Source organism: Acidovorax sp. (genome assembly GCF_046339755.1).
Lineage (GTDB): Bacteria > Pseudomonadota > Gammaproteobacteria > Burkholderiales > Burkholderiaceae_C > Acidovorax.
The window spans coordinates 1-54310 of the sequence record NZ_JBKDTZ010000209.1; the positions used below are offsets into that span (position 1 = coordinate 1).

The 54310-nt window shown below is 67.9% G+C and carries 54 protein-coding genes; 29 read left to right on the plus strand and 25 right to left on the minus strand.

Annotated features, from left to right (window positions below; translation table 11 throughout):
• Nucleotides 1–241: 241 nt before the first annotated feature.
• Entirely contained in the window at nt 242–475 is a 234-nt protein-coding gene (locus ACK59X_RS17055) for a hypothetical protein (RefSeq protein WP_409959056.1), read from the minus strand.
• 285 nt (nt 476–760) lie between these two features.
• Entirely contained in the window at nt 761–3433 is a 2673-nt protein-coding gene (gene mdeB, locus ACK59X_RS17060) for an alpha-ketoglutarate dehydrogenase (RefSeq protein ID WP_409959058.1), read from the minus strand.
• Nucleotides 3434–3534: 101 nt separating this feature from the next.
• Here mdeB and ACK59X_RS17065 point away from each other — a divergent pair, with 101 nt between their 5' ends.
• A complete protein-coding gene (locus ACK59X_RS17065) occupies nt 3535–4002 on the plus strand; it encodes an Lrp/AsnC family transcriptional regulator (RefSeq protein ID WP_409959060.1) in 468 nt (155 codons plus the stop codon).
• 18 nt (nt 4003–4020) lie between these two features.
• Here ACK59X_RS17065 and ACK59X_RS17070 read toward each other — a convergent pair whose 3' ends face one another.
• Nucleotides 4021–5040, minus strand: coding sequence for an AraC family transcriptional regulator (locus ACK59X_RS17070; RefSeq protein ID WP_409959062.1), 1020 nt, complete (start codon nt 5038–5040; stop codon nt 4021–4023).
• Between the two features lie 75 nt (nt 5041–5115).
• On the opposite strand from ACK59X_RS17070, the gene ACK59X_RS17075 reads away from it, so the two are divergent.
• Together ACK59X_RS17075 and ACK59X_RS17080 are read left to right on the plus strand one after the other, a co-directional pair.
• Nucleotides 5116–6366 (plus strand): MFS transporter, encoded by a 1251-nt coding sequence (locus tag ACK59X_RS17075; RefSeq protein WP_409959064.1) that lies wholly within the window; start codon nt 5116–5118, stop codon nt 6364–6366.
• On the plus strand, nt 6363–7394 hold the full coding sequence (locus tag ACK59X_RS17080; RefSeq protein ID WP_409959066.1) for an NADP-dependent oxidoreductase: 1032 nt from the start codon (nt 6363–6365) through the stop codon (nt 7392–7394). The genes ACK59X_RS17075 and ACK59X_RS17080 overlap by 4 nt, the downstream gene beginning before the upstream one ends.
• 12 nt (nt 7395–7406) lie before the next feature.
• Here ACK59X_RS17080 and ACK59X_RS17085 read toward each other — a convergent pair whose 3' ends face one another.
• The 10 genes from ACK59X_RS17085 to ACK59X_RS17130 form a co-directional block, all read right to left on the minus strand.
• Complete coding sequence (locus ACK59X_RS17085) at nt 7407–8417, minus strand: DUF3014 domain-containing protein (RefSeq protein ID WP_409959067.1); 1011 nt, start codon at nt 8415–8417, stop codon at nt 7407–7409.
• A gap of 161 nt (nt 8418–8578) precedes the next feature.
• Nucleotides 8579–9235, minus strand: a complete 657-nt coding sequence (locus ACK59X_RS17090) for an alpha/beta hydrolase (protein WP_409959069.1) — start codon at nt 9233–9235, stop codon at nt 8579–8581.
• Between the two features lie 43 nt (nt 9236–9278).
• Complete coding sequence (locus tag ACK59X_RS17095) at nt 9279–10112, minus strand: DODA-type extradiol aromatic ring-opening family dioxygenase (protein WP_409959071.1); 834 nt, start codon at nt 10110–10112, stop codon at nt 9279–9281.
• A 199-nt stretch (nt 10113–10311) separates the two neighbouring features.
• Nucleotides 10312–12459, minus strand: a complete 2148-nt coding sequence (locus ACK59X_RS17100) for a PQQ-binding-like beta-propeller repeat protein (RefSeq protein ID WP_409959073.1) — start codon at nt 12457–12459, stop codon at nt 10312–10314.
• A 30-nt stretch (nt 12460–12489) separates the two neighbouring features.
• Nucleotides 12490–13458, minus strand: coding sequence for a ThuA domain-containing protein (locus ACK59X_RS17105; protein WP_409959075.1), 969 nt, complete (start codon nt 13456–13458; stop codon nt 12490–12492).
• A 193-nt stretch (nt 13459–13651) separates the two neighbouring features.
• The gene (locus tag ACK59X_RS17110) at nt 13652–14434 is read right to left on the minus strand and encodes an IclR family transcriptional regulator (RefSeq protein ID WP_409959077.1); all 783 of its coding nucleotides are present in this window, start codon (nt 14432–14434) and stop codon (nt 13652–13654) included.
• Between the two features lie 174 nt (nt 14435–14608).
• On the minus strand, nt 14609–15112 hold the full coding sequence (gene arfB / locus ACK59X_RS17115) for an alternative ribosome rescue aminoacyl-tRNA hydrolase ArfB (RefSeq protein WP_409959079.1): 504 nt from the start codon (nt 15110–15112) through the stop codon (nt 14609–14611).
• 7 nt (nt 15113–15119) lie between these two features.
• Nucleotides 15120–16040, minus strand: coding sequence for an alpha/beta fold hydrolase (locus ACK59X_RS17120; protein ID WP_409959081.1), 921 nt, complete (start codon nt 16038–16040; stop codon nt 15120–15122).
• Nucleotides 16040–16498 (minus strand): type II 3-dehydroquinate dehydratase, encoded by a 459-nt coding sequence (aroQ, locus tag ACK59X_RS17125; RefSeq protein ID WP_409959082.1) that lies wholly within the window; start codon nt 16496–16498, stop codon nt 16040–16042. The genes ACK59X_RS17120 and aroQ overlap by 1 nt, the downstream gene beginning before the upstream one ends.
• Before the next feature lie 180 nt (nt 16499–16678).
• Nucleotides 16679–17026: a hypothetical protein gene (locus ACK59X_RS17130; protein ID WP_409959084.1), complete on the minus strand. Its 348-nt coding sequence runs from the start codon at nt 17024–17026 to the stop codon at nt 16679–16681.
• A gap of 305 nt (nt 17027–17331) precedes the next feature.
• On the opposite strand from ACK59X_RS17130, the gene ACK59X_RS17135 reads away from it, so the two are divergent.
• From ACK59X_RS17135 to ACK59X_RS17155, 5 genes are all read left to right on the plus strand, one after another.
• A complete protein-coding gene (locus ACK59X_RS17135) occupies nt 17332–19155 on the plus strand; it encodes a glutamine--tRNA ligase/YqeY domain fusion protein (protein ID WP_409959086.1) in 1824 nt (607 codons plus the stop codon).
• A gap of 83 nt (nt 19156–19238) precedes the next feature.
• Complete coding sequence (locus tag ACK59X_RS17140; protein ID WP_409959088.1) at nt 19239–19781, plus strand: zeta toxin family protein; 543 nt, start codon at nt 19239–19241, stop codon at nt 19779–19781.
• Entirely contained in the window at nt 19778–19987 is a 210-nt protein-coding gene (locus ACK59X_RS17145) for a hypothetical protein (RefSeq protein ID WP_409959090.1), read from the plus strand. Before ACK59X_RS17140 ends, ACK59X_RS17145 begins: the two co-directional genes overlap by 4 nt.
• 149 nt (nt 19988–20136) lie before the next feature.
• Entirely contained in the window at nt 20137–20520 is a 384-nt protein-coding gene (locus tag ACK59X_RS17150) for a nuclear transport factor 2 family protein (protein WP_409959157.1), read from the plus strand.
• Nucleotides 20521–20592: 72 nt separating this feature from the next.
• Nucleotides 20593–20913, plus strand: a complete 321-nt coding sequence (locus ACK59X_RS17155) for a DUF2322 family protein (protein WP_409959092.1) — start codon at nt 20593–20595, stop codon at nt 20911–20913.
• 41 nt (nt 20914–20954) lie between these two features.
• Here the strand turns inward: ACK59X_RS17155 and ACK59X_RS17160 are convergent, their stop codons facing one another.
• Complete coding sequence (locus ACK59X_RS17160; protein WP_409959094.1) at nt 20955–21737, minus strand: transporter substrate-binding domain-containing protein; 783 nt, start codon at nt 21735–21737, stop codon at nt 20955–20957.
• 200 nt (nt 21738–21937) lie between these two features.
• Between ACK59X_RS17160 and ACK59X_RS17165 the strand changes: the two genes are divergently transcribed.
• The gene (locus ACK59X_RS17165) at nt 21938–22192 is read left to right on the plus strand and encodes a hypothetical protein (RefSeq protein WP_409959096.1); all 255 of its coding nucleotides are present in this window, start codon (nt 21938–21940) and stop codon (nt 22190–22192) included.
• A 44-nt stretch (nt 22193–22236) separates the two neighbouring features.
• Here the strand turns inward: ACK59X_RS17165 and ACK59X_RS17170 are convergent, their stop codons facing one another.
• From ACK59X_RS17170 to ACK59X_RS17180, 3 genes are all read right to left on the minus strand, one after another.
• The gene (locus ACK59X_RS17170; RefSeq protein ID WP_409959098.1) at nt 22237–23319 is read right to left on the minus strand and encodes a hypothetical protein; all 1083 of its coding nucleotides are present in this window, start codon (nt 23317–23319) and stop codon (nt 22237–22239) included.
• A 133-nt stretch (nt 23320–23452) separates the two neighbouring features.
• A complete protein-coding gene (locus tag ACK59X_RS17175) occupies nt 23453–24550 on the minus strand; it encodes a hypothetical protein (RefSeq protein WP_409959100.1) in 1098 nt (365 codons plus the stop codon).
• Nucleotides 24551–24660: 110 nt separating this feature from the next.
• Entirely contained in the window at nt 24661–25944 is a 1284-nt protein-coding gene (locus ACK59X_RS17180) for a phospholipase D-like domain-containing protein (RefSeq protein ID WP_409959102.1), read from the minus strand.
• Nucleotides 25945–26082: 138 nt separating this feature from the next.
• On the opposite strand from ACK59X_RS17180, the gene ACK59X_RS17185 reads away from it, so the two are divergent.
• From ACK59X_RS17185 to ACK59X_RS17210, 6 genes are all read left to right on the plus strand, one after another.
• Complete coding sequence (locus ACK59X_RS17185; protein ID WP_409959104.1) at nt 26083–26976, plus strand: peptidoglycan DD-metalloendopeptidase family protein; 894 nt, start codon at nt 26083–26085, stop codon at nt 26974–26976.
• Nucleotides 26977–27002: 26 nt separating this feature from the next.
• Nucleotides 27003–27245: a hypothetical protein gene (locus ACK59X_RS17190; RefSeq protein WP_409959105.1), complete on the plus strand. Its 243-nt coding sequence runs from the start codon at nt 27003–27005 to the stop codon at nt 27243–27245.
• Between the two features lie 511 nt (nt 27246–27756).
• Nucleotides 27757–30021 (plus strand): TonB-dependent receptor, encoded by a 2265-nt coding sequence (locus ACK59X_RS17195; RefSeq protein WP_409959107.1) that lies wholly within the window; start codon nt 27757–27759, stop codon nt 30019–30021.
• Between the two features lie 45 nt (nt 30022–30066).
• Nucleotides 30067–30753, plus strand: a complete 687-nt coding sequence (locus ACK59X_RS17200; RefSeq protein ID WP_409959109.1) for a Fe2+-dependent dioxygenase — start codon at nt 30067–30069, stop codon at nt 30751–30753.
• An 11-nt stretch (nt 30754–30764) separates the two neighbouring features.
• On the plus strand, nt 30765–31904 hold the full coding sequence (locus ACK59X_RS17205; RefSeq protein ID WP_409959111.1) for an alpha-hydroxy acid oxidase: 1140 nt from the start codon (nt 30765–30767) through the stop codon (nt 31902–31904).
• A gap of 31 nt (nt 31905–31935) precedes the next feature.
• Nucleotides 31936–32979: an extracellular solute-binding protein gene (locus tag ACK59X_RS17210; protein ID WP_409959112.1), complete on the plus strand. Its 1044-nt coding sequence runs from the start codon at nt 31936–31938 to the stop codon at nt 32977–32979.
• Between the two features lie 3 nt (nt 32980–32982).
• Here ACK59X_RS17210 and ACK59X_RS17215 read toward each other — a convergent pair whose 3' ends face one another.
• Nucleotides 32983–33318 (minus strand): hypothetical protein, encoded by a 336-nt coding sequence (locus ACK59X_RS17215; RefSeq protein ID WP_409959114.1) that lies wholly within the window; start codon nt 33316–33318, stop codon nt 32983–32985.
• 183 nt (nt 33319–33501) lie between these two features.
• On the opposite strand from ACK59X_RS17215, the gene ACK59X_RS17220 reads away from it, so the two are divergent.
• From ACK59X_RS17220 to ACK59X_RS17235, 4 genes are all read left to right on the plus strand, one after another.
• Complete coding sequence (locus tag ACK59X_RS17220) at nt 33502–34050, plus strand: pseudouridine synthase (protein WP_409959116.1); 549 nt, start codon at nt 33502–33504, stop codon at nt 34048–34050.
• Nucleotides 34051–34148: 98 nt separating this feature from the next.
• Entirely contained in the window at nt 34149–34892 is a 744-nt protein-coding gene (locus tag ACK59X_RS17225; protein WP_409959118.1) for a GntR family transcriptional regulator, read from the plus strand.
• A 43-nt stretch (nt 34893–34935) separates the two neighbouring features.
• Nucleotides 34936–35946, plus strand: coding sequence for a tripartite tricarboxylate transporter substrate binding protein (locus ACK59X_RS17230; protein ID WP_409959120.1), 1011 nt, complete (start codon nt 34936–34938; stop codon nt 35944–35946).
• A 60-nt stretch (nt 35947–36006) separates the two neighbouring features.
• Nucleotides 36007–36828, plus strand: a complete 822-nt coding sequence (locus ACK59X_RS17235) for an amidohydrolase family protein (RefSeq protein ID WP_409959122.1) — start codon at nt 36007–36009, stop codon at nt 36826–36828.
• 171 nt (nt 36829–36999) lie between these two features.
• On the opposite strand, the gene ACK59X_RS17240 is transcribed toward ACK59X_RS17235, so the two are convergent.
• The gene (locus tag ACK59X_RS17240; protein WP_409959124.1) at nt 37000–37605 is read right to left on the minus strand and encodes a DUF2242 domain-containing protein; all 606 of its coding nucleotides are present in this window, start codon (nt 37603–37605) and stop codon (nt 37000–37002) included.
• 422 nt (nt 37606–38027) lie between these two features.
• Between ACK59X_RS17240 and ACK59X_RS17245 the strand changes: the two genes are divergently transcribed.
• Both ACK59X_RS17245 and ACK59X_RS17250 read left to right on the plus strand, forming a co-directional pair.
• Nucleotides 38028–39128 (plus strand): tetratricopeptide repeat protein, encoded by a 1101-nt coding sequence (locus tag ACK59X_RS17245; RefSeq protein ID WP_409959126.1) that lies wholly within the window; start codon nt 38028–38030, stop codon nt 39126–39128.
• A gap of 165 nt (nt 39129–39293) precedes the next feature.
• Complete coding sequence (locus ACK59X_RS17250; RefSeq protein ID WP_409959128.1) at nt 39294–40601, plus strand: UDP-N-acetylglucosamine 1-carboxyvinyltransferase; 1308 nt, start codon at nt 39294–39296, stop codon at nt 40599–40601.
• 167 nt (nt 40602–40768) lie between these two features.
• On the opposite strand, the gene ACK59X_RS17255 is transcribed toward ACK59X_RS17250, so the two are convergent.
• Nucleotides 40769–41428, minus strand: coding sequence for a hypothetical protein (locus ACK59X_RS17255; protein WP_409959130.1), 660 nt, complete (start codon nt 41426–41428; stop codon nt 40769–40771).
• 115 nt (nt 41429–41543) lie between these two features.
• Between ACK59X_RS17255 and ACK59X_RS17260 the strand changes: the two genes are divergently transcribed.
• Nucleotides 41544–41987 carry a thermonuclease family protein gene (locus ACK59X_RS17260; protein WP_409959132.1) on the plus strand — a complete coding sequence of 148 codons (444 nt, stop codon included), beginning with the start codon at nt 41544–41546 and terminating at the stop codon, nt 41985–41987.
• A gap of 6 nt (nt 41988–41993) precedes the next feature.
• On the opposite strand, the gene ACK59X_RS17265 is transcribed toward ACK59X_RS17260, so the two are convergent.
• Nucleotides 41994–43694: a flagellinolysin gene (locus ACK59X_RS17265; protein ID WP_409959134.1), complete on the minus strand. Its 1701-nt coding sequence runs from the start codon at nt 43692–43694 to the stop codon at nt 41994–41996.
• A 297-nt stretch (nt 43695–43991) separates the two neighbouring features.
• Between ACK59X_RS17265 and ACK59X_RS17270 the strand changes: the two genes are divergently transcribed.
• From ACK59X_RS17270 to ACK59X_RS17280, 3 genes are all read left to right on the plus strand, one after another.
• A complete protein-coding gene (locus ACK59X_RS17270) occupies nt 43992–45269 on the plus strand; it encodes an MFS transporter (RefSeq protein WP_409959136.1) in 1278 nt (425 codons plus the stop codon).
• A gap of 149 nt (nt 45270–45418) precedes the next feature.
• Nucleotides 45419–46987 (plus strand): DUF1800 domain-containing protein, encoded by a 1569-nt coding sequence (locus tag ACK59X_RS17275; RefSeq protein ID WP_409959138.1) that lies wholly within the window; start codon nt 45419–45421, stop codon nt 46985–46987.
• Nucleotides 46988–47000: 13 nt separating this feature from the next.
• Nucleotides 47001–48200: a DUF1501 domain-containing protein gene (locus ACK59X_RS17280; protein WP_409959140.1), complete on the plus strand. Its 1200-nt coding sequence runs from the start codon at nt 47001–47003 to the stop codon at nt 48198–48200.
• A gap of 3 nt (nt 48201–48203) precedes the next feature.
• Here the strand turns inward: ACK59X_RS17280 and ACK59X_RS17285 are convergent, their stop codons facing one another.
• Nucleotides 48204–49121 carry a DHH family phosphoesterase gene (locus ACK59X_RS17285; RefSeq protein WP_409959142.1) on the minus strand — a complete coding sequence of 306 codons (918 nt, stop codon included), beginning with the start codon at nt 49119–49121 and terminating at the stop codon, nt 48204–48206.
• A 67-nt stretch (nt 49122–49188) separates the two neighbouring features.
• Between ACK59X_RS17285 and ACK59X_RS17290 the strand changes: the two genes are divergently transcribed.
• On the plus strand, nt 49189–49710 hold the full coding sequence (locus tag ACK59X_RS17290) for a TerB family tellurite resistance protein (RefSeq protein ID WP_409959143.1): 522 nt from the start codon (nt 49189–49191) through the stop codon (nt 49708–49710).
• Between the two features lies 1 nt (nt 49711).
• On the opposite strand, the gene ACK59X_RS17295 is transcribed toward ACK59X_RS17290, so the two are convergent.
• The 3 genes from ACK59X_RS17295 to ACK59X_RS17305 all read right to left on the minus strand — a co-directional run bounded on the left by ACK59X_RS17295 (nt 49712) and on the right by ACK59X_RS17305 (nt 51477).
• A complete protein-coding gene (locus ACK59X_RS17295; RefSeq protein ID WP_409959145.1) occupies nt 49712–50047 on the minus strand; it encodes an ankyrin repeat domain-containing protein in 336 nt (111 codons plus the stop codon).
• A 21-nt stretch (nt 50048–50068) separates the two neighbouring features.
• Complete coding sequence (locus ACK59X_RS17300) at nt 50069–50731, minus strand: tetratricopeptide repeat protein (protein ID WP_409959147.1); 663 nt, start codon at nt 50729–50731, stop codon at nt 50069–50071.
• A gap of 101 nt (nt 50732–50832) precedes the next feature.
• Nucleotides 50833–51477 (minus strand): DUF6151 family protein, encoded by a 645-nt coding sequence (locus tag ACK59X_RS17305; RefSeq protein ID WP_409959149.1) that lies wholly within the window; start codon nt 51475–51477, stop codon nt 50833–50835.
• A 136-nt stretch (nt 51478–51613) separates the two neighbouring features.
• Here ACK59X_RS17305 and ACK59X_RS17310 point away from each other — a divergent pair, with 136 nt between their 5' ends.
• The 3 genes from ACK59X_RS17310 (at nt 51614) to ACK59X_RS17320 (ending at nt 54075) form a co-directional block, all read left to right on the plus strand.
• Nucleotides 51614–52366, plus strand: coding sequence for a pseudouridine synthase (locus ACK59X_RS17310; RefSeq protein WP_409959151.1), 753 nt, complete (start codon nt 51614–51616; stop codon nt 52364–52366).
• A gap of 70 nt (nt 52367–52436) precedes the next feature.
• Nucleotides 52437–53393, plus strand: a complete 957-nt coding sequence (locus tag ACK59X_RS17315) for an NAD(P)H-dependent flavin oxidoreductase (protein ID WP_409959153.1) — start codon at nt 52437–52439, stop codon at nt 53391–53393.
• A 64-nt stretch (nt 53394–53457) separates the two neighbouring features.
• Nucleotides 53458–54075, plus strand: coding sequence for a hypothetical protein (locus ACK59X_RS17320; RefSeq protein ID WP_409959155.1), 618 nt, complete (start codon nt 53458–53460; stop codon nt 54073–54075).
• Nucleotides 54076–54310 lie beyond the last annotated feature (235 nt).

Sequence of the window (54310 nt, forward strand, 5' to 3'; positions counted from 1 at the left end):
CACCCCAGGACCGAGCATCGCAGGCTGCCCCCTCGCCACCGGCGAGGGGGACACGGGCAGCGGGGTCGCCTTTCTTTGGGGTACGTTTCTTTGGCGACGCAAAGAAAGGTACCTCGGCCGCCGGGCCGAGACCCGGCCTCCGCCCTCAATCAAGGCATGCAGCAACAACAGACAACTGGCCAACGCCTGCGACGCCTCGGTACCACCGCGACGCACCAGCACCAAAAAGCTCGAACAGCACTCAGGCCGACAGCGCCTGCTCTACCGCCAGCTTGGCCGCGTCCAGGCCACTGAAAAAGCGCGTGGGCTGGGGCTGGGCCTTGGGCAAGTGTGGCGGCGGCGGCCACAATCGCTCGTCCGTCCATCCGGCGGTCCACCCGCCAATGTCCTTGCGCTTCACGGAGCAGACGGCCTGGCCGTCCACCGTCGCGACCCAGGTGGTAGGCGGGTTGTGGTTCCAGATGACATCTGCCATGGCGCCCTCCAACAGTTGACTGACTGCAACATATTGTAAGAACGCCATCCCCGTCGGGCACTGGTGGTTCCCCGACTGCGCCACGCCAGCCATTTGCCGATGGCCTGGAAAGCTACAGCAACTTCCCCAACTTCAACACCCGCCCCTTGCAGTAGCCCAAAGCCCTCATGGAACCCCAACGCGGTCTCGGCAACGAGACCACCTGAGCAAGGGCCGCGCCATGGGAAGCAGAGGCAAAACAAACGACAAGGCGGTTGTACGAATGCCCGGCCGCAGCCCGCTTGCTCAACGCACGGCAGCCGTCCCCAGCGCAAACTTCGCAGCGCGCACCACGGCGGCGGCATCCACCCCGAAGAACTCCCGCAACGCCGCCCGCGTATCGCTGCGCCCGAAGCCATCGGTGCCCAGCGTGATGTACTTGCGCCCCTCGGGCACAAAGGCACGCACTGTCTCCGGCACGGCGCGCACATAGTCGGTCGCAGCAATCACCGGTCCGCTTGTGGCGGCCAGCTGTGCTGCAAGCCAGGGGGTACCCGGCTGATCTTCTCCCGCGATGGCGCGCTGCTCGCACGCCACGCCGTCGCGCGCCAGTTCGCTCCAGCTGGTCACGCTGACCACCGTGGCGGTGATGCCTTCGGCGGCCAGTTGCTGCGCCGCCTTCACCACCTCGGTGAGGATGGCGCCCGAGCCCAGCAACGTCACATGGCGGGCCGTGGCCGCAGAGGCGCCCTCGGCCTCGAAGCGCCGGAACACGTAGCAGCCGCGCAGCACGCCCTCGTGCGCCCCCTCGGGCAGGTCGGGCTGGGCGTAGTTCTCGTTCATCAGCGTGACGTAGTAGAAGACGTCGCGCTGCTCGGTCACCATCTCGCGCATGCCGGCGTCGATGATCACCGCCATCTCACCCGCATAGGCCGGGTCGTAGGCCTTGCAGTTGGGGATGGTCGCGGCCACCAGGTGGCTGCTGCCGTCCTGGTGCTGCAGGCCCTCGCCGCCCAGCGTGGTGCGGCCCGAGGTGGCGCCCAGCAAAAAGCCGCGCGCCCGCTGGTCGGCCGCGGCCCAGATGGCATCGCCCACGCGCTGGAACCCGAACATCGAGTAGTAGATGTAGAACGGCAGCATGGCCAGGCCATGCACCGTGTAGCTGGTGGCGGCGGCCGTCCAGCTGGCGATGGCGCCGGCCTCGCTGATGCCCTCTTCGAGGATCTGGCCATCGAGCGCCTCGCGGTAGCTCAGCACCGAGCCGATGTCCTCGGGCGCATAGCGCTGGCCCACGCTGCTGTAGATGCCCACCTGCTTGAACAGATTGGCCATGCCGAAGGTGCGCGCCTCGTCGGCCACGATGGGCACGATGCGCGGGCCCAGCGTGGCGTCCTTGAGCAGGCTGCCCAGCATGCGCACAAAGGCCATGGTGGTGCTCATTTCCTTGCCATCGGCCCGCAGCGCGAACTGCGCGTAGCTGGCGATGGCGGGCACGGGCAGCGCCTCGCAGGTGGTGTCTCGGCGCGGCAGGTAGCCGCCCAGGGCCTGCCGGTGGCTGCGCAGGTAGCGCATCTCGGGGCTGTCCTCCGCGGGCTTGAAAAAGGCCAGGCTGGTGGCCTGCTCGTCGGTGAGCGGCAGGTTGAAGCGGTTGCGGAACTCGATGAGATCGGTCTCGTCCAGCTTCTTCTGGCTGTGCGTGGTCATCTTGCCCTGGCCGGCCGTACCCATGCCGTAGCCCTTCTTGGTGTGCGCCAGGATCACCGTGGGCTGGCCCTGGTGGCGCGCGGCAGCGGCGTACGCGGCGTGGATCTTCACCAGGTCGTGCCCGCCGCGCTTCAGGCGGTCGATCTGCTCGTCCGTCATGCCCTGGGCCAGGGCCGCGAGCTCGGGGTTCTGGCCAAAGAAGTTGTCGCGGTTGAAGCGCCCGTCCTTGGCCGCAAAGGTCTGCATCTGGCCGTCCACCGTGCCTTCGAGCGTGCGCACCAGCGCGCCCGTGAGGTCGCGGGCGAACAGGCCGTCCCAGTCGCTGCCCCAGACCAGCTTGACCACGTTCCAGCCCGCGCCGGCGAACAGGCGCTCCAGCTCGTCGATGATGCGGCCGTTGCCGCGCACCGGGCCGTCCAGCCGCTGCAGGTTGCAGTTGACTACCCAAACGAGGTTGTCGAGGCCCTCGCGCGCCGCCAGGGTCAGCGCGCTCATGCTCTCAGGCTCGTCCATCTCGCCATCGCCGAACACGCCCCAGACCTTGCGGGCCGTGCAGTCGAGCAAATTGCGGTGCGTGAGGTAGCGCATGAAGCGCGCGTGGTAGATGCTGCTGATGGGCCCGATGCCCATGGACCCCGTGGGAAACTGCCAGAAGTCCGGCATCAGCCAGGGGTGCGGGTAGCTCGACAGGCCCTGCGCGCCCGCGCCCGGCGCCGTCAGTTCCTGGCGGTAGTGCATCAGGTCCTGCTCACTCAGGCGCCCTTCGAGGAAGGCGCGCGCATACACGCCCGGCGCGCTGTGCGGCTGGAAGAACACCAGGTCGCCCCGGTGCTGGCCCTCGCCCAGCCCTTCCCGCGCCCGGAAGAAGTGGTTGAACCCGCTCTCGAACAGGTCGGCAGCGCTCGCGTAGCTCGCGATGTGCCCGCCCAGTTCGCCATAGGCCTGGTTGGCGCGAACCACCATGGCCAGCGCATTCCAGCGCACGATGGAGGCCACGCGCTCCTCGATGGCCAGGTCGCCGGGGAAGACCGGTTGGTCCTGCACGGCCACGGTGTTCACATACGGCGTGTTCAGGTCCGGCTGCCAGCCCACGCGGCCCGCGCGCGCCAGGCGCACCATTTCCTGCAGCATGAAGCGCGCACGCTCGGGCCCCTCGGTCGCGACCAGGGCCAGGAAGGCATCGCGCCATTCGGCGGTTTCTTGGGGGTCCGTATCGGCCAGCGCGGAGGCCGATGCGGGCGTGAGCAGGTGGTGGTGTGCGGTGGGGGCGTTCATGCCACAACTGTAGCCCTTGCGCCCCCGAATGGGATGCCGTTTTGGCCCGCCCAAGCCCCGGGTGCAGCATTTCATGCGGCAAACGACCTACACTGCAGCACATGAAGCTGGATACCCTGGATTTGCGCATTCTGGCCGAGCTGCAGGCCGACGGCTCCCTGTCCAACGTGGAGCTGGCGCGCCGCGTGCACCTGTCACCCTCGCCCTGCCTGGCGCGCGTGAAGGCGCTGGAGGCCGCGGGCGTCATCAGCCGCTACGTGGCCCTGGCCAGCGCGGCCGCCCTGGGCCTGGGGCTCAACGTGTTCATCAGCATCAGCCTGAAGACGCAGAGCAAGGAAGCGCTAGGCGACTTCGAGCAGCGCATCGCCGAGCACGACGAGGTGATGGAGTGCTACCTCATGAGCGGCGACAGCGACTACCTGATCCGCGTGGCCGTGCCCGACATCGGGGCGCTGGAGCGTTTCATCCTGGACCGGCTGGCCCCTATCCCCGGCGTGGAAAAGATCCGCTCGAGCTTTGCGCTCAAGCAGGTGCGCTACAAGACGGCGCTGCCGCTGCCCAAGGCATAGAACCCGCAGCCGCCTCCCTCATTGCGCGCGCGCGGTGCTCGGCGGGTGCCCGATGATGCGCTTGTATGCCCGGCTGAACGACGCTTCCGATTCATACCCCAGCCGGTTGGCCGCCACCGCCACGCGCATGCCGTCGCGCGCAATCCAGCGGCGCGCCTGCGACATCTTGACCTTGGCCACGTAGCGCGCCGGGCTCTCGCCCATGGTGCGCGTGAACGACTCGGAAAAGCGCGAGCGCGAGGCGCCCATCAGATCGGCCAGCACGGGCACGTTCCAGTCGCGCTCGGGGTCGGCATGGATGGCGGCGATCACCTTGCCGATGCGCGGGCAGCGCACCGCCGCGATCCAGCCCGTGGGGCTGTTGCAGCTGCACTCCACCCAGGCGCGGATGATGCTGGCCGCCAGCGCAACGGCCAGCCGCGCCAGGATGGCGCAGGCGCCCATGCGGTCCTGCGCCACCTCGCGCTCCATCGCTTCGAGCAGCACGGGCACCATGGTGTCGCGCCGGGCCAGGTCGCCGGCCAGCATCACCTCGGGCATCATGGCCATCAGCGGGTGCAGCGGATCGAGGTTGAAGCGCAGCGCGCCGCAGAACATCACGTCGGGCGCCTGCGGCGGGGGCGGTGCAATGGCATCAGCGACAAGCCGGTCCGCCCGGGCAGGGTCGCGCCCGTCCACCAGGTAGATGTTTTCGGCCACGGCCTTGCGCGCCAGCGAGTCGATGTCCACCGGCGGCACGTCGGGCGAGCTGGCCATCACGTGGAAGCTGCCATGCGGCAATAGCACCGCATCGCCCGGGTTCAGGCGCTGCCACTCGGTGGTGGGCGTGCGCAGCCAGGCCCCGCCATGGCCCACGAAGTGAAACCGCGCCGAGCGCTGCGCCGGAAAGGCAATGGCCCAGGGCGGGTGCAGCACGCAGCGGCCATACTCCACGCCGTCCAGGCGCAGGCCGAGCAATATCTGGGTCAGCAGGTCCGGCGGCTCGGCAAAAGGCTCCTGGGCGACCTGGTCGAAGGGGCGGGACAAAAAGTCAAGCATTTCGGCTTTTAGGGCATGGAAACGCCTGAATCTTATTCCTACCATGGCCTTCCATCCATCCCCAGGGCCTTTCCCGTGTCTTCATCCCCTTCCTGCTCGACCTGCCTCGATGCGCCTGCCGGCGCCCTGGCCGATGCTGCACCCAACAATCCCCCGCCACCCGCCGCAGAGCCCACCGAGGCGCGCTGGACAGCCGTCGCCTCCATGGCGCTGGGCGTGTTCGGCCTGGTCACGGCCGAATTCCTGCCCGCCAGCCTGCTCACCGCGATGGCCAGCGACCTGCGCGTGAGCGATGGCGCGGCCGGCCAGGCCGTCACCGTCACCGCGCTGGTGGCGGCCGTGGCCGCGCCCTCGCTGCCGCTGCTCACGCGCCGCATCGACCGGCGATGGGTGATGCTGGCCTTCACGGTGATGCTGGTGCTATCGAACGCCCTCTCCGCCCTGGCCAGCAACCTGCCCACACTGCTGGTGGCGCGGGTGGCACTGGGCATCGCTCTGGGCGGCTTCTGGTCCATGTCGGCCGCGCTGGCCATGCGGCTGGTACCGGCCTCGCTGTTCGCGCGGGCCATGTCCTTCATCCTCACCGGGGTGTCGGTGGCCACCGTGTGCGCGGCACCCATCGGCGCGTGGATGGGCGATATGTGGGGCTGGCGCAGCGCTTTCATCGCGGCCGGCGGCATCAGCCTCATCACGCTGGCCGTGCAGCTGGTGGCCCTGCCCGCCCTGCCCCCGCGCGACAACCCCAACCTCCAGGTGCTGGGCGAGCTGCTGCGCCGCCCACCCGTGCGCGTGGCGCTGCTGGCGGTGCTGCTGGTCATCTCGGGCCACTTCGCAGGCTTCACCTACATCCGCCCGCTGATGGAGCAGGTCACCCACCTGTCGGTGACCACCATCACGGCCGTGCTGCTGGGCTATGGCGTGGGCGGCTTCTTCGGCAACTTCGTGGGCGGCTGGATCGCCGGGCGCAGCGAGCGCCAGGCCATCGTGGCCGGCGGCGCCGTCATCGCCGTGCTGGCCGCCACGCTGCTGGTGGCCGGTCAATCGGCCGCCATCACGGCCGTGGCCGTCACGCTGTGGGGCTTTGCCTTCGGTGCCTTCCCGGTCGGCTTTCAGACCTGGATCGTGCGCGCCGCGCCCGACCAGGCCGAGGGCGCGGGCGGCCTGCTGGTGGCGGCCTTCCAGATCGCCATTGCCAGCGGCGCCATCTTCGGCGGGCTGATGGTGGACCACGTGGGCGCCCTGGGCGGCCCGGCCTTCGCGCTGGCGGCCCTCACACTGGGCACGTTGCTCACGCTGCGCCACGGACCTCGTCCTGCAGGAGCATGAGCATGGCCAACCTGACCAACCGCCGCATCACGCTGGCCGCACGGCCCGAGGGGCTGCCTGAACCGAAGCACTTCGGGCTGGACACGCAGCCCGTGCCGGAGCCCGCCGAAGGACAGGTACTGCTCAAGACGCTGTACCTGTCCATCGACCCCTACATGCGCAACCTGATGGACCCCATCGGCCCGGGCTACGCCCCGCCCGTGGAGATCGGTGCGCCCATGGTCGGCGGCACGGTGAGCCGGGTCACCGCCTCACGCAACGCGCAGTTCCGCGAAGGCGACCTGGTGCTGGCCAATGCCGGCTGGCAGGACTACGCCCTGTCCGACGGCAGCGACCTGCTGGCACTGGGCGACGCGGCCCAGCCCTCGCAGTCGCTGGGCGGCCTTGGCATGCCGGGCTTCACCGCCTATGTGGGACTGCTCGACATCGGCCAGCCGAAGCCGGGCGAAACCGTGGTGGTGGCCGCTGCCACCGGCGCCGTGGGCGCCATCGTGGGCCAGATCGCCAAACTCAAGGGTGCGCGTGTGGTGGGCATTGCCAGCGGCGCCGACAAGTGCCGCCATGCCGTGCAGGAACTGGGCTTCGACGCCTGCCTGGACCGGCGCGAGCCCGATCTGCCCGAACGTTTGGCAGCGGCCTGCCCGCAGGGCATCGATATCTACTTCGAGAACGTGGGCGGCGAGGTGTTCGACGCGGTGCTGCCCCTGCTCAACCTGCACGCCCGCGTGCCGGTGTGCGGCTTCATCGCGCACTACAACGACAGCACGCCCGCGCCGGGGCCGGACCGTTTGCCCCGGCTCACCGCCACGCTGCTGCAAAAGCGCGTGCGCATGCAGGGCTTCATCATCCTGGACCACTACGGCGAGCGTTTCGACACCTTTCGCCGCGAGATGGCCGGCTGGATCGCCCAGGGCCAGGTGCGCCTGCGCGAGGACATGGTGGACGGATTGGAGAACGCGCCCCAAGCGCTGCGCAAGGTGCTGCAGGGGCAGAACTTCGGCAAGACGGTCGTGCGCGTCGCCGACTAGGTTGGCCGGCCGCTAAGGCGCTTTGGCCGCCGGTGCCGATTTGCCCGCAGTGGCCTGTGGCTTGGCCTGAGCCCCCTTGCCCGCCGCCTTGGGCACCACACCGGTGGCCACGCGCTTGCGGAACTCGGCCAGGCGGGCCTTGAGGCGCTTCTCGTTGTCGGGCCCCATGCGCACCAGCATCTTCTGCCCGCTCGACAGGGCCTGCAGCTCAGGGTCCACGAACTCGTAGCGCACCCAGGGCCGGGTCGATGTGACCTCCCCCTTCACCTCCGTCAGTTGCACCAGCAGCGGGCCGGTGGGCTCGGGCGTCTTGAGCAAATGATCGAGCACGGCCACCAGTCGGTCGTTGAAGTACTTGCCCGGGTAGCCCAGCTCTTCGTAGGCCTGCTGGAACAGCGGGTACAGCCGCGCATACACGGCCACGGCCTGGTCGATGGGGATGGCCTCGGCAAACGCCACAAAAGCACCGTAGCGCCCGGCGTTTCCGTCCGCAATGGCCAATTGGCCTTGCGTGCCGGGCACGCCCTCCACGGCAAAGCGGCGCGGCGCCATCTGCACCGGCCACATGCGCGCGGGCGCCTGGGCGCGCGGCAGGTTGTCCACCGTGGCCACCACACGGCGCACAAAGCCGTCGAGCTGCAGGAATGAGCCCACCGAGGGTTGGCCCAGCAGCTCGGTCAGCGCCTGGGCCACGGCCACATCCGACTCGGCCAGGGCGGGCAGCGGGGCCGCATCGGCCTGGGCCAGGGGATCGATGAGGTTCTGAGGCCCCGTAGGTTCCGATGCAGCCGCCACAGGGGCCGATGCCGGGGCTTCGGGCGGCGCCGCGGCAGCCGGCGGCTCGGCCGCTGTGTTGTTCCTGGACTGCCATTGCCACCAGGCGTAGCCTGCGCCCACCAGGGCCAACACCAGCACACCCGCCACCCACACCGTCGCACCGCCCGTGCTGCGTGGAGGTGCCGGTCGGTGGTCGCTGCGCAGTTCAGAGAAGTCGCGGTCGGGGTCGAGCACTGGATCGGGCATGCAGGGGTCCTTGCGTCATGGCCCGGGGTGCGGCCAACGCAGCCGCCCGGGTCATGGCCTGAACATTGGAAACCCTTTAGGTTCCAGCAAGAGGTAACGCCCTGTTTTCGTCATGGGCACGCTGCACCCACGCAACAGCGCCCGCACCACGCGGCGGATTCCTACAGCGCCTGCAACCAGTCCACCGTAGCCGCCAGTTCGGCCGGGCGGATCTCGTGCATGCCCGGGAACTCGCGGTAGTGGAGCGCGACGGGCAATTGCGCAAAGTGCTCGCGGATGGCATGCGCCTGCGCCAGCGGAATCACGTTGTCCTGCTGGCCATGGCTCACCCACAGCTGCTTGCCCTGCAGCGCGGCGGCCGGCGCGGCTGCGGGCAGCACCTGGGGCAGCAGGCGGCTGTGCCACACCATGGCCGCCTGCAGCAGTGCGGGTTGCGTGAGCAGCAGCGACAGCGCCATGATGCCGCCCTGGCTGAACCCGCCCACCACCACGCGGCTGGCCGGCACGCCCAGTTGGGCCGCAGCGGCTTCCACCGCCTGGGCCACCAGCGCACGGCTCTGCAGTTCCTGCGCCTCGTCGATGCGGCGCTCGCCATTGGGCAAGACCGAGAACTCGAACCAGGCATTGGCCTCCGGCCCCATGCGGAACGGCGCGCGCAGGCTCAGCACGTGAAAGCGCCCGGGCACATGCGGCGCCAGGCCGAACAGGTCCTCTTCATTGCTGCCCACGCCATGCATCAGCACCAGCAGCCAGGGCTCGGCGGTGCCGGAGGCGGCGGGGCGGTGCAGATAGGTCAGTGGCAATTGGGGTGCAGTCATGAATCTTGGTATTGGAAAGATGCCGGAGAGCGGCGAACAATGCTCAGTGTGCCGCAGGCTGCAACGCAAAAGCATCCATGGACAACATGCTGTACATCACCTCGCGGCTCAGGTACTGCGGCTGCAGGTCGTCGCCCGCCGCGCCCAGCGCGAAGAAGATGGGCAGAAAGTGGTCTTCCGTGGGGTGCGCGCGCGTGGCGTGCGGGGCCTGGCTGCGGTAGTTGAGCAGCGCCTGCATGTCGCCCCGGGCCAGCGCGTCCTCGATCCAACGGCTGAACTCCAGCACATAGGGCGCCGGCTCGCGCGCGCCGCCAAAGAACTCGGACAGGTTGTGCGTCATGCTGCCCGAACCCACCACCAGCACACCCTGGCTGCGCAGCCCGCGCAACGCCGCGCCCAGCGCGACCACCTCGGCCTGGCCCGCGCTGGCGGGCAGTGCCACCTGAACCACGGGCAGGTCAGCATCGGGGAACAAATGCATCAGTGGCACCCAGGCGCCATGGTCGAAGGGCCGCGCCGCATCGCCCTGCGCGGCCACACCCGCAGCCTGCAGCAGCGAGAGCACCTCCTGCGCCAGGGCAGGCGATCCCGGGGCCGGGTACTGCAACTGGTACAGCGCGGGCGGAAAACCGCCAAAGTCATGCCAGGTGGCCGGCTGCGGCCCGGTCATCACCTGCGGGCTGCGCGCCATCCAGTGCGGCGACATGATCACCACGCCGCGCAGCCCGGGGAACTGCGCCCGCAGCCCCTGGCCCCACTGCGTGAGCGCAGGGCCGGTGGTACCGGCATCGATGGCGAACAGCGGCGCGCCGTGCGAAACGAACAGGGCGGGCACGTTGGTAGGCGACGAAGAAGGCGCTTGGGTGGTGGCGGACATGGGGCGTACTTTCTTCAGGGTCTGAGAGGTACTGTAGGACTTACCACGGCTGAGACCAAGCCCCGGGGGTCAAACGGATTGTTGCGATTTCGGCACCAATGCAGACCCTGACACGCTGGCACGCCCCAAGACAAACGCACCCCGAAGGATGCGTTTGGGTGTCCCCGCCAGTTGGCGGGCAGGCGAATGGGAATTCGCCTCAGTAAACCACCACCTTGCCCGTGGAGCGCGGACTGTAGCAGTCGTTGTAGAAGTACTCGCCGGGCTTGTCGAACGTATGCTGGGCCGACTGTCCGGGGGCCAGGCGGAAGTTGAAGCGGCCTTCGAAGAACTGCGTTGCGCAGTGCACGCCGGTGTTGCCGGCCGGGTTGGTGAACGTCACCGTCGTGTTGGCGGGCACGCGCATCCAGGTCGGTGTCACCGCGTTCACCGCGCCGGACTCCACCGCCCCCGGCGCATTGGTCGCCGTGGGGATGCGGCCCAGGATGACGGTGTTGGGCGTCGGCAAGGCGGCGCCTTCCACAGGGTTGCCGGACACGGGGCGGCGGACCTGCGGCGGGATGGGCGCAGGTGCTGGTGCCACGGTCCCGCCCACCTTGAAAGCCCAGAGGTAGTCACCCCGTGGTGCATCGCTGTACGGAATGGACGTGCCGCCCGCGTACACCGCCACGTATTGCTCGCCATCGATCTGGTAAGTGACCGGGCTGGCGCTGATAGCCGCACCGGTCTGGAAGCGCCACAGCTCCCGTCCGTTCTCGGCCTCCATCGCCAGCAGGTTTCCGTCCGGCTGACCGATGAACAGCAGGTTCGAAGCCGTGGTGAGGATCCCGTTGCCATGGGCGAGCGAATACGGCATCTGCTTCTTCCAGCGAACGAGGTTGGTGCTCGGATCGACGGCCACCACCGCACCGGTCACGTACGAGCCGGGTGGCCGCAGGCCATTGCTGGACTCGCTGAGCGAATGCGCGGCACCTACGTACCCCATGCCCGTGTAGACCAGGCCCGTGGAGCGGCTGAACGACTGGTGGTTCCAGTTGGCCCCGCCGCCGTGGCCCGGCATGGACAGGATCGGTATGTCCCAGTGCGGATCGAAGAGGCAGCCGGTCTGGTAGTTGGGCACCGCACGGTTGGGGTCGCCGGGCACCTCCGTGCCCAGGGGTTGCTGCACCACGCACAGCTCGGTGAAGCCACCCTGCTTGGGATACGGCTGCGTCGGCCAGGTGGCCTGGCGCGCGTCCTGCTTCACGGGCCGCTCTTCGATGCCCAACGGCGCGCTGCCATCCTTGCGATCGAGGATGTAGTACATCCCGGTCTTGCTGCCGTAGATCACCACCTTGCGCTCACGCCCTTCGATCTGCACATCCGCCAGCACGGGGGACATCACGTTGTCCATGTCCCAGATGTCGTGGTGCACCGACTGGAAATGCCACTTGTAGGCGCCGGTGGTCAGGTCCAGAGCGACGATCGAGTTGGAGAAAAGATTCTGCCCAGGCCGCTCCGAGCCGTCCTGCGACGAACCGCCGCGCACGTTGCCGAAGGTCCAGTACACCAGGTTCAATTCAGGGTCCACGGCGGGGTGGATCCATGGCGTCGCACCCGTGCGCTTGGCTTCCTCCGCACCGCCCCAGGTTTCGTAGCCACGCTCGCCCTGGCGAGGTATGCCCCAGAAGTAGTTCAGCACATTGCCGTTGGTGGCATCGGCGGCGAAGGCGGCCCCGCGGTTGCCATCGTTGGTGCCCACATGCAACCGGCGGTTGTGGTACACGATGGCCACCTTCTGGACGGAACCCAGGTAGTTCGGGTCGGCGGCGTCCGACGGGTACTGCTTGATCCAGGCCACCGCGCCCGTGTCCTTGTTCAGCGCCACCAGGCGGTTGCCGTTCGCAACGGTGTAGACCAGGCCCAGGTCCTTGGCCACGGCCACGCCGCGGCGGGTGATCACGCCGTAGGGCGTGGTCCACTTCCACTTGGTCGCACCCGTCTTGCCATCCACGGCAATCACGTTGCCCAGCGCCGATTCGATGTAGATCACGCCATCGACCACCACCGTGGTGCTCTGGTTGGTTCCGGTGTTCAGGCCGCCTTCGATCCGGTTGGTCCATGCGCCCCCCAGGTTGGCGACGTTCTGCTTGCCGATCTGCGCCAGCGCCGTGTAGTTCTGGTTGCCCAGGTTGCCGCCGACCTTCGGGAAGTCCTTGTCTCCCGCAGTACAGCAGTTCTGCAGGTCTGCCGCAGCGCCAGCAGCGTTTGCAGGGCCGCCATTGCTTCCCCCGCACCCGTGCAGGAAGGCGGCCGAGGCCAATGCCACTGCCGTGAGCGAAACAGCCGTGGTGAGTTTCTTGTGCATTGATGTCTCCTTGCAGATGAAACCAGCGTGCTATTTCGCCGCCGTGCAGAACGGGGTGAGTCCCATCACGGACTTCACGCCCTGCACCACGAGCTTCTGAAATGCCTGCGCGCCCGGTCCCTCGGAATTGGCCTGGAACGAGTGCGTGTTGTGGCCCAGCGTGGTGAGCCAGGCCCGGCCGCCGTCGTAGTACTGGCACCATGCGACCGGGTGGAAATCCTTGTGGCCAGGATGCCGGCTGGCGGTCAACGGATCGAGGGTGGCGGTATCCACCTTCGCGAGGAACTTCACGTTCGTCGGAAACGGCGTGAGGTTGTACCACTCGTCCTGGAACGCGAACCGTGCCGGCACGCCCTGGGTGGAGGGGTCGTCCGCCAGTATCTGCACGTCACCATTGCGGTTGGGGGCATGGTTGTAGAAGTTGGCGTTGCCCAACAGGCCCTCGTAGTACGGCCAGTTGTATTCGGCCCCGAACGCATTGTGCAAGCCCACGAAGCCGCCCCCGCGCCGCATGTAGTTGCGCAGCGCGGTGCGGGCGGCATCGTTGCTGGTGGTGACGGCTTCGTTCCACAGCGTATCGCGGTTGGAGCTGGCGAACACCACCGCCTTGTAGTTGTTGATGCGGTTGGCGATCACCGTGACGTCTTCCGTCCAGTCTGCGGCAATGCCCGCTTCCTCGAACATCCGCTTGAGGCCCGCCTGCATGACGTTGTCCGCATTCATCGCCGGATTGAGCCCGGCGGCCATCGGGGTACCCAGGTTCGCGTGGCGCGGCCCCGCAGTGCGCGAATAGATCAGTACCCGGTTGGGGGTGCTGGCGAAGGCACCCCAGTCGTTGTAGCAGGCCGGATCGACCCCGCGGCACACGTTGTAGTACGGGTCGATGCTGGGGGCCACCACCGTTTGCGGGTCGGAGTCGCCGCCGCCACAACCCGCCAATCCCATCAAGACCGCTGAAAGCATGCCCGCCAGATGCAGGGCGCGTGCCGAAGTGTTCAAAGTTGTCTCCTGTGTGGTTCTGCGTTTGTCGGAACAAAGGTCTCCCCCGTCCGCCAACGCATACTAAACACAATGGAAACATTTTCCAATATGGAAACTCTTTCCTTTTTACACTTGAAAACACTTTTTCAAAGGGTTAGCAGGTACCTCCGGTCCAGGGGAGCAAGGGGCAAGTCATGGCCGCCAGTTCTTCTCAGGGGCGCTTGCGAAACAGAGCGGAAGCGCCACTGGCCCGTGAAACCTCTGCCGCAGTCGAAAGGATGTCGGGAGCCAGCTTGGCCATGCGCTGCTCGGTCAGTCGCACCATGGGGCCGGCGATGGTGACGACTCCGACCGCCACCCCATCGGCGCCAAACACCGGCGCAGCCATGGCCGTCATGCCGGGGGAAAAGACCTCGACAATCGTGCTGTAGCCTTTGTCACGCGCTGCGTTCACATAGTCCATCACGGCTGCAATGGAGGTTGGCGCATTCGGGCCGAAGTCACGGGGATCGCACAGGCCTTTTCGCGCCACGAGGGAGAGCGCATCGTCTTTCGGCAGCGTGGAGAGCCATGCATGGCCCGCGGCACTGCACGCCAGCGTGACCGACAGGCCCATGTCGGGGTCGTACCGCAACCCATGGCGGGCACCCTGCGCCTTGGCGACGAAGATGAGCTCATCGCCGTCCACGACAGCCAGGCGCACCAGTTCCCCGGAAACGCTCGCCAACTGGTCGAGCAGCGGCTGCGCCAGATCGACAACTCCGGTGCGGCTCAGGTAAGCAAGCCCGATCGACACCATCTTGGTGGTGAGCCGGTAGTGGCCATCACGGGCGTCCTGCGCCACATAGCCGTATCGGATCAGGTCGGCCAGCAGGCGGTGGGCGGCAGACAAGGGGAGCTCCAGACGGCCCGCAAGCGCCGATACCGCGCTTCCTTCAGGGTGTTCGGCCAGGTACTCGAGAACCTTCAGGCTGCGCTCTACTGCTCCGCTCATTGCACCACTCCACCGGTTCAACATCCCGGCACAGCAGGACTGTAGCAACCTCCCGAATCAGATTCCGCGCGGGAAAACTGTCAGACCATCCATGGCGTGTCGCCCAGTTGCCCGCGCACCGTCCCAAGTTGGCGGAAAACGGTCTGGTTCACGCCGTGCGCCGGGTCGCGCCGCTCAATCCACGACCCTGCCCCGCAACGCCTTCGTCGCGCTGCGCTGGCTCTTGCCCTCCAGCCGCCGCTGCTTGGAGCCATAGGTCGGCTTGGTCGCCCGCCGCACGCGCGGTGGCGCGGCCACGGTGTTGACCAGGGCGTTCAAGCGCTCCATCGCATCCGCCCGGTTCATGTCCTGGCTTCGGTACTGCTGGGCCTTGATGACGACCACGCCCTCCTGGGTGATGCGCGCATCGCGCAGGGCCAGCAGGCGCTCCTTCACCCCTTCGGACAACGAAGACGCGGCGATGTCGAAGCGCAGGTGTACGGCGCTCGATACCTTGTTGACGTTCTGCCCGCCCGCGCCCTGGGCGCGCATGGCGGTGATCTCGACCTCGCGCTCGTCCACCTGCAGTACGGCCACCTGGCCGTTGATGCGCGGGGCCTCCTGCGGCGGGCGGGGTGGGCGCGGGGCGGCCTCGGGCACAGCGGCGATGGGCGGAGCCTTGGGTGCCTCAGTGGTCATCGCGCGCTCACTCGGCTCCATCTGCCAACGCCGCCAGCAGTTCCCGCAAGAAGGCCTCAGGCCGCTCGAACTGCACCCAATGCCCGGAGCCGGCCACCAGCACCATGCCGCGAAAATCGGGCGTGGCGGCGGCGTACGCGGCCTCCAGCTCGGCCATGAAGCCCTGGTACAGCGCATCGTCTTCCCCATAGATCACATGCACCGGGCAGGTGACTGCGGGCAGCGAGCGGGCCAGGATGTCGGTGCGCGCCAGGCGGCGGCGCGTCATGCGGTCGCGCACCACATTGCCCACATGCACTTCAAGCGCCAGGCCCTCGACCAGGGCCGGGTCGCGCAGCATCAGCGCGGCCAGGTTGTAGCGGTGCATGTCGAGCTGCTCGGCTGGCGGCAGGTGGCGCCAGCCCTTCAGGCGCACGGGCCGCTCGGCCACCACGCCCATGGCGGGGGCGCCCACCACCACCAGCTGGCGCGCCAGCTCGGGGTGGGCCGCCAGCAGGAGCCCGGCGGTCAGCCCGCCGAAGGAAAAACCCACCAGGTCCACCGGCCGCGGGCCGAACAGGGCGCGCAGCCCATCCGCCATGGGCTCGACGAGGGCATCGGCATCGCCGCCCGTGGGCGGGGTGGCCGAATCGCCAAAGCCCGGCAGGTCGGGTATCCAGACCTGGCGGCCCGCAGCCACCAGCGGTTCGATGTTGCGCACCCAGTGTGTCCAGCTGCCGCTGCCGCCGTGCAACAGCACCAGGGGCGGCACATTCGCATGCGCCTCGCCCCAGCTGTGCCAGACCGTCTCACCACTGCCGCAGGGCGTGGTGTGGCGCTGGGCCAGGGCACGCAGCCGGTCAATCTCGGGGGACGGCAGGCTGGCGACCGGGCGATCATCCCGACCTGGGGCCGTGGTGTCCTCTTCTTCCTCGACCCCAGCCGCCATCACATACCCGCCAGGCCGTCGATGGCCAGCGCGTAACCGCGCACGCCAAAGCCGCACATCACGGCGTTGGCCGCTGCGGCGATGTAGGAGTGGTGGCGAAAGGGCTCGCGCGCATGCACATTGCTGATGTGCAGCTCGATCAGGTTGATGGCCGTGCCCTTGGTGGCGTCGTGCAAGGCCACGCTGGTGTGGGTGTAGGCGCCGGCATTAATCACCACGCCAGCCAGTTCACCGGCGGCATGCAGGCGGCCGGCCTCGTGGATCCAGTCGATCAGGGCGCCTTCATGGTTGCTCTGGTGAAAGCGCAGCGTGAAACCGTGGCGCTCGCAGGCCTCGGCGCACATCTGCTCCACATCGGCCAGGGTGTGCGCGCCATACACGGCGGGTTCGCGCGTGCCCAGCAGGTTCAGGTTGGGGCCATTCAGGACAAATACGGTCTTTTTCTGGTTCGCAGACATGCATGCACTCCGGGCGTTGGTGGGGCCTGACCATCTATTGAAAGGACGGCCAGGCAGCCTTTGGTTCTTGCCAACGCGGGATTATGCGGTGCCCGTCACCGTATTCGCCTTCAGCCTGGCACTGCAGCACAGGGGGCTGCGCTGCCAGGCGATGAGGCCCTCAACCCGAATGGGGAGGACTCAGCGGTCCCAGCGGCCACGGCCGCCGTGGCCGTGGTGATGGTGGTGGCCGTAGCCGCCGCCACGGTAGTAGTACCGGGGTGGGGGCGGTGCGTAGTACACGGGCGGGGGCGGTGCGTAATACACCGGTGCCGGTACCGAGTACACAGGGCGCGGCGCATAGTAGACAGGCGCCGGGGCCGAGTACACGGGGTAGCCGCTGTTCACGCCCACCACCACGCCTGGCGAACTCAGGCCTATCGACCAATTGACATCGCTGCGGGCCTGGGCCGAGCCAGCGGCTGCAAACAGCGCCAGGGCCACACCGGCGGCAGCGGCCACGGATTGGATAGAACGGGTTTTCGTCATGGAAATCTCCTGGTAGTGGAGGCTGCCCTGATCTCAGGATCGCCTCACTGGTACTCAACGCACCAGATGTCCGAAAGGATGGCACGAAACACCATCTTTATTGTTTCTTTACGTACACGTGAGTGCGCACTCCTGGGCAATAGTTCACGCCAGACCGTTGTAACAGGGCAAAGCGGCCAGGAAAAGGGCGGCGCAAGGTGCCCCTCCGTTCCCATTTGGGGGCCGGTGGCACCATTGCAACCCTGCGCGTCACCCGGGCACGCTGCAGTGCAGCAGACGGGCCAGCCACCCCCTAAAATGGACCAATGACCACGTCCACCCCAGCAAACACCCCTGCCGCAGCACCCGAAGCGGCCCTTGAGACCGCCAAGACGAGCAATTTCCTGCGCCAGATCATCGAAAACGACCTGGAAAAGGGCACCTACGCCAGCCGCCAGTGGGGTGGTACGCCGGGCGATGCCGCCCACCACGCCAAGGGCCAGCCCGACCCGGCCAAGATCCGCACGCGCTTTCCGCCCGAGCCCAACGGCTACCTGCACATCGGCCACGCCAAGAGCATCTGCATCAACTTCGGCCTGGCACGCGACTACGGCGGCGTGTGCCATCTGCGCTTTGACGACACCAACCCTGAAAAGGAAGACACCGAGTACGTCAACAGCATCATCGACGCCGTCAAATGGCTGGGCTTCGACTGGAACGGCAGCCCCGACGCCGCGCCCTACCAGGCCAGCGATTATTTCGACTTCATGTACCGCGCGGCCGAGTACCTGGTCGAGGCCGGCCACGCCTACGTGGACGAGCAGACCGTGGAGCAGATGCGCATCAACCGCGGCGATTTCGGCAAGCCCGGGGTGGACAGCCCCTTCCGCAGCCGCACGCCGGCCGAGAACCTCAAGCGCTTTCGCGAAATGCGCAATGGCGAGCACGAGGACGGCTCCATGGTGCTGCGCGCCAAGATCGACATGGCCAGCCCCAACATCAACATGCGCGACCCGGCGATCTACCGCATCCGCCGCGCCACGCACCACAACACCGGTGATACCTGGTGCATCTACCCGATGTACACGTATGCCCACCCCATCGAGGATGCGCTGGAGCAGATCACCCACAGCCTGTGCACGCTGGAATTCGAAGACCAGCGCCCCTTCTACGACTGGGTGCTGGAGCGTTTGACCGAAGGCGGCCTGCTGGGCAACCCGCCCCCGCGCCAGTACGAGTTCTCGCGCCTGAACCTCACCTACGTGATCACCAGCAAGCGCAAGCTCGCCCAGCTGGTGTACGACCACAAGGTCAGCGGCTGGGACGACCCGCGCATGCCCACCATCGTCGGCCTGCGCCGCCGCGGCTACACGCCCGAATCGCTGCAGGTCTTTGCCGAGCGCATCGGCGTGACCAAGAGCGACAGCTGGATCGACTACAGCACGCTGGAAGGCTGCCTGCGCGAAGACCTGGAACTCAAGGCCTTCCGCGGCATGGCCGTGCTCAACCCCGTCAAGTTGGTGCTCACCAACTGGGACGAGGTCATGGGCGCCGGCCACCTGGAGGACTGCACCCTGCCCTCGCTGCCCCACCCGCCGGAAGGCGTGGAAAGCCCCGACCGCCACTTCACCATCGGCAAGGAAGTCTGGATCGAGCGCGAGGATTTCGAGGAAGTGCCCCCCAAGGGCTACAAGCGCCTGTTCCCAGGCAACAAGGTGCGCCTGAAGGGCGGCTACGTCATCGAATGCACCGGCTGCAACAAGGATGCCGATGGCAAGATCACCGAAGTGCTGGCCACCGTGGTGCCCGACACCAAGAGCGGCACCCCCGGCGCCGACAGCGTGAAGGTCAAGGCCGCCATCACCTGGGTGGGCGTGGCCGACGGCGTCAAGGCCGAAGTGCGCATCTACGACCGCCTGTTCCTCGAAGCCCAACCCGACGCCGGCGGCAAGGACTTCATCGAAGGCCTGAACCCCAACAGCCTGAAGACCGTGACCGCCATCGTGGAGCCGTCTCTCGGCCATGCCCACAAGGACGACAAGTTCCAGTTCGAGCGCCACGGCTACTTCGTCGCCGACCGGGTGGACCACGAGCCGGGCAAGCCGGTGTTCAATCTGGCGGTGGGGTTGAAGGACAGCTGGGGCAAGTAAGCCCCTCTACGAACACAGGCGCCTCGGCGCCTTTGTTCTTAGTGAGGCCTGTGGTCTCGACACAGCAAAGGCACAATGCATCTGTGAGCGACCACGCAAACACCGCAGCACAAGCTCAGGCCATCATCATTGCCGGTCCCAATGGCGCTGGCAAAACGACGTTCGCGCGCGAGTTCCTACCAGCGGAAGCCCGGTGCCCCGTGTTCGTCAACGCGGACCTGATCGCCGCGGGCCTGTCGCCCTTTGCCCCCGAAGTAGCCGCCATCAAGGCGGGGCGCATCATGCTGGCGGAAATCGATGAACATGTAGCCCACAGACGCAGCTTTGCACTGGAAACCACCCTGTCCGGCCGCACCTATGCCACCAAGATCCGGCATTGGCGCACCCTGGGCTACCGGGTGAACCTCTTTTTCCTGCAACTGCCCAATGCAAACATGGCCATCGAACGGGTGCGCTTGCGGGTGTCGCAAGGCGGACATAACATCCCTGACGAGGTCGTGAAGCGGCGGTTTGATGCCGGGCGGTTCCATCTGGCCCACACCTACCAGCCTATCGTCGATGCCTGGTTTCTGTATGACAACCAGCACCGCCAGCCATTGCTGCTGGCGCAAGGTACCAATCCATGAGCACACCGACTATCGACGCACAGTCCGCTACCGACGACCTGGCCCAGGCTGCATTGGCAGCGCTTACCAGGGCGGGCTTGCGCGCAGCAGAAGAGGCGCGCAAGGCAAACACCCATATGGTGATCACCGTAGAGGGTGAGGTGCAGCACATCAGCCCCGAGGAATACGTCAGCCAGCGCCAAATGCCGCAAAAATCTCCCGCGTGACAGCGGACCCGCGTACTGTCAGCCCTTCCCTACCCCACCCATCGCACTCAGCCGATCCCCGCCCGGGCCCGCCAGCGGCACCATGGACCCTTGTTCCTGCAACAACGGAGATCCCCAGGCCCACGACAACCCACCAGCCCCTCATCGCTCTGGAAACCCACGTCTGGCAAGCCATGGTCGACGAGAACATCAGCGCCGCCACCGACCTGCTGGCCGAGCCCGCGATGATGGTCAGCAGCCATGGCGCGCTCAAGTTCGACCGCGCCATGTACGGCAAGATGGCCAAGGAAGGCCCGATGGTGGTCACCGCTTTCGAGTTCAGCGACATGCAGGTGGAGTTTCCGACCGATGCCATGGGCATCCTGACCTACCGCGTGAAGCAGGGTGTGGCGCCGCGCGGCGACAAGGCCAAGGCTACCGAACAGGTGATGCACGACAGCTCCACCTGGATACACGCTGACGGACGCTGGCAGTGCGTGATGCACACCGAGACGCCGGTCGATGATTCGATGGAGTTGCCGACCAAGCACTGATGGCAGGAATGGATGGGGCGCAGAGGTTCTAAGATCGGCGGTTCTCTTCCATCAAACCGTACCGATTTCCTCATGAATTTCGCCGCACGCCTCCAGCAACTGCCCTCCGCCTCCCACCTCGCCTCGCTGCAACTGCTGGGCGCAGATGGCCAGGTGATCGCCACCATCGAGAACAAGCCCGGCCAGACCGGCTCGCTGGTGGTGTATGCCGCGCTGGCTGCGCTGTATGGCGGCAGCATCACGCCCAAGGCGGCTGCCCTGGGCCTGGAGTGGTATGCCGAGCATGTGGCCGATGCCAAGGCCTCCCCGGGCAAGCACCCCAACATCGACCGCCTGCTGGGCTGGGCCGAGGGCAGCGAAAGCTACCGCGCGCAGGTGATAGCGCAGGCCTGATAGCCCCTCACCGGGCCAAAGCCGGCCCGGTCATCAGCGGCTTACTTCAGCCACTTGTCGGAGGCACCCTTCAGGATACCCCGGCTGTCGATCTGGCCCCACACGAAGTTCATCACGCGCGTGTAGTCCGCATCGTCCTTGGGCAGCATGAAGCCCAGGTAGCTCTTGGGCGTGAGCGGTGCGTCGATGAAGGCGGCGTGCAAACGCGGGTCGACCTTGCTGTAGACCAGGGCCTCGTAGGTCTCGGTGATCATCACGTCGCCCTTGCCTTCGGCGATCAGTGCCGGGATCTCGGCGTTCTTCTCGTGCGTGCTCACTTGGGCGGCCTTGAGGTTCTGCAGCACATAGGTCTCGTTGGTGCCGCCCGGGTTTTTGATCACACGCACGTTGGGCTTGTTCAGGTCGTCCACGGTGTTGTACTTGGCCTTCTCGGCCGAGCGCACCAGGGCCACCTTGCCGAAGGGCGCGTAGCCCGGCAGCATTTCGATCAGGCGGATGCGCGCCACATTGCGCGTGATGCCGCCGACGGCAATGTCGAACTGGTCGGCCTGCAGGTCGGCCATCAGCTTGGGCCAGGAGGTCTGCACGTACTCGATCTTCACCCCCAACTCCTTGGCCATGGCCTCGATCACGTCGATGTCGTGGCCCGACAGGCCGGCGTCGGTCTTGATGGCGAACGGCCGGTAGTCGCCCGGCGTGCCTACGCGCAGCACCTTGGTCTCCATGATCTTGTCCAGGCGCGGGCCGGCCTGGGCGGCGTTGCTCAGGGCAAGGGTGGCGACCACGGCGGCTGCGGCCAGGGCGAGGGCTTTCTTGGCGATCATGTGAGGGCACTCCGAAGGATTGGGGGTAAAGGGATCAAGGCTGCGCGCGACCGCCACCGTCTGCGCGGGCGATTCGCAACAAAAGGATACTGCAGACAACGAGGACATTGCAGGTACGCATGCGCCGTCACTCGGACCGGACCGAATGCGGTTACCCTGACCACATCCATTTATTGCCCATATCCAACAGGAACACTCCCATGGCCAACAAGAAACTCAAGGTCACCATCGAACTCGAAATGTCCGTCCCCGAAGACTGGGAGCTGGTCGAAACCTCCGAAGGCACGCCCGTGCTGAGCCTGCCCGACGGCCGCTACATGGACATCGCCATAGAGCCGCTGTTCGCCACCGACCCCGAAGAGCTGTGGAGCAGCACCGACGACGAAGACGCACTGCACGAGGTGCTGGACATGGTGGACAGCGAGGCCGTGACCTACGAATTCGTGAAGCACTGAGACCTGCCGAGCGGCCGTGCGGTGGCACGCACCGCAGCGCCCCCTCAATACAGCCCGTACTGGTAGTCGTAGCTGCGCAGCGAGAGATCCGGCTGGCCAGTGGTGTCGAAGCCCAGTTGCAGCAGGTTGGGGCGCGGGTTGGCCGTGTCCACCACGAGCTCATCGTCCGCCTCGGATTCCGACGGTGCCAGGAACACAAAGCTCTGGAACACCGCGTTCAGCACGGATTCGGTGCGCCGGGGGCGGTGCTCCTCGTCCAGCAGCAGCACGGGCTTGTGCAGTTGCTCCTGGTGCATCCAGAACCACACCCCCTCGCCCGCCGGGCCGGGCTGGGCGCCGGATTGGCCCTTGCCGTACCAGCTGTTGGGCAACTCGCCCGGGGTGACACCCGCCGGGTCCCAGGCGAGCGCGCCCAGCCCGTCGCCCACTTCGATGTAGATGCTCACACTGCGGTCGTAGCGGGCCCGCACGGCACGCGGCAGGATCTTGTCCAGGCCGCGAGGGCCCGTGCGCTGGTAGTCCCAGTCGCGCAGCAGCATGTCGGTGACCTTGGCCATGTCGGCCGCGGACTGGAAGCCGGAGTCGCCGAGCTGTATCTGCCAGTCCCCCAGCACCTTCACGAGCAGGGGCAAGGGCACGCCCAGGCTTTTTTCCAGATCGGCAAAGGCCGCCCTGGCGGGCTTCTTCCTGGCACCACCATCGCCCGGCGTGACGGTGATGAACTCCGCCTTGGCCGCCACGCCGCGCACGCGCTCGATCCAGGGCCTGCCCTGGTCGTACAGAGGACCCAGGATGGGCCCCAGGTCGCGCACCTTCCAGGTGGTGTCGAAGCTGCGGGACTTGCCCTCCAGCGTGGCCTTGCCCCGCAATCGCACACGCTTGAGGCCCACGGGCAGCGGGAACACCAGCACCGGGGATCGGGCGATTCCGTCCGCCGTGGCCTGGTGATCGAACTTGCCCACCACCTTGCCATCGACAAACACGTCGGCCGCCACGCGGTCGCCCGGCTCGATGGAGGGATGGATGCCGGCCCTGCCCGGGGTGCCCACGGGGACGGCGTCGCCCTCTGCGGCAAAGGCATGCCCGCCGTGCGCACCGGCCATGGCGGTCGCCAACCAGGCCGACATGCCCGCGAGAACGTGCCGCCGCTGTGGCCCAGGCTGTTGCTGTGGCTGTGCCATGACATCCATTTCTCCCCCGGTACTTTCGTCGGTCATCTGAATGCCTGCCGCGGCTGCGCTGCGCCTGCCGAACCCGTCCTCAATACATGCTGTAGTTGTAGTCGTAGCTGCGCAGCCACAGGCGCGGGCGCCTGCCGTCCTCGAAGTGCAGCTGCAACAGGTTGGGGCGCGGGTTGGCGCTGTCCACCACCACTTCGTTGTCGGCCTCGGGCGAATCCACTTCCGTCACCGCGAAACGCTGGAACACGTGGGTCAGCGCGGCTTCCGTGGTCCTGGGTCGGTAGTCGTCGTCCAGCAGCAGCCGGGGCCTGTCGAGGTGGTCCTGGTGCAGCCAGTACCACACCCCTTCGCCCGGTACTCCGGGCCTGGCCCCGGGGTTGCCGCCATCGCCCCAGGGGCCCAGCGGTTCACCGGGCGTGGCGCCCGCAGGGTCCCACGCGAATGCGCCCAGGCCATCGCCGACCTCGACGAACACGGCCAGACTGCGGTCGTAGCGGGCGCGCACCGCGGCAGACAGGATGGTATCGATCCCGTCGGGCCCTTTGCGCTCGTAGCCCCACTCGGGCCCCAGCAGCAGGTCGGTGACCGTGCACATCGCAGCGGCCGAGAGGAAATAGGAGTCGTTGACTTCGATCCGCCAGTCGCCCAGAACCTTCACCAGCGGGGGCAGCGACACCCCCAGCTGTTTCTCAAGGTCTGCGAAAGCGGCCTTGGCGGGCTTCTTCCTGGCTCCGCCATCGCCTGCCTTGACACTGACCGCAAGCTCCAAGCTTTTTTCCAGGCCGCGGATGCGCTCGATCCAGGGCTTGCCCTGGTCGTACAGAGGTGCCGACAAGGGGCCGATGTCGCGCACCGTCCAGGTCCTGTCGAACGGCACGGCCTTGCCCTGCAGCGTCGCGTCGCCCTTGAGCCGTATGCGCTTGAGGCCTGCAGGCAGGGAGAACACCAGCGCCGGGCGCCTGGGAAGGCCTTCCACCTGGACCTTGTGGTCGAGCCTCGCGAACACCTTGCCATCGACCACCACATCGGCGGCCACCGTGTCGCCAACACGGGCCCAGGGATGGATGCCAGCCCTGCCGGCGGTGGCGGCCTGCGCAGCCGCCGCTGCCATGCCCGGAATGGCGCCCGCGACGATGGATGCCGATATGCCCGCCAGAATGCTTCGCCGCTGCGCCATGGAATCCCTTTCCCTCCATTTGTGATGGTGGGATTGTAGGAATGCGCAACGGGCTGCAAACGCGCTACGGCGACCCGCAAAGTAACCAGCTGTGAACGGTAAAGCGCCGTCTACAACTGAGACTCCAGCAACGCCGCCATCCGCTCAGCGAGCTTTTCCCTGAGCGGCCTCTCCCGCCACTCCTCGTAGGTCACGCGCCGGGACTTTGCCAGGTCCTCCTCGAACACGCGCGTCTGGCGCTCGGCGAATGCCGAGTCGTAGACATTGAGGTTGGCCTCGTCGTTCAAGCGGAAAGACCGGTTGTCGAAATTGGTGGAGCCCACCGACACCATGCGCTGGTCCACGATCATGACCTTGCAGTGGTACATGCTGGGCTGGTACTCGTAGATCTCGGCACCGGCCGCCAGCAGCGGGCCCCAAGTGGCGCGCGAGGCGGCTTTCACGGTCTCGGTGTCGGTGTACGGGCCGGGTGTGATGAGGCGGATGCGCACACCGCGCTTCAAGGCATCGAGCATGAGCTGGCGCGTGAGGTCGTCGGGCACGAAGTAGGCCACCGACAGGTCCAGGCTGCGCTCGGCCGCGGTGATGGCCATGTGGTACATGAGCTGCATGCTCTCACTGCCGCTCGACGGCGAGCTCGAGAACATCTGCGCGCGCTGGTTGCCCTGCGGTGCAATGGGCGGAAAGTACGCATCCCCATGCACCACCTTGCCCGTGACCTTGAGCCAGTTGTCCAGGAAGGTGGCCTGCATCTGCGCCACCGCGGGGCCACGCACCTGGTAGTGCGAGTCGCGCCAGTGGTCGGGGTCCTGGGCATTGCCGGTCCACTCGGGCGCGATGCCCACGCCGCCGGTGAAGCCCACCTGCCCATCCACCACCAGCAGCTTGCGGTGGGTGCGGTTGTTCATGCGCGCCAGGTTGTACCAGTGCGGCTTGTGGAACTTCTCGACCAGCACGCCGGCCTCCCGCATCTCGGTGAGGTAGCTTTCTTCCATCTTGGCACTGCCCACCCAGTCGAGGAGCACATGCACCGGAACGCCCGCGCGGGCGCGCTCGGCCAGGGCATCGGCGAACTGCTTGCCGATGTCACCGGACCAGTAGATGTAGGTCTCGAAGGTCACGCTCTTTTGCGCCGAGCGGATGGCCGCGAGCATGGGCGGAAAGATCTGGTCGCCGTTGATCAGCTCCTTGACCTCGTTGCCGCCCAGGATGCCCGGGCCCAGCAGGCTGCCCATGGCCCGTTCGAACTGCGGGCTGGCACTGCTGTACAGGCGCGGCAACTGGTGCTGGATCTTTTTCTCGCCAGCCGTGAAATTGAGTGCGAAAAGCACGAGGGCGGCCGTGGCCACGAAGGTGAGGAGCGCGATGCGCACGGTGCGACCGGGTTTGGGCATGGCGCGATTGTTGGAGAGCCCCCAAGGACCCCATGTAGGCCGAATTCCCCAGATGACGCGGCACAATGGCGCCTGTTGTCTGCTTGCGCCATGCACCACCACGCCCTTCACGCCTCCCTCCCCACCGTTGCACCGTTGATGTCCCGGCGCACTGCCCTGCTCGCCGCTGGCGGCAGCCTGCTGGCCCTGCATGCGCCGGGTGCGCACGCCAAGGCACAGGCCACCACAGCTGCCGCCCCCACGGTATGGCCGCAGGCACTGCAGGTGCCGGGCGGCGTGGCCCGCCTGTCGCTGGGGCCGGCGGCAACGCGGCCGGTGGTGCACACCCCCGGGGCCAAGGGCGAGCCGCTGCCCGTGCTGGTGGTGGGCGATGCCATCGAATGGACGGCCGTGGTGGGCATCCCGCTGTCCGCCACGCCCGGGCCCGCACACGCCACCCTGCAGCCGGCCGGTGGTGGCGCAGCGCGGCAGTTGCCCTACACCGTGGCGCCCAAGAAGTACAAGGAGCAGCACCTCACCGTATCGCCGCGCACGGTGGACCTGTCGCCCGAGGACCAGGCCCGCTATGAGCGCGAGCGCGACCACCAGGCCCTGGTGATGGCCACTTTCACCGAGCAGCCCGCCGGCAAGGCGCTCGATTCGCTGCGCATGCGCGTGCCGGTGCCGGGGCGGCGCTCCAGCTCGTTCGGGCTGCGCCGGGTGTTCAATGGCCAGGCGCGCAATCCGCACAGCGGCATGGACATCGCCGCCCCCACGGGCACGCCCATCCTGTCGCCGCTGCCGGCGCGCGTGATCGACACCGGCGAGTACTTCTTCAACGGCGGCACGGTGTGGCTGGACCACGGCCTGGGCCTGCTGTCCATGGTGTGCCACCTGAGCGCCATCGACGTGAAGGTGGGCGATGTGCTGGCCACCGGCCAGCGCCTGGGCGCCGTGGGCGCCACCGGCCGCGTGACGGGCCCGCACCTGCACTGGGGCGTGATGCTCAACCGCACCATGGTGGACCCCGCCCTCTTTGTTCCCGCCGCATGATGGCGAACGCCTGCCAGAGCACCCGCATGAAACACTCCCATCCAGCCCGGCAGGCCAACCCTGCCCCATCGGCCCGGGCCGCTGCGCGCCTGGCCATGGCATCCGCTGCCGTGGCACTCCTGTGCACAGGCTGCGCCGTGGTCACCGTGGCCGATGCCGCCGTGAGCGTGGCGGCCACCACCGTGAAGGTGGGGGCCAAGGTGGTGGGCGCCACGGTGGACGTGGGCGCCGCCGGTGTGAAGGCGGTCACGGGCGGCAGCAGCGACTGAGCGCCCCGCCGCGCCCCTCGTTTCTCCAACCCAGCCGGCGGACCCGCACATGCGCGGCGCGGGCTTGCGCACACGGTAGTCCTTGCGGCCACCACGCCTGCCCAGCGGCGGGCAGGCTGTTTCAATCCCGTTGCATTGGCAGCATGTGAATGCGAATACGGAGCAGTTGTACTTGACACACCTACTTGCTTCTCATTACATTTACCCCCTGATTGCAAATCAGTTGCACTACCCTTATCGCTTACCCAGCCACACCAAGGGCAGGTGCAGGCGCGCCACAACGCGTTCCGGCGTTTCCTGCTCTTTTCATGAAGTTGTGTAAAGAGCACATTTGGCACCACGTTAACCGCCGAAGATGTTGCGTTGATGCATCGCAGCGGCTTGGGGCACATAGTTATCCAATGTAACATTCTTGGGTAGACAGCGCCTGGCCAGCCACCCGAATGCGCGCCCTGCCAGCCACTGGCGTCTTGTCCGTCACACCGTTTTTCTTATCCATCTGGAGGCCACTTTGGCAAAACAACCCGCAAAGCGGGGCAGCAAACTGCGCCCGCGACAACCGTCCCGCCCCGCAACGGCTGCCATCGCACCGGCCAGCGACAAGGCCTTGCTGCCCCTGGGCGCGCTGATGCTGGCCGCCTCGGTCAGCAGCTGGGCGCAGACCGCCACGCCCGAGGCCACCATGGGCACGGTGACGGTCAAGGAAGCCGCCGAAGTGCAGTCCAAGGACCAGTTGCAGACCAAGAAGACCCAGATCGGCAAGGGCACGCAGGACATCCGCGACATTCCCCAGTCGCTGACGGTGATGACCGAGCGCCTGATGGACGAGGCCAAGCTCGATACCCTCAAGCAGGCCCTGCACTACACCTCGGGCATCACCTTCGCGGCCACCGAGAACGGCACGGACCAGGACATCCGCCTGCGCGGGTTTTCCGTGTCCACCGTGGGCGACCTGATGATCGACGGCATGAAGGACCCCTCGCAGTACGAGCGCGACACCTTCAACTACGACCGCATCGAAGTGCTGCGCGGCTCGGCCTCCATGCTGTTCGGCCGGGGCTCCACCGGCGGCGTGGTCAACCAGGTCAACAAGAAGCCGCTGCTCTTGGACCAGTATGAGCTGGAAGCCACCTACGGCACCGACAGCGTGCTGCGCACCACGGCCGACCTGAACAAGCTGCTGGGTGAAGACGCGGCCTTCCGCCTGAACCTGATGCACACCAAGGGAGACAACCACGGTGCCAAGATCGACAAGTACGGCATCGCCCCCACCGTGAGCGTTGGCGTGGGCACGCGCAACGAGTTCTCGGTCGGCCTGTTCCACCTGAATTCGGACAACGTGCCATGGGCCAACCTGCGCTACCTGCAGGGCACGGCCCCCACGCTGATCAACCCCAAGAACTTCTACGGCACGCAGAGCGACTACCTGCGCGGCAAGGCCACCTACGCCATGGCCTCGTGGATCCACCGCTTCGACGACGGCAGCGAGCTGACCACCCAGCTGCGCGCCGGCACCTTCGACCGCTCGCAGTGGGGCACCACGGCAGGCTACGGCACCACGGGCGGCGCCGCCACCACCTGGGCCAACCTGAACGGCAGCACCATCCTGACCAGCGCCGGCCTGAGCCCGCGCGCCGACACGCACGAAGGCGTGTACGCCCAGACCAACTACACCACCAAGGCCAACTGGGGCGGCATGAAGCACGAGCTGATGGCCGGCATCGACGCCAGCCAGGAAAAGGCCTTCTTCAACGTGGCCCTGGGCCAGCCCGGCACCAACTACAACAAGGGCAACACCACGGTGGGCACGCCGGACGACGGCCGCACCACGGCCCTGTCGCCTTCGTACCGCTACGACCAGAACTACGACTCCACCTCGGTGGGCGCCTATGTGCAGGACCTGGTGCAGATCGCCCCGCACTGGAAGCTCTTGGGCGGCCTGCGCTGGGACCGCGTGAGCTCCACCCCCGAGCGTGACGCCTACGCCAACAACGTGATCACCCACGAGACCACGCGCCTGCGCTACAACTCGCTGTGGAGCCAGCGTGTGGGCGTGCTGTTCCAGCCGAGCGACACGGCCTCCTACCACTTCTCGTACAGCACCTCGTTCAACACCTCGGCCGACACGTACCGCTTCACCACGCAGCAGACCGCCAACACCGACGCGGAAAAGAGCCGCAACTTCGAGTTGGGCGCCAAGCTGGACTGGCTGGGCGGCAACCTGTCCACGCGCGGCGCGATCTTCCGCACCGAGAAGTACAACGAGCGCACCACCGATGCCGACTTTGCCGGCACCGCTTACCTGCTCAACGGCAAGCGCCACGCCGCCGGCGTCGAGCTGGACGTGGTCGGCCGCATCAACCCGCAGTGGGACATCTATGCGTCGTACACCTGGATCCCCGTGGCCACCATCGACAAGACGGGCAGCGCCGCAGCCAACACCATCGGCCAGCGCGTGGGCCTGACGCCCAAGCACAGCGCCAGCGTGTGGCTGGGTTACCAGGCTAATACCAAGCTGCGCGTGGCCGGCGGCGTGCGCGGCGTGAGCGAGAACCGTCCCGTGAGCGGCACCACCGGTGCGGCCTCGGCCACGGCGTACGCCCAAGGCTATGTGGCCCTGGACCTGATGGCGCAGTACAACTTCACCGAAAGCCTGTATGCCAAGCTCAACATCACCAACGCGACCAACCGCAGCTACGGCGACCAGCTGTACCCCGGCTTCGTCACGCTGGGCGAGCCGCGCAACATCCGCGTGACCATAGGCACGCGCTTCTGAGCGACTGCCCTACCATTGGCCCCACCCGAGACACCGACACCCGCCATGCTGCTGCACATCCCGAACCTCCTGAACGCCGACGAACTGCGGGGCGCCCAGGAACTGCTTCGGGATGCGCCTTGGCATGACGGGCGGGTCTCGGCCGGGCCTCAGGCGGCGCAGGCCAAGAACAACGAACAGCTGCCCGAGCAGTGCGAGGCGGCGCAAGCCCTGCGCCAGCTGCTGCTGCGCGGGCTGGAACGCAGCCCGCTGTTCTTCTCCGCCGCCCTGCCCAAGACCATTTCGCCCCCCATGTTCAACCGCTACGGCGGGGCGGCCAATGCCTTCGGCAACCATGTGGACAGCGCCGTGCGCTTTTTGCCCGACGGCAAGGGGCGCGTGCGCACCGACATCTCGTGCACCGTGTTCCTGAGCGCCCTCGAAGACTATGACGGCGGCGAGCTCGTCATCGAAGACACCCACGGCCCCCAGCGCGTGAAGTACGCCGCCGGCGACATGGTGGTCTACCCGGGCACCAGCGTGCACCGGGTGGAGCCCGTCACGCGCGGCCAGCGCCTGGCCGGCTTCTTCTGGGTGCAGAGCATGGTGCGCAGCGACGAGCAGCGCCGCCTGCTGTTCGACATGGACCAGCACCTCACCCAGCTGCGCGGCAGCGTGGGCGATGCATCGGGCGCCATCGTGGGCCTGACCGGCACGTACCACAACCTGCTGCGCATGTGGGCCGACGTGTAGGCCGGGCACGCATGTCCGCCCCTTCCACCCCCGCCCTGCAGCAGGTGCCTGCGCACATCGTCTCGCTCGACGACCATGAGCGCCATGCGCGCACCCTGCTGGACGACAACGCCTGGGCCTATTTCGCAGGCGGTGCAGCCGACGAGATCAGCCTGCGCGCCAACCGCAGCGCCTGGGATGCGCTGCCCCTGTGGCCGCGCGTGCTGCGCCCCCTGGCAGGCGGCCACACGCGCGTGGAACTGTTGGGCCGCACGCTGGCGCACCCCGTGCTGCTGGCGCCCGTGGCCTTCCAGCGCATGGCCCATGGCGATGGAGAACTGGCCACGGCCTACGCGGCCGCCGCGCTGGGCGCCGGGCTGGTGCTCAGCACCCAGTCCACCCTGCCGATGGAAGCCGTGGCCCAGGCCGCGCTCAGCGAGGAAGGCCGGGGCCCGCTGTGGTTCCAGCTGTACCTGCAGCACGACCAGGGCTTCAACCGCGCGCTCGTGCAGCGGGCCGAGGCCGCAGGCTACGAGGCCCTGGTGCTCACCGTGGACGCCCCCTCCAGCGGCGCACGCGACCGCGAGCGCCGCGCCGGCTTTCGGCTGCCGCCCGGCATGGGCGCGGTGAACCTGGCGCAGTTGCCCCCGGCCCCGCGCCCGGCACTGCAGCCCGGCCAGAGCGCGATGTTCGACGCCCTGCTGCACCAGGCACCCACCTGGGACGATGTGGCCTGGCTGCAGTCCAACACCCGGCTGCCGGTGCTGCTCAAGGGCGTGCTGCACCCTGCCGATGCCCGCCAGGCCGCCAGCCTGCAGGTGGCAGGGCTGGTGGTGTCCAACCACGGCGGTCGCACGCTCGATACCGTACCCGCCACGGCCGTGGCGCTGCCGCGCATCGTGCAGGCCGTGCAGGGCCGCATGCCCGTGCTGGTGGACGGCGGCATCCGCCGCGGCACCGACGTGCTCAAGGCCATGGCGCTGGGCGCCTCGGCCGTGCTGGTGGGCCGCCCTGCCGTGTGGGGCCTGGCCAATGCCGGTGCCGCCGGCGTGGCCCAGGTGATCCGCCTGCTGCGTGACGAACTCGAAATCGCCATGGCACTGACCGGCTGCAAGACCCTGGCCGACGCCACCCCCGAATTGCTGGGCCTGCCGCCTGCGCCTTCTCCATAAACACACCCCTTCTCCAGAAAGCTGCTTCACCATGAAGAAAACCATCGGCATCCTGCTCGCCACCGCGCTCGCGGCCTCGGCCGCCTTCGCGCAGACGGGCGAGCTCAACCTGTACTCGGCCCGCCACTACGCGACGGACGAGGCGCTGTACAACAACTTCACCAAGGCCACCGGCATCATGATCAACCGCGTGGACTCCGACGACGCCGGCATCCTGGCGCGCCTGAAGGCCGAGGGCACGGCATCGCCCGCCGACGTGATCCTGCTGGTGGACGCGGCCCGCCTGTACCGCGGCGAGGCGGATGGCCTGTTCCAGCCCATCCAGTCCAAAGTGCTGAGCGATGCCATCCCGGCCAACCTGCGCAGCACGCCGGCGGCCGATGGCGGCATCTCCTGGTTCGGCCTGTCCACGCGTGCCCGCGTGATCGTCTACAACAAGATCAAGGTCAAGCGCGAGGATGTGGACACCTACGAGAAGCTGGGCGACCCGAAGAACAAGGGCAAGCTGTGCATCCGCTCGGGCTCGCACCCCTACAACCTGAGCCTGTTCGGCGCCGTGGCCCAGCACCTGGGCGACGCCGCCGCAGAGGCCTGGCTCAAGGGCGTGGTGGCCAACCTGGCACGCCCACCCAAGGGCGGCGACACCGACCAGATCAACGCCGTGGCGTCCGGCGAATGCGAGATCGGCGTGACCAACAGCTACTACCTGGCGCGCATGATGCGCTCGGGCAAGCCCGAGGACGTGGCCGCCACCAACAAGGTCGGCGTGGTCTTCCCCAACCAGCAAAGCTGGGGCACGCACCTGAACATCGCCGGCGGCGCGGTCGCCAGGAATGCCAAGAACCGCGACAACGCCATCAAGTTCCTGGAATACCTGGCCAGCGCCGATGCGCAGAACTACTTTGCCAACGGCAACAACGAATGGCCGGCCGCCAAGGGCCTGGCCATCGACAACCCGGCCCTCAAGGCCATGACGGGCAACAAGCCCTTCAAGACCGAGACCATCCCGATCAGCGCCGTGGGCGCCAACGTGACCAAGGTCCAGCAGATGCTGGACCGCGTGGGCTTCCCCTGATCCTCAGCCGCCCGGGCTTTTGTCGACCCGGGCGCTGCGCACACCACTGACCTGGCCGCGCACCACCTTCCAGAAGTTCCTGGTGCCTTCCACCAGGCGCCATGCCTTGGAGCGATGGGCCAGGACCCCCACCTCGGGCAGCACGTCGCGCAGGCTTTGGACGTTCAGGATCTTGGTGTACTTGCGGATCGTGCTCGGGCTGTGGATCAGCAGCATCACGCGCCAGCCGTAGTGGCGGCCCAGCACCAGCATGCCGATGGCGCTTTCGAGTTCGTCCAGGTCGCCATTGAATTCGTCAACGGCCCGGTCGATGATGGCCAGCAGGTCCTTGTCGGTCATGGGTTAGGCAGCAGGATAGGAGGCAGAGCCACCCGGAATGGGCGGACAGCGGCGCCAGTGTCTCACGGAAACCGCAATAACGATAATAAGAACCATTTAGCAGCAGCGCCGCACTGCGGCCAAGCCGGCAGAAAGGCCGCCTGCGGCAGCTATGCTCGGTGCTCACTTCGCTTGCCACAGCCCATGACCCCGCGCCTGATCCGCTTCAACAAACCCTATGGCGTGCTCAGCCAGTTCACCGCCGAGGGCAAGTGGCAGGGCCTCAAGGACTACATCGACCAGCCGGGCGTGTACGTGGCCGGGCGGCTTGACGCCGACAGCGAGGGCCTGCTGCTGCTGACCAGCGATGGCCCGCTGCAGGCCCGCATCGCCGACCCACGCTTCAAGATGGAAAAGATCTACTGGGTGCAGGTGGAGGGCCAGCCCGGTGAAGAGGCCCTGGCGCAGTTGCGCAACGGCGTGCAGCTCAATGACGGGCAGACGCGGCCGGCCCGCGCCCGCCTGCTCGACCCTGCGCCGGCCGTGTGGGCGCGCACACCCCCCATCCGCGAGCGCAAGGCCATTCCCACGGCCTGGATCGAGCTGGCCATCCGCGAGGGCCGCAACCGCCAGGTGCGGCGCATGACGGCGGCGGTGGGCTTTCCCACCCTGCGGCTGGTCCGTGCCGCCATCGGGCCCTACACGCTCGATGGGCTGGCGCCCGGCACCTGGGCCGAGCAGGCTGTGCTGTAGCGCCCTCTTCTGGCGCTGAAATCCCGCGACGGACCCCAAGACGCCATCCAGGGTAATCCCGGATTTCTATAGTCCTCTAGAGAACTATAGTTCTCGGCATGCAAGCTTCCCCGCACCTGGCCCTGGTCGACACTTCCCCCGGCATGCGCCGCTATGCCGCGCTGGCCGCCGCCCTGCGCGCCCGCGTGGTGGCGGGCGAGTGGCCGCGGGGCAGCGCCCTGCCGTCCGAGAACCTGCTGGCCGCCGAGCACCAGGTGGCCCTGGGCACCATGCGCCGCGCGCTGGAGCTCTTGGTCGAGCAGGGGCTGATCGAGCGCATCCACGGCAAAGGCACCTTTGTGCGCCAGGGCATCGCGGGCGGCTCCATGCTGCGCTTCTTCCGCTTTGGCGGTGGCAGCAACGAGGTGCCGCAATCGCGCATCCTGCTGCGCCAGAGCGTGCCGGCCACCGCTGTGGTGGCGCGCGCCCTGGGCGTGGGCCCGGGCGAGACCGTGCTGCGCCTGCTGCGCCTGCGCCTCTTGGCCAGCCAGCCCTGCCTGCTCGAAGACATGTGGCTGCCGCTGGACCTGTTCGCCCCGCTGGCCGACGACGAGCTGGGCGGCTGGGACGACCTGCTCTACCCCATGTTCGCGCGCCGCTGCGGCGTGCACGTGCACCGCGCGGTGGACCAGATCGGCTTTGGCGTGCTGACCGCTGCGCAGGCCGCCCAGCTGCGCCTGCAGGCAGGCCACCCCTGCGTGGCGGTGGAGCGCAATGCCTACGACCTTGCGGGTCGCTGTGTGGAATGGCGCACCACACGCGGCGATGCGCATGCCTTCCATTACTCCGTCACGCTGACCTGAGCCTCCACCTCTCTCTTTCGGACCACTGCAGGAGCCCCGCAACATGACGACCTCTTCGCCATCCTCCGCCTCCCTCCCACGCCGCCGCCTGCTGGTGCAGGCCGCCGGTGCCGCGCTGGCCGCGCCCTGGCTCGCGGCCGGCCAGGCGGCCACGGTGGCCGGCGGCCGACCGATCACCCTGGTGGTGAGCTACCCCGCCGGCGGTGGCGCCGACCTGATCGCGCGCATCGTCGCGCCGCGCATCGCCGACGCGCTGGGCCAGAGCGTGGTGGTGGAGAACAAGCCCGGCGCCAGCGGCCAACTGGCCGCCACCCAGGTGGCACGTGCCACGCCCGATGGCAGCACGCTGCTGCTCGATGCCTCGTCCTTCGCGGTCAACCCCTCGCTGTTCCCCAAGCTGCCCTATGACAGTGCCAAGGCCTTCACGCCGCTGGCGGTGCTGGCGACCTTTCCCAACGTGCTGGTGTGCACGCCGGGCTTTGCGGCCAAGTCGGTCAAGGACGTGCTCCAACTTGCCAAGGCCAGGCCGGGCGAGCTGACCTATGCCTCCTCGGGCAATGGCTCGGCCCAGCACCTGGCGGGCGCCATGTTCGAGGGGCGCGCAGGTGTGCAGCTGCTGCACGTGCCCTACCGCGGCGGCGGCCCGGCCATGACCGACGTGATGGGCGGGCAGGTGCCGCTGTTCTTTGCCAACGTGGCCTCGTCGCTGGGCCACATCCAGGCCGGCAAGCTGCGCCCGCTGGCGGTGACCAGCATGGTGCGTGCCCGCTCGCTGCCCGAGGTGCCCACCATGGCCGAGGCCGGCGTGCCCGGCTACGAGGTGCTTGAATGGAATCCGCTGCTGGCGCCCGCCGGCATGGCGGCGGATACCAAGGCCGCCCTGGTGGCCGCCGTGCGCAAGGCCCTGGCCGACCCCGAGGTGCTGGGCCGCGTGCGCCAACTCGGCGGCGACGTGTTTGCCGATGCCTCGCAGCAGACAGCCGGCAAGTTCATCGCCGCGCAGCAGGAGCAATGGGCCAAGGTGGTGCGCGAGCGCAAGATCTCCGTGGGGTGAACTCCAGGAGCGTGTTCGCGTTCCAAGCGCGCACGCTTTGTGCATGCGCAGTCGATCGAAATGGCTTTTTCTTCCGCTTTGACCCCTCTCTCTCCTGCCCTGCCTTCGGGCTGGGACACCCATGTGCACGTCTTTGACCGTGCCGCCCCGGCGCAGGCCGGGCACTACGAGCCCGTGCACCGGCCGCTGGCCGACATCGAGGCGCTGGCCGCCGCGCATGGCGTGGGCCATCTGGTGCTGGTGCAGCCCAGCGTGTACGGCACCGACAACCGCGTGCTGCTCGATGCGCTGGCGCTGTCCCCTGGCCGCCACCGCGGCGTGGTGGTGCTGGACGGCGATGTGCCCGACGCCGAACTCGACCGCATGCACGCGCTGGGCGTGCGCGGCGTGCGCTTCAACCTCGTCTCACCCGTGGGCAATGGCCCCGAGACCATGAAGGCCCTGGCCCCGCGCCTGGCCGAGCGGGGCTGGCACGTGCAGTGGTACGCCAGCCCCGAAGACCTGGCCACCATCGTCCACCTGCACCAGGGCACGCCCGTGGCCTGCGTGCTGGACCACCTGGCCGGCCTGCACGGCCTGCTGCCGGCCGACGACCGCGCCTGGCAGGCCCTGGCCAAGCTGGCCGGGCAAGGCGCCTGGGTCAAGCTCTCGGGCTGGTACCGGCTGCAGGCCAGTGCGCCCTACGGCCTGCTCCACCCGGCCATCACCCGCGTGGCCGCGCACATGGGCGAGCGCCTGGTCTGGGGCTCGGACTGGCCGCACACCTCGTTCGCGCCCGACGCGCTGCCGCGCTATGCCAGCGTGTGGGAGCCGGTGGTCAACGCGCTGGGCCACGAGGCGGCGCTGCGCATCCGCGATGCCGGGGCCAAGCTGTACAGCTGACGTGGCCCTCAGCATCTCGCGGGTTATGCGGCATTGCCTTTCCGGATGCAACGTACCGTCGGCTGCCCGCAGCAACGGGCACACGGCAGGCCAGTGCCACCGTGGAACTGGCTTTGCCAGGCCCCTGGTGGCGTCCCCCTCGGGGGAAGGCGCGAAGCGACTCAGGAGGGCCTATTCATTCACCTGGGCCGCCTCATCGATCACCAGGTAGCGCTTGACCAGGTCGAAGAAGCTTTCGTAGAAGGTGTCGGTGGTGATGGTCTCGCTGCCCACGCGCACCAGGGACTCGCTGCTCGACGAGAACGGCAGCGACACGGACCCGATGGCCCCCACGCCCAGGCTGGCCGAGTTGTTGGTCTTGCGCAGCGCAAAGCTGTCCTGGATGGCGGTGACGAAGCCCAGGCTGATCTTGCCGGTGGGCGACTCGGGCACGCAGACCACGCGGATCACCATCTGCATATGCGTCTCGGCGCCGGGCTGGAAGTTCTTCTTGCCCTCCACCAGTTCGGCCGAGCTGGTGTTGATGATGTAGCCCTGGCTGAGCAGTGCCCGGCGCGATGCCTCGCAGGTCTGTGCCGGGGTGGCATCGAACAGGCGCGAATAGGTGGCCAGCGAGCCGAATTTCTCCTGCGGCGCCTGGGGGCCCTGCGGGCCGCTGGGCAGGGCTGCGCAGCCCGTCAGGAACAGCGTTGCCGCGCCGGCCAGCACCAGGGCCAGCGGGCGGAGCGAGCGGAAGAACAAGGGCGAAGCGGGGCAAAGGGACTGGCGCGGGGACATCGGCGGATTCAAAGGCAGCACTCCGAAAGGGCAGGCATCGGCAGGCGGGTGTCGCTGTGAGACCCAGGGCGGGCCGGTGGTTCCCGGCATTCTAGAAATGAAACCCATTGAGGAGATGACATGCTCATTTCCAGTATCCAGGCCACTGCTGGCCTGCGCTATCCATGCCACATGATGCCATGCCGCTCTCATTTCGATAGCCAGCCAGCCGCTGTCCGCGATGTTTGGTGGTGATTGTTACAAATCCATTCCCAAGTGGCACGGGGCGATGCTGCATAGCAGCACAGTTACACATCCCGACATACAAAAAACCAATTACTACAAATACACTACACGCCATTGGGCCGGCGGCACCCTATGGGAGGGGCTGAACAAGGAGCCCGGGAGGACCGCGCCAGCGTGCGCGGTGAAGGACGAACTACGTGAACACCAAAGCCGGACCACCATCGCTTTCGCTGTCCCTGGAACCCATCGACAAGGAAGGCGCCGCCGCTGCGGCTCCCTCCGCCGCCACAGGGCGCGTCTGCGCCCGCTGCAAATACACCCGCCAGTCCAGCGACACGGCACCCGACTGGCAGTGCCCCAGCTGCCAAGTGGCCTACGACAAGGTGGATCCCCCCAAGCCTGCAGAACCCAAGGCCGCCGAAGCACCGGCCCCGGCGCCCGCCCCCTACATAGGCAAGGCCGCCCGGGCGCGCGCAGCCGCTGCAGAGGCGGCTGCCGCCGAAGCCGAGGCCAAGAAGAAGGCCAAGGCGCGCAAGAAGACTTCGCGCGAGCTCCCCACGACCTGGATCGGCCTGGGCCTGGCCATCGTGCTGGTCCTGGGCCTGGTGGGCTGGAAGGTCCAGGCCGACAAGGCCCGCGCCCAGGAGCGCGCCGCCAAGATCGAAGCCGATGCCCGCGCCGCCGAAGTGGCGGCCCAGAAGGCCGCCCAGGAACAGCAGGCGCGCATGCAAGCCCTGGAGAAACAGGCCCGCCGCAGCAGCGAGGGGCCCGAGGCGGTGAAGGAACTGCAGGCCCTGGCGGAAAAGGGCGACCTGCGCGCCATGCTGGTGCTGGGCACCACGCTGCGCGATGGCCGCGGCGTGGCCAAGGACCCCGAGCAGGCCATCCAGTGGCTGACCAAGGCATCCAATGAAGGATTGGCCCTGGCCAGCGTGCAACTGGGCTACAGCTATGAACGTGGCCTGGGCGTGACCCAGCAGGCCGAACAGGCCGAGAACCTGTACCAGCGCGCCGCGCGCCAGGGCGACCCCTCGGGCCTGTACAGCCTGGGCCTGCTCTACTCCACCGGCCTGGACAACGTGGGCCGCCGCCCCGTGGCGGCCCACATGCTGCTCGACCTGGCGCAGCGCGCGCACAAGGAGCAGCAGCAGGACGACACGCTCGTGCCGCCCAACCGCGGCGCCTTCTGGGCGGCCGGCACCATGCGCCGCCTGGCGCCCAGCATGAGCATCGTGGAAGTGGCCGAGGCCAAGCGCCTGGCCGACGCCTGGAAGCCGGGGCAGCCCTTCGGCTTCTGATCCCCGGCGGAGCTCTGGAGTGCCGGCTCTAAAGCCGACCTGCTGAGCGGCAGATTACCGCCAGATACAGGCAGCGGGGCGCGGCAAGGGTAAAGTGCAGGCCCTTGCCTTGGCCGTGCACCCGGTTGCACGTCCCGCTTTTCCGCTTCTTCTGCCCCTCTTCCCATGTCCAATCTCATCGTCCACGGCGGTACGCCCCTGCGTGGCCGCATCACCCCGTCCGCCAACAAGAACGCCGTGCTGCCGGTGCTGTGCGCCACCCTGCTCACGCGCGAGCCGCTGCGCCTGCATGGCGTGCCCGACATCACCGACGTGCGCAAGATCCTCGACATCTTCCGCATGCTGGGCAGCAGCGTGCAGATGGACCAGGCCACGGGCACCCTGAGCCTGCACCATGAACACACGGTGTTCGACCCCGCACAGCACCGCCTGCCCGAGGAGATGCGCTCGTCCATCATGCTCATCCCGCCGCTGCTGGCGCGCTTTGGCGTGGCGCGGCTCGAAGACAACGTCAAGGGCTGCACCCTGGGCGTGCGCGAGATCGACCCGCATGTGGAAGTCTTCCAGCGCTTTGGCGGCAGCGTGGAGCGTGCCGAGGGCTCGCTGCTGGTGCGCAGCAGCCACCAGGGCGCGCTCACGCCCACGGACCACTGGCTCGACTACGCCTCCGTCACCACCACCGAGAACTTCGTGCTCTGCGCCGTGGCGGCCAACGGCACCTCCACGCTGACCAACGCGGCGTCGGAGCCGCATGTGCAGGAGTTCTGCCGCTTCATGGTGATGCTGGGCGCGCGCATCGACGGCATCGGCACCTCGCGCATCACGGTGCAGGGCGGCGCGGCGCTGGGCGGCGGCGAGTTCCGCTTCGACGAGGATTTCCACGAGATCACCACCTTCCTGGCCCTGGGCGCGATCACCGGCGGCGACGTCATCGTGCGCAACAGCGCGCCTGGCAACTTCCCGCTGATCGACCGCACCTTCGCCAAGTTCGGCGTGGTGGTGACGCACGAGGACGGCTGGTCGCGCGCGCACTGCCCCGGCCCGCTCAAGGTGCAGACACCGTTCACGAGCAATGTGCTGACCAAGGTCGAGGCCGCGCCCTGGCCCTACTTCCCGGTGGACCTGCTGCCCATCTTCATCGCCCTCGGGGTGCGCGCGCAGGGCAACTGCATGTTCTGGAACAAGGTCTACGACGGCGCGCTGGGCTGGACCGGCGAACTCTCCAAGTTCGGCGCCCACGTGTTCTCGTCGGACCCGCACCGCCTCATCACCTTCGGCGGCAACCCTCTGAGCCCCGCACTGGTGGAGAGCCCCTACATCATCCGCGTGGCGATTGCCCTGTTCATGGTGGCGGCCAGCATCGAGGGGCGCTCGGAGATCCGCAACGCCGCCCCCATCCGCCGCGCCCACCCGCGCTTCGTGGAGAACCTGCGCAGCCTGGGCGTACAGGTGGAGTGGACCAGCGAAGATTAGGGCAACGCCAAACCAAGTCCCTCGCGCGCCGCGCGCCCCGCTTTGGGCGGTCTGCGGCGCTGCAAATACTCGCCATAGCACAGGCTATGGCTGCGCTTTGCGCCTGGCAGCCCATCCCAAATCAGGGCACGCGCCATCGCGAAGACTTGATTTTGCGTTGCCCTAGCTCAGCGGCGCCGGAACCAGAGCACCACGCCGAGGAACACGACGCCCGTGAGAATGGGCGACCAGGACATCAAGAGTTCGACCCACGTCGACTTGCGGATGCCCGACCAGACCTCGACCTGCACCCGGTCGATGCGCAGGTTGCGCGAGGACTCGAACTCCAGCTGCGGGGCGGCCTTGCGGTCTTCCTTGAAGCTCACGCCCTTGGCTGCCCCCACCATGGACACCGGCTGCCCTGCGCGCGCGCCCTTGTGCACCAGCTCGGGTAGAAAGGAGATGGGCGAGGGCCCGTCGAACTGCAGGCTGGTCTGCCAGCGCGAGCCGGCATCGCCGTCGGCCAGCGCCACGCCCGAGACCTTGACGACGACGGTGAAGGGGTTCTTGCTGGTCGGCAGCGACAGCTCGTCACCGCGCCATCTTTCGGTGTTGGCGTAGATTCCCTTGCCCTTGTCCCCCGGCGTCTGGGCCTGCTTTTCCTGAAAGCGCTGGAACTTCGCCAGCGTCTCGGGCGACAGGTCGTAGATCTTTTCCAGCGTCTTGCCATAGGCGCCGGCTTCGTCCTTGGCCTGCACCCCCGGCAGGGCGGCCACCAGCATCAGAAACGCCGCTGCAGCCCACAGCCACCCCCGGCCCGAACGGGCCACACCAATCTCGGTACGCATCACGGATTATTTCCCCTCTTGCTCTGTTGTCGTTGCTTGTGCGCCCGGCCTCCCGTGCCGCGCTGCAGCGAAGTGTAGTAGGAGACAATGCGCCACTTTTTTTCCGCACCTGCCCATGCCCTTGCCTGCTGCCCTGCTCTGCCTCGTGGTCGCCATCAGCGACGGCGACACCCTCACCGCCCGCTGCGGCGCGCCTGGCGCCTACGAACGGATCAAGGTGCGCGTGGCCGCCATCGACGCGCCCGAACGCAGGCAGGCCTTCGGCCAGAAGGCGCGGCAGCACCTGGCGCAGATGTGCTTCAAGCGCCAGGCCACGCTGCAGCCCATCGAGGAGGACAGCTATGGCCGCACGGTGGCCAATGTGCGCTGCAACGGCGCCGACGTGGCCACGGCCCAGGTGGCCGCAGGCCTGGCCTGGGTGTACACGCCGTATGCGGAGCACCACCCGCACCTGGCACCGCTGCAGCGCCGGGCACGTGCCGGGGGGGAAGGCCTGTGGGCCCAGAAGCGCCCGCTGGCGCCGTGGGACTACCGGCACCGGCACCAGAAGCCCTACTGAGCCCCGCTACCGCAGCAACGCCAGCACCCCCTGCGGCAGCTGGTTGGCCTGCGCCACCATGGCCGAACCGGCCTGCTGCAGGATCTGCTGGCGCGCGAGCGTGGCGGTCTCCACCGCGAAGTCGGCATCGAGCACGCGCGAGCGGCTGGCCGAGAGGTTTTCGCTGCTGTTCTGCAGGTTGGCCACGGCCGTTTCCAGGCGCGAGGCCTGGGCGCCGATCACCGCGCGCTGGCCGTTGACGTAGTCGAGCGCCCGGTCCACCGCCACGATGGCCTGGGCCGGCGAGACCGTCACGTCCAGCGTGCTGCGCAGCCCCAGCGACGTCAGGCCCATGGCGCCTATCGATGTTTCCAGGGTCTGGTTGGCATTGGCCCCGATCTGGAAGACCTTGGTCGTCGTGCCGCCCTTGGACGTGGCAATGGTCTCGAAGGACTCGGCAAAGCCGTCGAGCACGTCGGTGCCCGAGCGGCTGCCGCTGTTGGGCACGGTGCTGGTGGCGGTCTTCGTCTCGCCGCCATCCACATCCTGCCCGCCGATGGCGCCGGTATCGGCATTGTTCAGGTCGAAGCCGCTGATGAAGGCCGCGCCGTTGGCGGCGAACTGCGTCTTGAAGTCGGCGGCGCTGGCAAACTGCCCCAGCGCGGCGTTGGCCCGCGCCAGGTCCAGCGTCGAACCCGGGTTGGCGCTCAGGTAGGTGAGCACATCCTTCACGCCCTCGCCGCCCGCACCCTTGATGCGGTTGTGCATGTAGCGCACGGCGGAATAGCTCGACGAGTAGAACTCGCTGGTGTTCGACGGGCCGTTGATGGCCGCCACCACGGCGGGCAGCCCGATGTTGGCGATGTCGCCCTTGACCCGCTCCTCCGCCCCCTGGATGAACTCGGCCGTGCCCTCGGCAAACCACAGGTTGTTGGTGGTGATGTCCTGCCAATTGGTGCTGCGCGCCATCACTGCGTGCACCATCTCGTGCGCGATGATGCGGTCGTTGTAGTACGGCGCGTTGCCCCCGTCGGGGAAGTTGGGCGGCACGAAGTCGGCCATGTCCACCTGCAGCGTCAGGCCGGTGCCGCGCCCCTGGCCATCGAAGCCCGTGGCCTGCACGTAAGCGGCCACTCCGCCCGCCCCGTCGGTGTAGCCGGTGTACTTCACCGCCAGCGCCGCCCCGTCGGCCTTGATGCCGTAGAGCTTGCTGATCAGCGTTTCGCTGCTCTCCAGCCAGCTGCCCACACTGGTCATGCCATCGAACACGGCCAGCAGCTTGGCATCGCCCACCAGGCTGCCCTGGCTGGGGTCGAACACGTTCATGCCGTTGAACTGGGCCGTGTTGGCGGTGCGGTCGATTTCGGAGGCCAGTTGCGCCACTTCGGCCTGGATGGCCTGGCGGTCGGTGGCGCTGTAGGTGCCGTTGGCGGCCTGCACGGCGAGTTCGCGAATGCGCTGCAGGCTCGACGCAATGGTGCTGATGGCGCCTTCGGCCGTCTGCAGCAGGGAGATGCCGTCGTTGGCATTACGCGCCGCCTGGTTCAGGCCACGGATCTGGCTGGTGAAGCGTTCGGAAATGGCCAGGCCGGCTGCATCGTCCCGGGCGCTGTTGATGCGCAGTCCCGAAGACAGCCGCTGCACGGAGGTCGCCAGCGCGTTCTGCCCCACGCTCAGGTGGCGCTGCGCGCTCAGCGAGAACACATTGGTGTTGATGGTCAACGCCATGGCATGCCCGAAGAAGAACTCCTGACCGACCGAACAGGCAGGGCTGCGCACGCGCCGCCGCTACCAGGGCCGGCCCCATGCCAGCCCTTTATTTCTGGGTTATCGGCGCATGTAACAGAAACTTTCGAACAATTTTCAGTTGCAGCCCCGTTCAACCACCGCCCGGAGGCCAAGCACGCCGGGCGCAAAGCCGGTAGCATCGAGCCCCAGGTAGAAACCCTGATACTCGCCGCCCGCCAGGGATTTCCCCATTTTTCTGGGGAACGCCTCTCGCGCAGCGCCTTGCCCGTCCTTCCCGTGTCCGAACCGTCCCCGACCTCCTCCACCCCACTCCCGGCGGACTCGCCCTCTCCCAGCGTCTACCGCCATACCGGCTTTCTGGCCTTTCTGTCCGCCCGCCTGATCGCCGTATTCGCCACCCAGGTGCAGGCCGTGGTGGTGGCCTGGCAGGTGTACGACCTCACGCGCGAGCCGCTGGCCCTGGCCTACGTGGGGCTGGCGCAGTTTCTGCCCATGCTGTGCCTGCTGCTACCGGCCGGCGACCTGATCGACCGCTTCGACCGCCGGCGCATCCTGGCCATCAGCTGGGCCGTGGGCGCTGTCTGCAGCGGCCTCTTGTGGTGGCTGTCGGGCCATGGCGCCACGGGGGTGAACGGCATCTACGCGGTGCTGGTGCTGTTCGGCTGCGCGCGCGCCTTCTCGGGGCCGGCCATGCAAAGCCTGCTGCCGCAGATCGTGCCGCGCGAGCAGTTGGCCCAGGCCCTGGCCGCCAACAGCATGCTGATGCGCGCGGCCAGCATCGGCGGGCCGCTCTTGGGCGGCTTGCTCTACGCCGTGGGCGGGGGCGAGCTGACCTATGCGCTGTGCTTCGTCTGCTTTGCGCTGGGCGCCTGGCTGCTCACGCGCGTGGCCGTGCCCTACGCCGCGCCCCCCGCCGCGGCGCAGGGCAGCATGTGGCAGCGCTTTGGCGCGGGCATCGGCTTCATCCGCTCGCGCCCCATCATCCTGGGCACCATTTCGCTGGACCTGTTCGCCGTGCTGCTGGGCGGCGTGGTGGCCTTGCTGCCTATCTACGCGCACGAGGTCCTGCACGTAGGCCCTGCGGGCCTGGGCGCACTGCGCAGTGCCATGGCCGTGGGCGAGGTGGGCGCCGGCCTGTACCTGAGCATGCGGCCCTTCAACCGCAGGGTGGGCTCCACCATGTTCATCGCCGTGGCCATCTTCGGCGCCGCCAACCTGGTGTTCGCGCTGTACACGCTGTTCTGGCTGTCGTTCGCGGCCCTGCTGGTCGCAGGGGCCGCGGACATGGTGAGCGTGTACATCCGCGGCGCGCTGGTTCAGTTCTCCACGCCCGACGCAATGCGCGGGCGCGTGAATGCGGTGAACATGCTGTTCATCGGCTCCTCCAACGAGCTGGGCGAGTTCCGCGCCGGCACCAGCGCGGCGTGGCTGGGCGTGGTACCTGCGGCCGTGCTGGGCGGCGTATGCACGCTGGGCGTGGTGGCGGCCTGGGCCACGGTGTTCAAGCCCCTGCGCAAGGTCGACAAGTTCGAGGAAGCGGCACAGGCACGGTAGCCTGGGAAAAAGCTACAAATGCAAACAACCCCGCGCGCATTTGTTTCGGGTAGGTAAAAGCCGCTGCGGGCCCTTGCCTTGCCTGGGCGGCAGGCGCAGCATGGCGGTCCGCCCTGACTTCAGCAGGGCACCTGGATGGATGCCGCACCATGCGCCAAGACCCTCTCGCCCCCTTTTCCACCCCGGCGATCAGCCGCCGCCAGTGGCTGGCCCTGGCCGCCCTGGGTGCATCGGCCAGCACGGTGCCCACATGGGGCGCCGCGCCGCTGGCGCAGGCCGACATCCCCGATGACGCCCTGCGCGCGCGGCTGATGGACCGCATCACCTGGGGCAGCACCGCCCAGGGCGCACAGGCCATGTCCGCCATGGGCGCACAGGCCTGGCTGGCAGACCAGCTGCGCGCGCCCGCCGAGGCGCCGCTGCCAGCCGCAGCCCAGGCGCAGATCGACGCCATGGCCATCTGCCGCACCCCGTTCGAGGCCCTGGCCCTGCAGATGGAGCAGCGCCAGCGCGAGGCCCGCGCGCTGCCCACCGAGGACGAGCGCAAGGCCGCGCTGGAGGCCTGGCAGAAGGACATGCGCAACCTGCAGCGCGAGGCCGGCCAGCGCTTCGTGCTGCGCGCTCTGTACTCGCCGGCTCAGCTGCGCGAGAAGATGACCTGGTTCTGGATGAACCACTTCAACGTGTTTGCCGGCAAGGCCAACCTGCGTGCCGCCGTGGGCGACTACGAGGAGCGCGCCGTGCGCCCCCATGCGCTGGGCCGCTTTCGCGACCTGCTGGGTGCCACCACGCGCCACCCGGCCATGCTGCGCTACCTGGACAACGCGCAGAACGCGGCCGGCCGCATCAATGAGAACCACGCGCGCGAGCTGATGGAGCTGCACACCCTGGGCGTGGGCGGCGGCTACAGCCAGCAGGATGTGCAGGAGCTGGCGCGCGTGCTCACGGGCGTGGGCATCAGCCTGCGCCCGCTGGACGAAGAGCCCCCGCGCATGAAACCCGCCCTGCGCGCCCATTACGTGCGCCAGGGCCTGTTCGAGTTCAACCCCCAGCGCCACGACTGGGACGCCAAGACCCTGCTGGGGCAGCCCCTGCGCGCCCAAGGCCTGGCGGAGCTGGACGAGGCCCTGGACCGCCTGGCACGCCACAGCGCCACGGCCCGCTTCGTCACGCGCAAGATGGCCGTCTACCTGGTGGGCGACACGCCGCCGCCCGCCCTGCTCGACGCCCTGGCACGCAGCTTCGAGCGCACCGATGGCGACATCGCCGCCGTGCTGGATACGCTGTTCCAGTCGGCCGAGTTCCAGGCCTCGCTGGGCCAGCGCTTTCGCGACCCGGTGCAGTACCTGCTGGCCGGCGCGCGCCTGGTGCATGGCGAGCAGCCGGTGCTGGCCAGCACCGATCCCCTGCTCAACTGGCTGCAGCGTCTGGCCGAGCCACTGTATGGCCGCGCCACGCCCGACGGCTACCCGCTCGATGCGGCCACCTGGTCGGGCTCGGGCCAGATGAGCACGCGCTTCGAGGCGGCCCGTGCGCTCGGTACAGGCATTGCCGGCCAGGGCCAGCGCATGCCGCCACCGCTGCTGGCGCAGACGCCGTACCTGCGCCAGATCGATGCCACCCTGGCACCGGCCACGCGGGCCGCGCTGGTCCAGGCCCAGTCGCCGCGCGAATGGAACCTTTTGTTCCTTTCCTCACCCGAATTCATGCACGGCTGAAAGGACTCCGCGTATGCTGCGACGCCACTACCTGCAAGCCCTGGGCGCCAGCGCCCTGGGCCTGGCCACCGCCCAGGTGGCCGCCGCCCCGCGCGCGGGCGATGCGCGCCTGCTGCTGGTCTTTTTGCGTGGCGGGTACGACTGCGCGAGCCTGCTCGTGCCCACCGGCAGCAGCTTCTATTACGAAAGCCGGCCCAACATCGCCATTGCGCGCCCCGGGGAGGACGGTGGCGCGCTGGAGCTCACCAGTGACTGGGGCCTGCACCCGGTGCTGGCAGACTCCATGCTGCCGCTGTACCAGCGGCGCGAGCTGGCCTTCGTGCCCTTTGCGGGCACCGACGACCTCTCGCGCAGCCATTTCGACACGCAGGACAGCATCGAACTGGGCCAGCCCCTGGGTGGGCGGCGCGACTATGGCTCGGGCTTTCTGAACCGGCTGGCAGCCGAGCTGGGCGCCAGGCGCACCACGGCCGCCCCCATGGCCTTCACCAGCACCCTGCCCCTGGTGCTGCGCGGTACGGTGGACGTGCCCAACACGGCGCTGGCCGCAGCCGCCGGCAAGGCCGGCGTGGACGAGCGCCAGGCCGGGCTCATCGACATGATGTACCGCAGCACCGCGCTGGCCCGCCCCGTGGCCGAGGGCTTTGCCACCCAGGGCGAGGTGGCGCGCAGCATGCAGGGCGAGATGGACGCCGCAAGCCGCAATGCGCTGAGCACCAAGGGCTTCGAGGGCACGGCCCGGCGCATGGCGCGGCTGATGCAGACGCGCTACCACCTAGGCTTTGTCGACGTGGGTGGGTGGGACACGCATGTGGGCCAGGGCAATGCCACGGGCGCTTTGGCCAACCGCTTCGAGGAACTGGGCCAGGGCCTGGCGGGCTTTGCACAGGAGATGGGGCCGGCGTGGAAGAACACCGTGGTCGTGGTCGTCAGCGAATTCGGCCGCACCTTCCGCGAAAACGGCAACCGCGGCACCGACCATGGCCACGGCACCGTGTTCTGGGTGCTGGGCGGCGGCGTGGCGGGCGGGCGCATCGCGGGCGAGCAACAGGCGCTGACGGCCACCACCCTGTTCCAGGACCGCGACCACCCGGTGCTCAACGACTACCGCGCCGTGCTCGGCGGCCTGTTCGGCCGCATGTACGGGCTGAATGCCACGGCCCTGGCAAGGGTGTTCCCTGGGGCCCGTGCGACGGACCTGCGCTTGGTCTAACGCTCAGGCGTTCAGAACGCCCGACATGAGTTCGGGCAGGCGCTCGATCTTCATCTTGAACCCACAGGCCTGCGCATGGCCGCCACCGCCCATGCTTTCGGCCAAGGCGATGCAGTCGAAATTGCGCTGCGAGCGCAACCCAGCCTTCACGCCCTTGGCGCCGGCGCTCCACATCAGCGCAAAGGTGCCGGTCTTGGCCGAGAGAATGTCGCCCACCAGGCTGTGGAACATGCCGGGCGCATTCACCATCAGGCCCTCGATGCCGTTGAACACCAGGGGCTGCGCGCCCTCGGCGATGTCGGCGCAGAGTTTGCGGTACTTCTCGTCCATGGCCGAGCCGCGGGCCATGAAGCGCTCCAGCTGCTCGGGCGTGAAGGAGGCGATCTCGCGCCAGCGCTCGAAGCTCTGTTCTTCCATGTCCAGCGCCGAGAGAAAGGCCGCGCTTTCTGGGAATTCCCACTTCCAGATGTCGCGGTCCTCCACGTACTGCAGCAGCGCCGGCATGGGGGTGTGCGGGTGGAAGAACTCCCAGGCCAGGTGCGCGCCCGACTTGTCCATGTCGAAGTGCACCACACCGCAGCGGCAGGCAAAGCCGGTGAGCTTTTCGGCTGCGCTCTTGTGGTGGTCCAGCATCACCAGGCGCGCCGCGCGCTCGTCGATGGCAGACAGGATCTCGGCCGAGAACGAAAAGTCCAGGATGTAGACCGAGCGGCCTGCCAGGGCCGGCAGGTCGTCCACCGACTGCACGTCGCCATGGTCCAGGCCCACATACTCGGCCTTGTCGCCATAGAACAGCCAGGCGGCCAGCGCAGCGCCAAAGCCGTCGGGGCAGCCGCGGCCGTGGTAGAGCACCAGGGGCGCGGGGTCGTTCACATCGGGGGCAAACAGCAGTTGCAGGGGCAGAATCGTTTTTTTCATCATTGCCTCCGATTGTCGCCGGGCCGCAAGGCGGGGGGAACCAATACATTGCACCCGGGCTCCACCAGGCATGGCACGCAGCACCCTCTCGCGCATCTTCCACCCCTTTTCTTTTGGCCGGCACATGTTCCAGACCCTCAAAGAACTGTTCGACAGCTTCACCGCCCCGTTTTCTCCCGAGGCCTCGCCTGCAGAGCGCGCGCATTCCGTGCAACTGGCCGCCGCCGTGCTGCTGGTGGAGGTGGTGCGCGCCGATGCCGCCATGGACGCCGCGGAACGCGATGCCATGGTCCGCGCCCTGCGCGAGCGCTTCACCCTCACCGACGATGAAATCGAGCGCCTGGTGGAGCTGGCCGTGGACACGGCCAAGACCGCCTACGACTACCAGCGCTTCACCGGCAACCTCAACGACCACTTCACGCAGCCGCAGAAGATCGAGCTCGTGGAGGCCATGTGGCAGGTGGCGTATGCCGACGCCCGCCTGGACGAGAACGAGATGCACGCCATCAGCAAGGTCGCCGGGCTGCTGCACGTGACGCATGGCGAATACATCGCCGCGAAGATGCGCGCCAAGGAAGCCGCAAGCCTCTGATCTACACCGGCAGCCAGCGCCACCAGAAAGGGGTTTTGACCTCGCGTGCGCCACGCTCGCACAGCAGCGCGACGAACTCCTTGCGCCCATGGCGCTGGGCCGCCTGCAGCGGCGTCATGTCGTCGAACTCCGAGCGCAGCTGCGGGTCCGCACCGTTGTCGAGCAGGTAGCGTGCCATGGCATCGTGCCCGTGGATGAGGGCTGCCACCAGCGGTGTGCACAGGATCTCGGGATGCTGGTAGTTGGGGTTCACCCCCGCGCTGATGTGGTGGCGCACCAACGCCAGGTCGCCCGCCACGGCGGCGGCATACATGTCTTTCCAATCGCCTGCGGACATAGTGAAAGACCCTCCTTCGGATCAGCGGGCCTTGCCGCCGTATTTGGCAGCGTACTCTGCCGCCAGCTTGCGCGCAGCCACCTGCCCCTTGGCGTCCAGAATGGAGAGCAGCTGCGTGCGGTTCTTGATCGCCTGCGGGTCGCCGGCATTGGCCGGCATGTCGATCCAGGCAAAGGCCTGCACATAGTCCTGGGGCACGCCATGGCCCTGGGCGAACAGCAGGCCGTACTCGTTCTGCGCGGCCAATGATCCGGCCTCGGCCGCCTTTCGGTACCACAGCGCAGCCTTCTCGTGGCTCTGGGGCACACCGGCGCCCTTGCGGTAGGACTGGCCCAGGTTGAACTGTGCCTGCACGTCGCCCTTTTCTGCCGCCAGCGTGGCGTAGTGCTCTGCACGCTGCAGGTCCTGCGGCACGCCATCGCCCTTGGAATACATCAACCCCAAATTGGCCATGGAGGGCGTGTAGCCTGCCTGCGCCGCCTCGGCGAACAGCGCCGCGGCTTTCTTCACGTCCTTGCCCACGCCCTGGCCCGTGTAGTAGAGGCTGGCCAGCATGTGCTTGCCGGCGGCATCGCCGGCGTTCGCCGCAGCGCTGAACTCCTTGAAGGCCATGGCGTAGTCGCCCTTGCCATAAGCAGCGATGCCATCGTTCACGGCTGCATGGACAGTGGCGGAAAAAGACATGGCAACTCCCAAGGTCAGGGCGGCAGCAAGGGCACGCGGGATCGTCATCATCGGCAGGGGCTCCTTCGGCTATTGGGGCGCATTCTGGCATGCCAGGGCGGCTATGCGGTGGCCCCCACCGCCGCCATGGCCCGCGCATGCTCGACCGCGGTCAGCACCTGGACCGGCACCACCGGCACGCCCGTGCCATCGAAGAACGGGGTCGCCCGGTAGCTGCCGGTCAGCCGCGACGCGGCAATGCGCGGCATGAAGCCCAGCAGCGCCCTGGCCTGCTTCCACCCGCCCAGCTTCGGTGGCGTTCCGCCCTTGGCACCTGCGGTCTCAAGGTGCATCTGCACGGGCGGGAAAGCAGGTGGCGCCAACGGCTCGCCACCCTGCGGACGCAGGCAGCTGTGCACCAGGCCCACATAGGGCATGCGCCAGTCGCGCCCGGTATTGCCCAGGGGCGTCTGGCAGCAGCGCTCATACCAGCGCAGCAGGCCCTTGTCCGTGAGCGACACACAGGCCAGGTGCTCCGTGCCGCCGGTGAAGGTGATGTTGCGCGCATGCGTGGCGACGACCTCCGTGCCCGCCAGCGCATCGAGCACCATGCCAGCCTGGCCCAGGTGGTGGGCATAGGCCTGGCAGTCCCGGCAATAGCACACTGCGTGCAGGGCCGAACGGGTCTCAACCACCTCGCCGGTGACCTGCCCGCACCGGCATTGCAGGCGCTGGGCATGCGGCGCATGGCTGTTGGTATGGTTCATGGCGTGTCTCTCCCTTATTCGCAGTTTCTCCAGGCTCCTGGCACAAGCTTAGCGCCCCTGCTGCCAGAATCTGTCAGTTGTCTGCGCCCTCGCCCCTTCCCTTCACCTCGTGCCATTTCCTCCGTCGCCCGCGCCCATGTCCCCACCGCTGCACATCCTCTGGCGCGACGAACACCTCGTCGCGGTCTACAAGCCCGCGGGCTGGCTGGTGCACCGCACGGGGCTCGACGCGGGCGAGACACGCTTCGTGATGCAGACCCTGCGCGACCAGCTGGGCCAGCATGTGTTCCCGGTGCACCGGCTCGACAAGGGCACCTGCGGCGTGCTGGTGATGGCGCTGCACAGCGACGCGGCGCGCGCGCTGTCGCAGTCCTTCGAGCACCAGGCCACGCACAAGCGCTACCTGGCCATGGTGCGCGGCTGGGCCCCCGAGGCCACCGAGGTGGACCATGCCCTGAAACCCGACGACGCCCCGGCCGATGCGGCCGTGCAGGACGCGCACACGCGCTTTCGCCTCGTGGCCCGGCTCACCCTGCCCGAGGTCAGCGACCCGCGCTTTCCCGGTACCCGCGCCTCGCTCGTGGAGGCGGTGCCGACCACAGGGCGGCGGCACCAGATACGGCGGCACCTGAAGCACCTGGCGCATCCGATCATCGGGGATGCGACGCATGGCAAGGGGCCGATCAATCGGTGGTGGGCCGAGCGGTTGGGGTTGCAGAGGCTGTGGCTGCATGCCTGGCAGTTGCGGGTGCCGCATCCGGTGACGGGCGAAACACTGGTGCTCGACAGCGGGCTGCGGCTGGAGGCAGGCGATGGCGTGCAGCAGGCCGCCCCCACCGCCGACTGGCAGCGCCTGCTGGCAGAGTGCCCCTGGTCCATGGTCCCGTAACGCGGGCGACATGCAGCGGGCGGCCGGCCCCGAATAATGGGTTTTCCCAAGAACAACGGAGACCGCACGCATGACCACCCCGACCACCGGCAACAACCGCGTCCTCGCCCACACGGGCGCACGCTACCCCATCATCCAGGCACCCATGGGCTGGATCGCCCGCACCCCGCTGGCCTCTGCGGTGTCGCGCGCGGGCGGGCTGGGCATCATCGAGACCTCGTCGGGCGAAACCGCCAACTGCCAGGCCGAGATCACCAAGATGCGCGCCCTCGGCCTGCCCTTCGGCGTGAACCTGCCCATCCGCTTCCTGAAGGACGACGCCATGCTGCGTTTCGTCTGCGCATCGGGCGTGAAGTTCGTCACCACCTCGGCAGGCAGCCCGGCCAAGTTCATCGCGCCGCTCAAGGACGCGGGTATCACCGTCTACCACGCCGTGCCCACGCTGGAGGCCGCGCTCAAATGCGTGGATGCGGGCATCGATGGCCTGGTGGTGGAAGGCGGCGAAGGCGGCGGCTTCAAAAACCCCGAGGAGGTGTCCACCCTGGTGCTGCTGCAGGCCATCCGCGCACGGGTCGATGTGCCGCTGATCGCCGCTGGCGGCATCTGCGACGGGCGCGGCATGGCCGCGGCCTTCGCGCTGGGCGCCGAGGCCGTGCAGATGGGCACACGCTTCGTGAGCTGCGCCGAAAGCCCGGTGCACGCCAACTACAAGAACGCCATCGTCGGCGCCAGCACCACCGGCACCTGGATGCTCAACCCCCGCGCCAGCCCCTGCAGCCGCGCGCTCAAGTCCGAGCGCACCGCCGCGATCCACGAAGCCGGGCTGATGCCGGCCGACAGCTTCGAAGGCATACAGCGCGTGTACTTCGACGGCGACATGGAGGCCGCGCCTGCGCTGGCGGGGCAGACGGCGGGGCTGATCGATTCCGTCAAAACGGCGCAGCAGATCATTGACGATACGGTGGCGGAGTTCTTCTCCATCACCGCGCGCATGGGGGCGATGGCCACGGCGCGTTCCTTCGGTTGATGGGTGGTGGTGGGTGGTGGGACCACAATGGCCCGGTGAACCGCACTTCCAAAGGACCATTGCCATGCCCACCCTTTGCAGACACGCCACCACACGCCCGTACCGCCTGCCCCCAGGGGCTGGCCTGTTGCTGCTGGCCGCAGCGCTGATCACAGGCTGCGCCACACCTGTCGCCAACACCGGCCCCGGGCCGGCCAGCGCCGAGCGGGCGCACCTGCCGCTGCTGCGCGGCTGGTTCGACGGCAAGGAGGTGCTGTACGTGACCACCGACGCCTCCGACGCCGAGGTGGCGCGCGAGCACCTGGCCAACCATGTGCCCCAACTCGCCCATGCGCTGGCCGATGTACCCGCCGCCACAGGTGGCAGCCGGCGCCCTGGCGCTACGTCTCGCGTGTACGGCAGCACCAACTTCCGCCAGCCCAGCGTGTTTGCGTCGGCCCCCGAGCCCGTGGGCCATGCCAACCGCAGCGCGGCTTATAGCCCGCTGTGGCAACTGGTCAATGTCACCTGGCGCGAGCCTTTGCAGGCGCGCGTGCTGCGTTCGGAGGAGGAGGTGCTGGATGCTGCCGACAAGGGTTTTGTGGTGCTGGAGGTGACGCGGGTGGTGCTGAACTGTCCTATCGTTCATCGTGGGGGGTTGGGGGTGTTGCCGGGGGTGACGGTGGATGGGCGCAAGCCGTGAGCGGATTGCACTGCTGGGCATGAGCCCAACGGTGCATTGCTGTCTTTTGGCGGCGTGCTTTGGTTGAAGGCGGAGGCCGGGTCTCGGCCCGGCAGCCGAGGTACCTTTCTTTGCGTCGCCAAAGAAACGTACCCCAAAGAAAGGCGACCCCGCTGCCCGTGTCCCCACTCGCCTGGCGGCGAGTGGGGCAGCCTGCGATGCTCGGTCCTGGGGTGCACCGCGGAACTCGCTGCGT

Bases quoted from the DNA above. Each gene is read 5' to 3' on its own strand.
- ACK59X_RS17055 (WP_409959056.1), bottom strand. From the start codon at position 475: ATGGCAGATGTCATCTGGAACCACAACCCGCCTACCACCTGGGTCGCG.
- mdeB (WP_409959058.1), bottom strand. From the start codon at position 3,433: ATGAACGCCCCCACCGCACACCACCACCTGCTCACGCCCGCATCGGCC.
- ACK59X_RS17065 (WP_409959060.1), top strand. From the start codon at position 3,535: ATGAAGCTGGATACCCTGGATTTGCGCATTCTGGCCGAGCTGCAGGCC.
- ACK59X_RS17070 (WP_409959062.1), bottom strand. From the start codon at position 5,040: ATGCTTGACTTTTTGTCCCGCCCCTTCGACCAGGTCGCCCAGGAGCCT.
- ACK59X_RS17080 (WP_409959066.1), top strand. From the start codon at position 6,363: ATGAGCATGGCCAACCTGACCAACCGCCGCATCACGCTGGCCGCACGG.
- ACK59X_RS17085 (WP_409959067.1), bottom strand. From the start codon at position 8,417: ATGCCCGATCCAGTGCTCGACCCCGACCGCGACTTCTCTGAACTGCGC.
- ACK59X_RS17090 (WP_409959069.1), bottom strand. From the start codon at position 9,235: ATGACTGCACCCCAATTGCCACTGACCTATCTGCACCGCCCCGCCGCC.
- ACK59X_RS17095 (WP_409959071.1), bottom strand. From the start codon at position 10,112: ATGTCCGCCACCACCCAAGCGCCTTCTTCGTCGCCTACCAACGTGCCC.
- ACK59X_RS17100 (WP_409959073.1), bottom strand. From the start codon at position 12,459: ATGCACAAGAAACTCACCACGGCTGTTTCGCTCACGGCAGTGGCATTG.
- ACK59X_RS17110 (WP_409959077.1), bottom strand. From the start codon at position 14,434: ATGAGCGGAGCAGTAGAGCGCAGCCTGAAGGTTCTCGAGTACCTGGCC.
- arfB (WP_409959079.1), bottom strand. From the start codon at position 15,112: ATGACCACTGAGGCACCCAAGGCTCCGCCCATCGCCGCTGTGCCCGAG.
- ACK59X_RS17120 (WP_409959081.1), bottom strand. From the start codon at position 16,040: ATGGCGGCTGGGGTCGAGGAAGAAGAGGACACCACGGCCCCAGGTCGG.
- aroQ (WP_409959082.1), bottom strand. From the start codon at position 16,498: ATGTCTGCGAACCAGAAAAAGACCGTATTTGTCCTGAATGGCCCCAAC.
- ACK59X_RS17130 (WP_409959084.1), bottom strand. From the start codon at position 17,026: ATGACGAAAACCCGTTCTATCCAATCCGTGGCCGCTGCCGCCGGTGTG.
- ACK59X_RS17135 (WP_409959086.1), top strand. From the start codon at position 17,332: ATGACCACGTCCACCCCAGCAAACACCCCTGCCGCAGCACCCGAAGCG.
- ACK59X_RS17145 (WP_409959090.1), top strand. From the start codon at position 19,778: ATGAGCACACCGACTATCGACGCACAGTCCGCTACCGACGACCTGGCC.
- ACK59X_RS17155 (WP_409959092.1), top strand. From the start codon at position 20,593: ATGAATTTCGCCGCACGCCTCCAGCAACTGCCCTCCGCCTCCCACCTC.
- ACK59X_RS17160 (WP_409959094.1), bottom strand. From the start codon at position 21,737: ATGATCGCCAAGAAAGCCCTCGCCCTGGCCGCAGCCGCCGTGGTCGCC.
- ACK59X_RS17165 (WP_409959096.1), top strand. From the start codon at position 21,938: ATGGCCAACAAGAAACTCAAGGTCACCATCGAACTCGAAATGTCCGTC.
- ACK59X_RS17170 (WP_409959098.1), bottom strand. From the start codon at position 23,319: ATGTCGGCCTGGTTGGCGACCGCCATGGCCGGTGCGCACGGCGGGCAT.
- ACK59X_RS17175 (WP_409959100.1), bottom strand. From the start codon at position 24,550: ATGGCGCAGCGGCGAAGCATTCTGGCGGGCATATCGGCATCCATCGTC.
- ACK59X_RS17180 (WP_409959102.1), bottom strand. From the start codon at position 25,944: ATGCCCAAACCCGGTCGCACCGTGCGCATCGCGCTCCTCACCTTCGTG.
- ACK59X_RS17185 (WP_409959104.1), top strand. From the start codon at position 26,083: ATGTCCCGGCGCACTGCCCTGCTCGCCGCTGGCGGCAGCCTGCTGGCC.
- ACK59X_RS17190 (WP_409959105.1), top strand. From the start codon at position 27,003: ATGAAACACTCCCATCCAGCCCGGCAGGCCAACCCTGCCCCATCGGCC.
- ACK59X_RS17200 (WP_409959109.1), top strand. From the start codon at position 30,067: ATGCTGCTGCACATCCCGAACCTCCTGAACGCCGACGAACTGCGGGGC.
- ACK59X_RS17205 (WP_409959111.1), top strand. From the start codon at position 30,765: ATGTCCGCCCCTTCCACCCCCGCCCTGCAGCAGGTGCCTGCGCACATC.
- ACK59X_RS17210 (WP_409959112.1), top strand. From the start codon at position 31,936: ATGAAGAAAACCATCGGCATCCTGCTCGCCACCGCGCTCGCGGCCTCG.
- ACK59X_RS17215 (WP_409959114.1), bottom strand. From the start codon at position 33,318: ATGACCGACAAGGACCTGCTGGCCATCATCGACCGGGCCGTTGACGAA.
- ACK59X_RS17220 (WP_409959116.1), top strand. From the start codon at position 33,502: ATGACCCCGCGCCTGATCCGCTTCAACAAACCCTATGGCGTGCTCAGC.
- ACK59X_RS17225 (WP_409959118.1), top strand. From the start codon at position 34,149: ATGCAAGCTTCCCCGCACCTGGCCCTGGTCGACACTTCCCCCGGCATG.
- ACK59X_RS17230 (WP_409959120.1), top strand. From the start codon at position 34,936: ATGACGACCTCTTCGCCATCCTCCGCCTCCCTCCCACGCCGCCGCCTG.
- ACK59X_RS17235 (WP_409959122.1), top strand. From the start codon at position 36,007: ATGGCTTTTTCTTCCGCTTTGACCCCTCTCTCTCCTGCCCTGCCTTCG.
- ACK59X_RS17240 (WP_409959124.1), bottom strand. From the start codon at position 37,605: ATGTCCCCGCGCCAGTCCCTTTGCCCCGCTTCGCCCTTGTTCTTCCGC.
- ACK59X_RS17250 (WP_409959128.1), top strand. From the start codon at position 39,294: ATGTCCAATCTCATCGTCCACGGCGGTACGCCCCTGCGTGGCCGCATC.
- ACK59X_RS17255 (WP_409959130.1), bottom strand. From the start codon at position 41,428: ATGCGTACCGAGATTGGTGTGGCCCGTTCGGGCCGGGGGTGGCTGTGG.
- ACK59X_RS17260 (WP_409959132.1), top strand. From the start codon at position 41,544: ATGCCCTTGCCTGCTGCCCTGCTCTGCCTCGTGGTCGCCATCAGCGAC.
- ACK59X_RS17265 (WP_409959134.1), bottom strand. From the start codon at position 43,694: ATGGCGTTGACCATCAACACCAATGTGTTCTCGCTGAGCGCGCAGCGC.
- ACK59X_RS17275 (WP_409959138.1), top strand. From the start codon at position 45,419: ATGCGCCAAGACCCTCTCGCCCCCTTTTCCACCCCGGCGATCAGCCGC.
- ACK59X_RS17280 (WP_409959140.1), top strand. From the start codon at position 47,001: ATGCTGCGACGCCACTACCTGCAAGCCCTGGGCGCCAGCGCCCTGGGC.
- ACK59X_RS17285 (WP_409959142.1), bottom strand. From the start codon at position 49,121: ATGATGAAAAAAACGATTCTGCCCCTGCAACTGCTGTTTGCCCCCGAT.
- ACK59X_RS17290 (WP_409959143.1), top strand. From the start codon at position 49,189: ATGGCACGCAGCACCCTCTCGCGCATCTTCCACCCCTTTTCTTTTGGC.
- ACK59X_RS17295 (WP_409959145.1), bottom strand. From the start codon at position 50,047: ATGTCCGCAGGCGATTGGAAAGACATGTATGCCGCCGCCGTGGCGGGC.
- ACK59X_RS17300 (WP_409959147.1), bottom strand. From the start codon at position 50,731: ATGTCTTTTTCCGCCACTGTCCATGCAGCCGTGAACGATGGCATCGCT.
- ACK59X_RS17305 (WP_409959149.1), bottom strand. From the start codon at position 51,477: ATGAACCATACCAACAGCCATGCGCCGCATGCCCAGCGCCTGCAATGC.
- ACK59X_RS17310 (WP_409959151.1), top strand. From the start codon at position 51,614: ATGTCCCCACCGCTGCACATCCTCTGGCGCGACGAACACCTCGTCGCG.
- ACK59X_RS17315 (WP_409959153.1), top strand. From the start codon at position 52,437: ATGACCACCCCGACCACCGGCAACAACCGCGTCCTCGCCCACACGGGC.
- ACK59X_RS17320 (WP_409959155.1), top strand. From the start codon at position 53,458: ATGCCCACCCTTTGCAGACACGCCACCACACGCCCGTACCGCCTGCCC.